Genomic DNA, 55,986 nt, shown 5'->3' with positions numbered 1-55,986 from the left:
ACGTCGCGGCCGGGGTGGGTGCGGTGGTCCTGCTGTCCGCCGCGGTGGCCGCATGGTTCCTGCTCCGCGGCCAGGAGCTGGCGAGCAGCCCGGAACCGGCCGGGCCCCCGGCGCTCTCCACGGCCGGAGCGGAGCCGGGGCGCGATTCCGGTCCGGCGGCCGGCGGCCCGGCGTCACGCCCGTAACGCCTACGGCCGATCCGCCGGACGGCGGGCACCCACCGCGCCTCAGGCGTGTCCTGTGGATCACGGCACCCCGCAACCGCCATGATCCACGGGACACGCCCCGGGGGCGACTGTCCCCCGCCCGTTCACGCCCGGTACGCATCGTGGTGACCGGCCGTCCCGAGCGGCTTGCTTGACTCTCCCGTCGTCCCCTCACGGACGGCCCGCTCAGGAGAGTGACGCAGTGCGCGACATCGGACGACGCTCCTTCTTCACCGCCGCGGGGGCCCTGGCCACCGCGAGCGCCATCGGCAGCAACGCCTACGCCACCGGCCACGCCCGCGACGCGGCCACCGCCGACGAATACGTCGACGTCCAGCTCCTCAACATCACCGACCTGCACGGCTATCTGCAGGGCGCCCCCGGTGCCCACTCGATCATCACCGGGGCCGGCGGGAAGACCTACACCGTCGGCGGCGTCGCCTATATGGCCGCCCACCTGGAGCGATTGCGCAACGGCCGCCGCAACTCCCTCTTCTTCGCCCCCGGCGACCTCTTCTCCGGATGGGAGTTCGACGCCGCCACCTTCGCCGACGAGCCCACCATCGAGGCACTCAACGCCATGGGCCTGGACTTCGCCTCGGCCGGCAACCACGAGTTCGACAAGTCGGCGCGCTTCCTCACCTCGCACATGGAGGACGGCGTCAGCTTCCCGGTCGTCGGCCGCGACGACGCCTTCGAGGACTCCACCGGCCGCCGCTTCCGTGGCGCGGAGTTCCCCTACTACAGCGCCAACCTGGTGTGGAACGCGAGCGGCGAGCCCGTGCTGCCGCCGTACAACATCGAGTACGTGGACGCCGGCGGCGGCCGCCGGCTGCCGGTCGGCTTCATCCATCTGACCGCCATCGGCACCGAGTCCTTCCCCGGCTCCTACCAGCCGGGACTGCGCACCCTCGACGAGCTGGAGACCGCCAACCGCTGCGCGGCGGAGCTCAAGTCCCGCGGCGTCCGGGCGATCGTGCTCAGCATGCACGACGGCGCGGTGGCCGGCAGCGACTTCTCCAGCGGCAGCAACCCCTCCGGGCCCGCCTACGAACTGGCGCTGCGCGTCTCCCCGGACATCGACGCCATCGTCACCGGCCACTGGCACTGCGCCTTCACGATGATGCTGCCCGACCCCGACGGCGTCCCCCGGCCGTTCGTCGAGGCCGGCTGCTACGGCCAGATCATCAATGAGATCAATCTGCGCCTCGACCCCGGCACCGGCGCGGTGATCCGGGAGCTGACCACCGCCACCAACCATCCCAACACCCGGGACGTGACACCGGACCCGGAGCTCAAGTCGATCACCGGCTACTGGGCGGACTACGGCAGCCGGCGCGCCCGCAGCCGCCTCGGCACCCAGACCGCCTCCTTCACCCGGCGGCGCAACGCGGTGGGGGAGAGCACCATGGGCAACCTCGTCGCCGACTGGGCCCTGTGGGCGGGCAGCCAGCCGCTCGGCCCGATGGACGATCCCGCCGCCCACCCCAACACCCCCGCGGACCTCGCCGTCATCGCGGTCGCGCCACGCGTCGGGCAGGCCGTGATCGCCGGCGATCTGATCCGTGACGAGGAGACGGACGGCACCGTCACCTTCGCGCAGGCCTGGAACTCCGTCGGCTTCGGCGACCCGATCATGACCGTCACCGTCACCGGCCGGCAGATCCACGACGCCCTGGAGGAGCAGTGGGCACCGACCGCCGGCGGCGGACTCGGCTTCTCACCGCTGGCCGTCTCCGCCAACGTCCGCTACACCTTCGACGCCGCGGGACCGGTCGGCCGGCGGATCGAGCCCGCCGAGGTGTTCATCGACGGCACCGCCCTCGACCTCACCCGCCGCTACCGCCTCGCCGCCCCCTCCTACACCCTCATCAACCAGGACGGCTTCAGCGCCTTCACCGGATTCACCGCACCGGTCCGGCACACCCGTGACTTCGAGAGCTTTGTCTCCTTCATCCGCGCCAAGAAGCAGCTGAAGCCCGCCCCGTTGAACCGGGTGGCGGTCAAGAACGCGGAGGTGCCCGGCGCCCGCACCGGCACCGTCACCCAGCGCCAGCAGCTGCTCCAGGCCGACGGCAGTGTGGTGCCGCGCCCCGAGGCGGCGCTGCGTACGGCACTGACCGGCGGCGCCGAGGGCCAGCGCGCCCCCGGCGGCTTCCGGGTGCCCTGCTGACCCGCCCGCACGGGAGCGCCCACGCAACGGGCCCCATCCGCGGAACGGATGGGGCCCGGCGCACAGCGGGACGGGTCAGGCGGCCCTGGCCTTGGTGGCGTAGATGTCGACGTACTCCTGGCCGGACAGCTCCATGACGTCGCTCATGACCTCGTCGGTGACGGCCCGCAGCACATAGCGGTCGCGGTCCATACCGTCGTAGCGGGAGAAGTCCAGCGGCTCACCGAAGCGCACCGTCACCGGCGCGATGTGCGGACGGCCCTTGCCGCCGGGCTGCACCTTGTCGGTGCCGATCATCGCGAACGGGACGACGGGCGCGCCGGTCATCAGCGTGAGCCGGGCGATGCCCGTACGGCCGCGGTAGAGGCGGCCGTCGGGGGAGCGGGTGCCCTCGGGGTAGATGCCGAAGACGCTGCCCTCCTCCAGGATGCGGCGGCCGGTCATCAGCGCCGCGACACCGCCGTGTCCGCCGTCCCGGTCGACCGGGATCATGCCGGCGCTGGTGAAGAACCAGGCCATCGCCCGGCCCTTGAGGCCCTTGCCGGTGACGTACTCGTCCTTGCCGATGAAGTACACCGGGCGCTTGACCACCAGGCTCAGGAACAGCGAGTCGATGAAGGTGACGTGGTTGCCGGCCAGGATCACCGGCCCGGTCGCCGGAATGCGCTCCATGCCCTCGACCTTCGGGCGGTACAGGACACGCATGACGAATCCGAGAATCGCCTTCAGCACAATGCGGGACAACGGGCCCTCCGGGTCGTGACTGGTCAACGTCAAGCGGGCGCAGAACTCTGCAGCCAAGGACCATACTCGCGGGTTACTCCCGCGCGCACATCGGGTTCACGAGGTCGATACGCACAGTTGACGTGTGTTACCACCATCTTCCCCCCGATGTTGTCGTCCGTCTCCCCGGCATGACCCGTCCGTGCCTACGATCAGCCGGGTTCCGTGGGCCGGTGTGCAACACGCCTCACCGCACGCCGGAAAACACCCGGAAGCACCCGGAAGACCAGCGAATGCCTCAGACAAGGAGTGTGCGCATGCACAAGCGGCAGCAGCCGGGACGGCGGACGGTACTGGGGGCCGCGGCCCTCGGTGCGGGAGCGGCGGTATTCGGCGGAGCCGGCCAGGCGAGCGCGGCCGGACGGGCCGGGGTGCCCCAGGAGCTGCCGGTACCGCTGATCGTCGGCCACCGCGGCGCCAGCGGCTACCGCCCCGAGCACACCTTCGGCTCCTACCAACTCGCCCTCGACATGGGCGCGGACGTCATCGAGCAGGACCTCGTCCCCACCAAGGACGGGCATCTGGTCTGCCGCCACGAGAACGACATCACCGCCACCACCGATGTCTCCGCACACCCCGAGTTCGCGGACCGCAAGACCACCAAGACCGTGGACGGGGCGAAGCTGACCGGCTGGTTCACCGAGGACTTCACGCTCGCCGAACTCAAGACGCTGCGCGCCAAGGAGCGCATACCGGGCACCCGGCAGCACAACACCGTCTACGACGGGGTCTGGGAGGTGCCGACCTTCGAGGAGGTGCTGCGCTGGGCCGAGCGCGAGGGCCGCAAGCGGGGCCGCCGCGTCTGGCTGCACATCGAGACCAAGCACCCCACCTACTTCCGCAAGCTGGGCCTCGGTCTGGAGGAGCGGGTGGCCAAGGCGCTGCGTGCCCACGGCCGGCACCGCAGGAACTCCCCGAACTTCCTGCAGTCCTTCGAGCCCAGCAGCATCCAGCGCCTGGGCAAGCTCGTCGACTGCCCCAAGGTCGTGCTGCTCTCCACGCTCGACTCCCGGCCCTGGGACTTCGTCGAGGTGGGCGACCCGCGCACGGTCGCCGACCTGGTCACGCCCGAGGGCCTGAAGTGGCTGGCCGGCTTCGCCCAGGGCATCGGCCCGGACCTGACCGTGATCATCCCGCGGGACAAGGACGGCAAGCTCGGCGAGCCCACGTCCGTCGTCAAGGACGCCCACGCCGCCGGACTGGTCCTCCATCCGTATACGGTCCGCAACGAGAACACCTTCCTGCCGGCCGATTACCGTCGCGGCACCGACCCGGACGCCTACGGCGACGCCCTCGGTGTGTTCAAGGCGTACCTCGGCACCGGGATCGACGGTCTGTTCTCCGACAATCCCGACACCGCGCTGCTGGCCGCCGCGGAGTTCCGCAAGCGCTGACGCCGGTCCCCCGGACCGCGCGCGGCGGAGCCCCGCCGCCCGGACCGGTGCCACCTCCCCTGCATTCTCATCTGAGTTGGGAATGTCACAGGAGAGCTCGGTGCCGGTCCGTTCCGCTTGCCCCAATTGCCTGCGCAGAATGCTCGCGGCGCGATTGCCGCTGCCCCATACCGGGGATTCCGGAAGGAGCAGTGTCAGCCACGTCATGGCGGCGACAAGCACCCCATGTCGCCGTCCGTCAGGGCAGATCGTTCCGGGCGCACCCCTCTCACCCTCAGCGCGCCCGGACCAGCGAACCGAATAGGGGAGGCATACGCGCATGGGCACGAGCGTGACCATCTCTGCGGCGACCGACCAGGACGCCGAGCAGATCCTCAAACTGCAGTACCTCTGCTACCAGCAGGAAGCCGCGCTGTACGACGACTACGGCATCGAGCCGCTCACCCAGACGCTGCAGGCGCTGCGCGCCGAACTCGGCGAGGGCTGCGTCGTGGTGGCCCGGCTCGGCGAGGAGGTGGTCGGATCCGTGCGCGGCACGGTCGACGAGGACGGCACCGGCCGGATAGCCAAGCTCATCGTGCACCCGCGGATGCAGCGGCACGGCCTGGGCGGACGGCTGCTCGACGCCGTCGAGGGACGGCTGGCGGCCGAGCGGTCGGCCACCCGCTACCGCCTGTTCACCGGCCACCGCAGCGAGGTCAATCTGCGGCTCTACCGCAGTCGCGGCTATGTGCCCGTGGGCACCGAGCAGCTCACGCCCCGGCTGAACGTGGTCACGCTGGAGAAGGAAGTGCACCGGCCGGCCGGTGCTGAGGAGCTCGTCGCACAGGCGTAGCGCCGGGGCGCACCCGTCCCCCGGGCGGGGCGGGTGCGCCGGGCCGTCCTTGTCAGGGCAGGTGGTCAGAGCAGATAGAGGAAGACCCCGGGTGCCGTGTCGCTGCCGCCCGTGGTGGTGAGCGCGATGGTCACCGTGCCCGGGGCCTGGGCGGGCGCGACGGCCGCGACCCTGGTGTCGGACAGGACGGCGAACGTGGCCGGCACGGCGCCGAAGGTCACACCGGTGGTCGTCGACAGCCCGGTGCCCGTGATGTCGACCAGCGTGCCGCCCGCGGGCAGACCGGTCACCGGGCTGAAGCCGGTGACGGTCGGCGCCGCCACGAAGCCGAAGGCCCCGGCCGCCGTGGCGCTGCCGCCCAGTGCGACGACGGCCAGGGCCACCTCACCGGCCGCGTGGGCCGGGCTGACGGCGGTGAGCTCACTGTCGGACAGCACCGTCGGCGTCACGGCCGTGCCCCCGAACAGCACGGAGGTGGCGGTGGCCAGCCCGCGTCCGGTGACGGTGACCGTGGCGCCACCCGCCACGGGCCCGGACGACGGCGAGACGTCGAGGACCACGGGCGGCAGGACGTAGTAGAAGGGCACCGGGTTGCTGGTGCCCGCCGGTGTGGTCACCGTGGCATCGACCACGCCGGCTCCCGAGGGGGCGACCACCGACACCGAGGTGGGCGAACTGGCCGTGATGGTGGCCGGTTTGGTGCCGAAGCGCACCACGGTGGCGCCGGTGAGACCGGTGCCGGTGAGGGTCGCCGCGAAGCCGCCGCCGGTGGAACCCTGGTTCGGACTGATCGGCATGTTCCCGCTCCGTTTCCGCTCCGGCGAACCCGTGGCCGCCTGCCGGACTCCAGTGAGACAGGGCGTCCGGCCGAGGAGCGAGGGGCGGTCGCGTTCTTCACCCGGATGGCGCAGCGCGCTCGCGGGACCGCCTCAGGCCGACTGCTGCTCCGTACGCGCCCGGCGCAGCCACAGCAGCCCGGTGACGGGCAGGATGACGGGGATGAAGAGGTAGCCCATGCCGTAGTCCGACCAGACCGTGGCGTCCGGGAACGCGGACGGGTCGAGCAGTGTCCAGGTGCCGATGCCGAACACCCCGAGCAGCTCCAGCGCGCAGCAGACGAGCGCGGCGCGGCGGGCCCCTTCGCCGCCGCGCACCAGCGAGACGGTGATGAAGCCGTAGACGACCGCGGAGACCGCCGAGAGGCTGTACGCCAGCGGGGCCCGGTCGAACTGCGCGAGGAGCTGGTAGAGCGAGCGGGACGCGGCCGCGACGGTGAAGATCCCGTAGAGCGCGACCAGCAGCCGGCCGGGGCCGGTGCCCAGGGACCGCTTCGCCGGCGCACCGGCCGTGCCGCCGTCCGCCGCGGTGGTCGCCGTGGTCTCAGGCACTGCCGCCTCCCCAGATGTCGAACAGCCGCACTTCCAGAACGGCCAGCACCACGGCACCCGCCGCGACGGTCGCCGAACCCCAGCGGGTGCGCTCCGAGAGCGACATGAAGCCGGTCGCCGGCACACAGGCGGCCGCCCCGAGCAGATACGAAACGAAGAGCGCGGTGCCCTTGTCCGGCGACACTCCGCGCGCCAACTGCACGACGGCGATGACCAGTTGGACGATGCCGAGCAGGGACACCAGGCCCATGCCGATGAAGTGCCAGTCCTTGGTGGGCTGGTCGCGGAAGGCCGCGAAGCCGCACCAGGCGGCGAGGGCGAGAGCGGTCACCGCGACCGCGATCGTCAGCGCGTCGATCACCGGGGCCTCCGGGCGGTGCGGCGGCGCGCGGTGGGATTGTGGGGCATAAGGGGATGCTAATCGGCGGCGGGAGGGCGGCCGCGTCCGGCCCCACCGTGGTCCGTACGCTCAGGACATATGAAGATCACCGCTGACGCCCTCCTCTTCGACAACGACGGCACCCTCCTGTCCTCCCTGGAGTCCGTGAACCGCTGCTGGTCCCGGTGGGCCTCGGAGTACGGCCTGACCGCGGAGGACTTCGCCCGGATCGCGCTGCACGGCCGGCCGGCGGCGGAGATCGTCGCGGATCTGCTGCCCGCGGACGTCGTGCCGGAGGCGCTGGCCCGTATCGAGCACCTGGAGGTCGAGGACGCCGGGGGAACGGTGGCGCTGCCCGGCACCCTGGCCCTGCTGGCGAGCCTGCCCGCCGAGCAGTGGGCCGTGGTGACCTCGGCCGGCCGCCGGCTGGCCGAGGCCCGGCTCGCACACGCCGGGATCACGGCGAAGAACCTGGTCAGCGCCGACGACATCAGCCGGGGCAAGCCCGACCCGGAGCCGTTCCTGCTGGCCGCCGCGCGGCTGGGGGTGGACCCGGCCCGCTGTGTGGTCTTCGAGGACGCCCCGGTCGGACTGGCGGCGGGCCGCGCCGCCGGGATGACGACCGTGGCGTTGACCACAACGCACCGGGCCGAGGAGCTGTCGGCGGACGTCGTGGTCCCCGACCTCTCGGCGATATCCGCGCAGGCCACGGACGGTTCGGTGGAGATCACCGTCGCCGGGTAGCACGCTGTCCACGGATCGGGCAGGCATGTCCGCCATGCGGACTGGCTTGATCCGCCCGCACTGCTGTCTGGTTTACTGCCGCACATGACCACGACGAGCTACCGCACCCCTGCGACCGAGGCGTATCAGACGCCCGGTGCTCGTTGCATGTGTCGAATGTGTGACCGCTGAGGGCCCCCGCCTGAGCCTCGCGCCCCGAAGCGAGACCTGCCATGCGCCGTACGTCGACCTCCCGACGCCCTCGGCCGCCCCGCGTCACCGGAACCCGGAGCCGGGCCCCGCGCCCGCCGCCGCCCTGTTCCCCTCTGCCGCACTCGCAAGCAATGCCCCGTGCCCGGCGGGTGAGCCGCCGAGCACTCGACAGTGACGGAATTTCCCTAGTGATCACCACAACGGGCCTGACCAAGGTCTACCGTTCAGGAGACCGCGAAGTCACCGCCCTGGACGGCGTCGATCTGCACGTCCGCGAGGGCGAGGTGTACGGCGTCATCGGCCAGAGCGGCGCCGGCAAGTCCACCCTCATCCGCTGCCTGAACCTCCTGGAGCGCCCCACCTCCGGCACGGTCACCGTCGCCGGCCAGGAACTGACCTCCATCGCCGGACGCGGCAAGCGCGCCAGCGCCCAGCTCCGGGCCGCGCGCAGCCACATCGGCATGGTCTTCCAGCACTTCAACCTGCTGTCCTCGCGCACCGTCCAGGACAACGTCGAGCTGCCGCTGGAGATCCTCAAGGTCGACCGCCGCGAGCGCTCCCGCAAGGCCCTGGAACTGCTGGACCTGGTCGGCCTCGCCGACAAGGCCAAGGCCTACCCCGCCCAGCTCTCCGGCGGCCAGAAGCAGCGCGTCGGCATCGCCCGCGCGCTGGCCGGCGACCCCAAGGTGCTGCTCTCCGACGAGGCCACCAGCGCCCTGGACCCGGAGACCACCCGCTCCATCCTCCAGCTGCTGCGCGACCTCAACCGCAAGCTGGGCCTGACCATCGTGCTCATCACGCACGAGATGGACGTCGTCAAGACGATCTGCGACTCGGCCGCGCTGATGAAGAACGGCCGGGTCGTCGAGCAGGGCACCGTCGCCGAACTCCTCGCCACCCCCGGCTCCGAGCTGGCCCGCGAGCTGTTCCCGGTCGGCGGCGAGCCCTCGGCCGACGACCGCACCGTCGTCGACATCACCTTCCACGGCTCGGCCGCCACCCGCCCGGTGATCTCCGAGCTGTCGCGCACCTACAACGTCGACATCTCGATCCTCGGCGCCGCCATGGACACCGTCGGCGGCAAGCAGATCGGCCGGATGCGCATCGAGCTCCCCGGCCGCTTCGAGGAGAACGTCGTGCCCATCGGCTTCCTGCGTGAGCAGGGGCTGCAGGTCGATGTCGCCGATGTCGCGGACGCCGACGTCGCGGCCGCGGCCGGAACCGCCCCCGGCCCGGCGACCCCGGAGCCCGCCGCCACGCTGCAGAAGGAAGGTGCCAAGTGAGCTGGAACGAGATGCAGCCGCTGCTCTACGACAACACGCTCGACACCCTCTTCATGGTGTGGTGGTCGACGTTCTACGCGGTGCTCATCGGCATCCCGGTCGGTGTGCTGCTGCATCTGACCGAGCGCGGCGCCATCCTGCAGAACGTCGTGGTGAACAAGGTCCTCGGCGCGATCACGAACATCGGGCGGTCCTTCCCGTTCCTGATCCTGATCGTCGTGCTGATCCCCTTCACCCGGCTCCTCGTCGGCGTCTCGATCGGCCCGACCGGCGCGGTGGTCCCGCTCGCCATCGCCGCCATCCCCTTCTTCGCCCGGCTGGTGGAGGCCGCCCTGCGCGAGGTCGACCACGGCCTGGTCGAGGCCGCCCACGCCATGGGCGGCGGCACCTGGACCATCGTCTTCAAGGTGCTGCTCCCGCAGGCGCTGCCGGCACTGATCGCGGGGGTCACCACCCTCGTCATCCAGCTGATCGGCTACTCCGCGATCGCCGGAGCGGTCGGCGGCGGCGGGCTGGGCAACCTCGCCTACACCTACGGCTACCAGCAGTACGAGACCTCGCTGATGATCGCCACCGTGGTGGAGCTGATCATCCTCGTCACCCTCGTCCAGGTGCTCGGCGACCTCCTCGTCCGCCGGCTCGCCGGCCGGGGCACCCGTACCTCCTCCCTGCGCGTCGGCCTGCGCCGCACCCGCACCGAGGAACCGGCCGTCGTCACCGAGGCCGCCTGACCGCTCCACCCCCGCAACACCCCCGAGCCCGGACCCTTTGCCGGGCGGACATCGCGCGCAACGTCGCGTGGGAACAAGAAAGAGGCACTCTTCGTGCGCAACACCCTCAAGATCTCCGTCGCCATAGCCGCCGCCTCCGCCGTCGCCCTCGGCGCGAGCGCCTGCAGCGCCCCCTCCGACACCACCGCGAGCGACAAGGGCGACAAGAACGCCCCCCTCGTCGTCGCCGCGAGCCCCACCCCGCACGGCACCATCCTCGACTTCGTCAAGAACGAGCTGGCGGAGAAGGAGGGCCTCAAGCTGGTCGTCAAGCCGTTCAACGACTACAAGATCCCCAACAAGGTCACCGACGACGGCCAGGTCGACGCCAACTTCTTCCAGCACAAGCCGTTCCTCGACACCTTCAACAAGGAGAACGGCACGCACATCGTGCCCGTCCAGAACGTGCTCATCGAGCCGCTCGGCGTCTACTCCAAGAAGATCGACAAGCTCTCGGAGCTCAAGTCCGGCAGCACCGTCTCGGTCCCGAACGACCCCTCCAACGAGGGCCGGGCGCTCAAGCTGCTCGCCGACAACGGCGTGATCACCCTCAAGCCCGGTGTCGGCTCCGACGCCAAGCTGACCGACGTCAAGGACGACAAGGGCATCAAGATCACCGAGCTGGAGGCCGCGCAGACCGCGCCGCGCATCGACGACGTCGACGCCGCGATCATCAACGGCAACTTCGCCATCGGTGCCCACCTCAAGCCCTCCAAGGACGCGCTGGCCCTGGAGAAGGCGAAGGACAACCCCTACGCCAACTTCCTCGCCGTCAAGAAGGGCAACGAGAGCGACCCGCGGATCAAGAAGCTGGCCAAGCTCCTGAACTCCCCCGAGGTCAAGAAGTTCATCGAGGACAAGTACAAGGACGGCTCGGTCATCCCGGCCTTCGGCCCGGCCAAGAGCTGACACCAGGCGGCTATGTCCTGATTTCCCCGCCGCCCACCCCCCTTCGGGGGGTGGGCGGGTACAGGACGCGCAGCCGCCCGTGCGCAGGTCACCGGAAGGTGGCCGTCCGCACGGACGTCCCGCAGGCCCCGGACCCGCGCCACGCGCGGCCGGGGCCCACGCGCGTGCACACCCGTACGCCCATGCTGCATGCTGGTGCACTCAAGACGGTCAAGACGGCCCGTGACCTCGCGGTCTCACAGCCCGCGACGGTCCGGACACCACAGTCAACGGCGCGGGAGCAGCGGCATGACATCCACCTTTCCGGACATCTCCATCAGCACGGACCGGTTGGTGCTGCGCCCCTTCGAGGAGGCCGATGTGCCGTCCCTCGCCGCGATGATGAACGACGAGCTGGTCGCCGCCTGGACCGCGATACCGCAGCCGTACACCGAGGACGCCGCGCGCGTCTGGACCACCGAGAGCGCCCACGCCGAGCGGACCGCGGGCCACGGCATCGATTTCGCGGTCACCGAGTTCCTCACCCAGCGCCTGGTCGGCGTGGTCCAACTGCGCAACACCGACTGGCGGATCCGCTCCAGCGAGCTCAGCTATGTCGTCGCCTCCTGGGCCCGCGGTGAGGGATACGCCTCCGAGGCCTCGCTCGCCCTCGCCCACTGGCTCTTCCACGACCAGAAGTTCGAACGCATCGAGCTGCGCACCGCCGCCGGCAACACCGCCTCCCAGCAGGTGGCCCAGAAGATCGGCTGCATCAGCGAGGGCGTGCTGCGCAATGCCTTCATAGCCCGCAGCCGCACCGAGGACGGCGGCTGGACGGACATCCGGACCGATCTGATCGTGTGGAGCCTGCTGCCCGAGGACCTGGAGGGCATCCCCGGCCGGCTGGCGGACGCGAACGGATTCAGCTACCCCGAGTGGAACTGACCACGCCCGCACTCAGGTCCGTACCTCACGGGGTAGTCTCGGCCTGCCACGCACCTGCGTGACCAGCGCGGACCAGCGCACCACAGCGGCATCACACCGGCCCGCGGCCGCCAGTCCGCCGCCCCGCCCGCGTAACCACAGCAGCCCCAGGAGACTGACGAGCATGGCCGACCGGGTCACGGTGATCGGATGGGACGGCTCTCCGCTGACCGCCGCAGCCCGCTCCGCGCTCGGCGCGGCCACGCTGGTGGCCGGCGCCGCCCACCACCTCGCACTTCCCGAAGTCCCGCCGAACGCCGAGCGGATCCGGCTCGGCAGCGTGAGCCTGGCCGCCCGCCGGATCGCCCAGCACCGCGGCACCGCCGTCGTGCTCGCCGACGGCGACCCCGGCTTCTTCGGTGTCGTCCGCACCCTGCGGGCACCCGAGCACGGCCTGGAAGTGGAAGTGGTCCCGGCCGTCTCCTCCGTCGCGGCCGCCTTCGCACGGGCCGGTATGCCCTGGGACGACGCGCAGATCGTGGTCGCCCACAGCCGCGACCTGCGCCGCGCGGTGAACGTCTGCCGCGCCCACACCAAGGTCGCGGTGCTCACCTCGCCCGGCGCCGGTCCCGCCGAACTCGCCCTGCTGCTCGGCGGCGTCCACCGCACCTTCGTCATCTGCGAGGAACTGGGCACCGAGCGGGAGCAGGTGACAGTCCTCACATCCGACAAGGCCGCCGACCATGTCTGGCGTGACCCCAATGTCGTCATTGTCGTCGGCGGTTCGCCCGGCGGGGCCGCGGCCCAGGGGACCGGCTGGATCGCCGGTCACGACGTCGGCCACCCGACGGGCCCGCGCGGCTGGGGACTTCCGGCGAGCGCCTACGGCGGCGCCCTGGGCGAGGGCGAGTCCGTCCAGCTGCGCACCGCACAACTCGCCCGTCTCGGACCGCAGGTGGGCGACCTGGTCTGGGACATCGGCACGGGCAGCGGAGCCGCTTCGGTGGAGGCCGCACGCTTCGGCGCCGCCGTCATCGCGGTCGACGCCGACCCGGACGCCTGCGGACGCGCCGCCGCCCTCGCCCGCCGCCACGGTGTCCAACTCCAGGTCGTGCACGGCCGGGCGCCGCAGATCCTGGAGGACCTGCCCGAGCCCGACGTGATCCGGGTCGGCGGCGGGGGAGCGGACGTACTCACCGCCTGCGCGGCCCGCCGTCCCGAACGGATCGTCACCCACGCGGCCACCCGCGACGAGGCCGAATCGCTCGGCCGTGCGCTGGCCGACGGCGGCTATGAAGTCGAGTGCGCGCTGCTGCAGTCCGTGGACCTGGACACTTCCGTCTGGGTCGAACGTGAGCGGTCCGTGGTGTTTCTGCTCAGCGGGTATCGCGTTCCTCACCCGTGACCAGCACGGCAACCCGCGCGAGGTAGGCTGGCGGATCGTTGCGCCGCCGTTCCGCATTCGGCTTCGTACGCCAATATCCGGAAAATGCCGTGGTTTTGGCCGAATATGAAGCTCTGGAGAGCGGACGTGCCGCGAGGCGTGCTCGCTCGTTCTAGCTATCGGGGCGTCGGCGCGCCCCGGTCGAGCGCGTCGCACGAGCGGTTGGAAGGAGCACTACCAATGGGCGAGGGGTACGCATGACCGACACCGGCCAGGTCCCGGGCGAGGGACAGCCGGAGAACGCAGGCGGACATCCCGGGCAGCCGCAGCCGGCGGCCGCTCCCTCCCCTGCCGACGCCGGACCGACGGAGCTGCCGGGCATGGTCCCCCCGCCGGGCGAATACCCCTACCTCGACCAGGCCGACGGCACGGTCGAGGACGACGATCTGCTGCTGATGCCGGGCGCCCAGGGCGCCTGGAGCGAGCAGCCCGCGCCCCAGCCGCTCCCGCAGGAGACCCACCACGGTGCGGACCAGCAGCCCCAGCAGGGCGCACCGTTCGATGCGGCCGCCCAGGGAGCCACCGGCTTCGAGCCGATGCCCGCCCAGGCCGGTGACCACGAGAGCGGCGGCCGGGATTCCGGTTCCGTCGATCTCAGCGCCGTCCGCATTCCCCAGCCCGCGGCTCCCCAGCCGGACCGGGCCCGCGCGGCCGCGCCGTCCACGCCCCCGCGCCGCCCGCTGCACATGGGCCCGCCCGTCCCCGACGCGACCGGCGGCGTGGTCCGTTCGCTCGCCGACCGCGGCCCGGCCGAGGCCCCCGCGCGGCACGCCGGACCGCCCACGGGCGGCCCCGAGTACTTCGACACCCCGGCCGCGGCCACGCCGGACGAACAGCTGGTGACCGGCCCGCCGGCCGACGCCCAGACGGCCGCGGACGTGCCGTACGCCGAGCAGCCCCCCGGCGGGACGGCGGCGGCCGGACAGGCCTTCGCCGCCCCCTCGTACGGTGAGCAGCCCTACGGCGGGCAGTTGCACGCCGAGCAGACCTACGGCGCCGCCGGCCAGGGCCCGTTGCCCGGCCCGCAGCTCGGCGAGATCCCGTCGCAGGTGCCGTCGTGGCACGAGGCCTCCGCGCAGGCGACCGCGGCCCCCGTTGCAGAAACGGTCGCCCCCGAGGCACCCGCCGCATCCGCCGCGGCAGTGCCGCCCGCCCCCGCCGTACAGCCCGTCCCGCAGGACGCCGCGCTGCCCGTCGAACAGCCGACGCCGCTCCCGGCAGAGGAGACCGCGCAGGCCGGGGACGGCGCTCCCGTCGCCGACGCCGGTCAGGAGGCGCAGGCCGAGGCGCCGGCGTCGCCGCAGGACACTGCTCCGGACGCCGTGCCGGATGCGGCGCCGGATGCGGCAGCGCCCGCGGAGGATGGAACGGCCGTGGCGGACGCCGCCGTGCCGGACGCCGCCGTAGCCGACGTATCCGTGGTGGAGACCGCCGTGCCGGAGACCGTCGCCGCGGATGCCCCCGCTGCGGATGCTCCCGCTGCTCCTGGACAGGACGCCCCCGCGCAGGACACCACCGGCCAGGACGTTTCCGGCCAGGACATCGCCCCGGCCGCCCCGCAGCCCGAGGCGGCCGTCACCGACGAGGCTCCGCAGCAGCCCGTCGCCGACCAGGCCACGCCCGCCGAGCCCGAGGCGCAGGCAGCGGCGCAGCCCGCCGACACCCCGGCCCCGGCTCCCGCCCCCTCCGACGCGGTCGGCCCCACCGCGGAGCCCGTGGCGGAACAGCCGACGGCCGATGCCCCTGTCGATGCCCCCCAGGCCCCGCAGGACGAGCAGCCGGCCGAGCAGCCCGAGGCCGCCGCCCCGGCCCCCGCCGACGAGGCCCAGCCGGAGCCCACGACCGACGCCCCGGCCGACGCCGCCCCGGACCAGGCGCCGCTGGCCGAGGCCACCCCCGACCAGACCGCCCCGGCCGAGGCCACCGACGACGCCCCGGTCGTCGAGCCCACCGACGAGGCCCCGGTCTCCGAGCCCACCGCCCCGACACCCGTCACCGCTCCCCAGGGCCCCGTCGCCCTGCCCGTGACCGACGACGGCGCGCCCCAGGAGCAGACCGTCATAGAGCCGCCCGAGGCGCAGCAGCCGACCGCCGGACAGCCGCAGCCCGGCACCCCCGCGGACGCCACCGAGCAGCAGTCCGCCGAGGAGCCCGCCGAGGAGCCCGCCGAGCAGGCCGCCCCGGAGGCCGCGTCGCAGGACGCGGACGCCCCCGCGGAGCAGCAGCCCGCAGCGGCCGCCCCGGACGACGCACCCGCCGGTCCGGACGCCCCCGCAGCCGAGGCGACCCCCGGCGAGCCCGCTGAGGACGTCGCGCCCGCCGTCGCAGCCGAGCCCGACGCGGCCGCGCCCGACGCCCCCGCGGAGCCGCTCGCCGAAGCCCGGCCCGTCACCGTCCACATCCCGGCCCAGGCCTCCGGCGAGCAGACCCCCGTGGACGCCCCGGCCCCGCAGGCCGCGGCCCCCGCCGACGAGCAGCCCGCCCCCGAGAGCGAGCCCGCCGCCGACGCCGACGAAACGCCCCAGCAACAGGACGCCGCCACCCTCGTCCAGCTCGGCGAGGGCCAGGACGACGACCAGCCGCGGGCCGCCGACCAGCAGCAGCCCGTCCAGACGCCGGACGGCTCCGGCCCCGACGTGGCCGGCGGCCTGTTCCCGGCCGCCGGGTACGACGACTCCGAACGCGCCGCCGTCCACCGCGTGATCCGCGAACGCCGCGACATCCGCAACGGCTTCCGCAGCGACCCGATCCCCAACGACGTGCTGCTGCGCGTCCTGGAGGCGGCCCACACCGCGCCCAGCGTCGGCCACTCCCAGCCCTGGGACTTCGTGGTCATCCGCTCGGACGAGACCCGCGAGAAGATGCACCAGCTCGCGATGGCGCAGCGCGAGGCGTACGCCAAGTCGCTGCCCAAGGGGCGCGCCAAGCAGTTCCGTGAGCTGAAGATCGAGGCGATCCTCGAAACTCCGGTGAACATCGTCGTCACCGCCGACTCCACCCGCGGCGGCCGGCACACCCTCGGCCGGCACACCCAGCCGCAGATGGCCCCGTACTCCTCCGCGCTCGCGGTCGAGAACCTCTGGCTCGCCGCCCGCGCCGAGGGCCTGGGCGTCGGCTGGGTCAGCTTCTTCGACGAGCGGGAGATGGTCCGCGAACTGGGCCTGCCCGACCACCTCGAAGTCGTCGCCTACCTGTGCATCGGCTACGTCGACGAGTTCCCGGAGGAGCCCGAGCTGCTGCAGGCCGGCTGGTCCAAGCGCCGCCCGCTGTCCTGGGTCGTCCACGAGGAGACCTACGGCCGCCGCGCACTGCCCGGCGAGAGCCCGCACGACCTCCTCCAGGAGACCCTGCAGGGCATCCGCCCGCTGGACGCCAAGGCGCTCGGCGAGGCCTGGGAGCGGCAGAAGCGGATGACCAAGCCCGCCGGGGCGCTCGGCATGCTGGAGATCATCTCCGCCCAGCTGTCCGGACTGTCCCGCAAGTGCCCGCCGCCGATCCCGGAGCCGGCCGCCGTCGCGATCTTCGCCGGTGACCACGGTGTGCACGCCCAGGGCGTGACCCCCTGGCCCCAGGAGGTCACCGGCCAGATGGTCGCCAACTTCCTGGGCGGCGGCGCGGTCTGCAACGCCTTCGCCAACCAGGTCGGCGCCGAGGTCTGTGTCGTGGACGTCGGTGTGGCGAGCGATCTCCCTGCCACCCCGGGTCTGCTGCCGCGCAAGGTCCGCGCCGGCACCGCCGACTTCACGGCGGGCCCGGCGATGACCCAGGAGGACGTGCTCCAGGCGATCGAGGTCGGCATCGACACCGCCCGTGACCTCGTCGCGGCCGGCAACAAGGCGCTGCTCACGGGCGAGATGGGCATCGCCAACACCACCACCTCGGCCGCGCTGATCGCCGTCTACACCGGCGTCGACCCGGTCGAGGTCACCGGCCGCGGCACCGGCATCAACGACGAGACCCACGCCCGCAAGGTCGATGTGGTCCGCCGCGCCCTGGAGCTCCACCAGCCCGACCCGGCCGACCCCATCGGTGTCCTCACCGCGATCGGCGGCCTGGAGCACGCCGCCCTCGTCGGCCTGATCCTCGGCGGCGCCTCGCTGCGCACCCCGGTGATCCTCGACGGGGTGAGCGCCGGCGCCGCCGCCCTGGTGGCCCGCGCCATTGCCCCCGAGGCGCTGGCCGCCTGCATCGCCGGCCACCGCAGCGCCGAGCCCGGCCATGTCGCGGCCCTGAACAAGCTGGGCCTGCGCCCGCTCGTCGACCTCGATCTGCGCCTCGGCGAGGGCACCGGTGCCCTGCTCGCGCTCCCCGTGGTGCAGAGCGCCGCCCGCGCCATGCACGAGGTCGCCACCTTCGACTCCGCCGGAGTGACGGAGAAGACCTGATCAGGCCCTGACCTCCGCATGACCCCCGGCCCGCAGCCCCATAGGCTGTGGGCCGGGGCCGTACCGCCGCCCCGCGCCGTACCCCTGACCAGCCGCTCCAGAGCCGCAGCGGCTGAGCCGGTCGCCGAACCCGCACCATCCGCACAAGGAGCCGTACCGCCATGGCTGAGCACGTCGCCGAACACGCTGCCTACCCCGTCGGACTGCGGCTGTCCGGCCGCCGGGTGGTTGTCCTGGGCGCCGGGCAGGTCGCCCAGCGCCGGCTCCCCTCCCTCGTCGCCGCCGGCGCCGATGTCCTGCTGATCTCCCCGTCCGCCACCCCGTCCGTCGAGGCGATGGCCGACGCCGGCGAGGTCCGCTGGGAGCGCCGCCGCTACCAGGACGGCGACCTCGACGGTGCCTGGTACGCGCTGATCTCCACCGACGACCCGGCGGCCAACGCCGCCGCGTCCCAGGAGGCCGAGGACCGCCGGGTGTGGTGCGTACGCTCCGACGACGCCGAGGCGGCCACCGCCTGGACCCCGGCCACCGGCCGCAGCGAGGGCGTCACCGTCGCCGTGCTCACCGGACGCGACCCGCGCCGCTCCGCCGCCGTACGCGACGCGATCGTCGAGGGCCTGCGGGACGGCAGCATCTCCGCCCCGCACCACCGCCGCCCGCACACCCCGGGCGTGGCCCTGGTCGGCGGCGGCCCCGGCGACCCCGACCTGATCACCGTCCGCGGCCGCCGGCTGCTCGCCGAGGCCGACGTGGTCATCGCCGACCGCCTCGGCCCCCGCGACCTCCTCGCCGAACTCCCGCCGCATGTCGAGGTCATCGACGCCGCGAAGATCCCCTACGGCCGCTTCATGGCCCAGGAGGCCATCAACAACGCGCTGATCGAGCACGCCAAGGCCGGCAAGGCCGTGGTCCGGCTCAAGGGCGGCGACCCGTTCGTCTTCGGCCGCGGCATGGAGGAGGCCCAGGCGCTCGCCGAGGCCGGGATCCCCTGCACGGTCGTCCCCGGCATCTCCAGCACCATCTCGGTGCCCGGCGCCGCCGGCATCCCCGTCACCCACCGCGGTGTCGCCCACGAGTTCACCGTCGTCAGCGGCCATGTCGCCCCCGACGACGAGCGCTCGCTGGTGGACTGGCCCGCGCTCGCCAAGCTGCGCGGCACCCTCGTCATCCTGATGGGCGTGGAGAACAGCGGCGCCATCGCCGCCAAGCTCGTCGAGCACGGCCGCGCCGCCGACACCCCCGCCGCCGTCATCCAGGAAGGCACCACCGCGGCCCAGCGCCGCGTCGACGCCACCCTCGCGACGCTCGGCGAGACGGTCCGGGCCGAGGGGGTGCGGCCCCCGGCGGTCATCGTCATCGGCGAGGTCGTCGCCGTGGCCCCTACCCCCAGGTAACCGATCCCCCGACGCGGCATTGGCACCCCGACACCGACAAGGCACTATCTCCCCGTGGCAGAAATCATCACCGTCGATGACCCGGACGACCCTCGGCTGGCCGACTACACCGGCCTGACCGACGTCGAGCTGCGGCGCCGGCGCGAGCCCGCGGAAGGGCTCTTCATCGCCGAGGGCGAGAAGGTCATCCGGCGCGCCCGGCACGCCGGTTACGCGATGCGCTCCATGCTGCTCTCGGCCAAGTGGGTCGACGTCATGCGCGATGTCATCGACGAGGTCCCGGCACCGGTCTACGCCGTCACCCCGGCCCTCGCCGAGCGGGTGACGGGCTACCACGTGCACCGCGGCGCGCTGGCCTCCATGCAGCGCAAGCCGCTGCCGGACGCCACCGAACTCCTCGCCGGCACCCGGCGCATCGTCGTCATGGAAGCGGTCAACGACCACACCAACATCGGCGCGATCTTCCGCAGCGCGGCGGCCCTGGGCATGGACGCGGTGCTGCTCTCCCCGGACTGCGCCGATCCGCTCTACCGCCGCTCGGTGAAGGTCTCCATGGGCGCGGTGTTCTCCGTGCCGTACGCCCGCCTGGAGAGCTGGCCCCGGGATCTGGCCGCCGTACGGGAAGCGGGCTTCAAGCTGCTCGCCCTCACCCCGGCCGAGAAGGCCACCGCCATCGACGAGGCCGCCCCGCACACCCTGGAGCGCGCCGCGCTGATGCTGGGCGCCGAGGGCGACGGCCTGAGCACCGGCGCCCTGCGGGCGGCCGACGAATGGGTCCGCATCCCGATGGCCCACGGCGTGGACTCCCTCAACGTCGGCGCGGCCGCCGCGGTCGCCTTCTACGCGGTGGCAACAGGCCGACCGGCATAGCCTGGTTGGCGCCTCTGGCCTGGTTGGGCGCCTCCCGCCTGGCTGGTGCTGGTGCCTTCGGCCTGGCCGGGTGCCTGTCGCCTTGCCGGTGCTCCCGCTCGTCCGGCGCCTCCCGTCGGCCAATACCTGCCCGGCGGGAAACCACCCTGACCGGCCGGCCCTCCCGGCGAGAATGCCCCTCCGCTCAGCCAGTCCTCCCCAGCGGGAATACCGCCCCGCCCCCGCCACGTTGAGGCCCCGAAGGGGGCCTCCGCATCCCCTAGGGGTTCTGTTCCCCCGCACCGTAGGGCCCGCCCACCCCCGCGGACAGGACCGCCGTCCCCGGCCGTTCCGCCCCGAGTCCGCGGGCCGGCCCCTGGCATCCCTGGGCGGCCGCGATACCGAGTGCCACCAGCAGCGTCACCACCACGAACACGATGACGCGCTGGCGCAGCAGCCGACGGTCGGGACCCGGCCGTCGGCCGCCCGATGTCGTACGCACCGGGGTACGCGAACCGTTTCGCCCCGTGGGCCGCCCGGCCGGGACACGCCGACCGTTCCGTCCGCCGGTCCGCGGGTTCTTGCCCGCGGCCGACGCCGGACCGCCCGGCCGGGCGGCCGCGTCCCGCGGAACCGGGGGACGGGAGGGGTGCGGACGCGGCGAGGAGCTGCCCGCCGTGCGGCGCTCGGTGCGCTGCCGCGCGTACTCCTCGGCCCGCTGTCCGGTCGGCCGCTCCGCGGACCGGCGCTCCACGCGCTCCCAACCGGGCCCGGCCCCGGACCCGTTCTCCAGCGGCCCGCCCGACAGACCGTGCGCCTCACGGGCCGCGATCTCCTTGAGCCGCAGCGACAGCGACAGGGTGCTGGGGCGGTCCGCCGGGTCCTTGGCCAGACACGAGGCGAGCAGCGGCGCCAGGGCGTCCGGCACCCCGGCGAGCTGCGCCTCCTCATGGACCACGCGGTAGAGCATGACCTCCGAACTCCCCTGACCGAAGGGGGAGTCCGCGGTGCAGGCGTACGCGAGGGTGGCGCCCAGCGCGAAGATGTCCGTCGCCGGTGTCACCGCGGCCCCGCGCACCTGCTCCGGCGCCAGAAAGCCCGGCGAGCCGACGGCCGTACCGACATGGGTCAGCGTGCTGGCGCCGGTCGCCCAGGCGATACCGAAGTCGATGATCCGCGGGCCCTTGGGCGACAGCAGAATGTTGGACGGTTTCAGATCGCGGTGCACCACGCCCGCGTCATGGACGGCCAGCAGTCCCTCGGACAGCGCGGCGCCGATGGAGGCGACCTGCGCCGGGGACAGCGGCCCCTCCTCGTTGACCTTGTCGTGCAGCGAGGGCCCGGGGACGTACTGCGTGGCGAACCAGGGGCGGTCGGCGTCGAGATCGGCCGCGACCAGCCGGGCCGTACAGCCGCCGCGGATCCGCCGGGCGGCGGAGACCTCACGGGCGAACCGCGAGCGGAATTCCTGATCCTCCGCCAGGTCCGGCCGGATCACCTTGAGCGCCACCCGCTGCCCGCGCTTGTCCGAGCCGAGGTAGACCACGCCCATCCCGCCCGCGCCGAGCCGGCGGTGCAGCCGGAACGTCCCGACGACACGCGGGTCCTCGCGTCGGAGCCGCATCATCGCCATGTCCGTCCCCTACCTGCGGTGGGGAGCCCCCTCCGCTGCCAACCGTCTGACGTGGCACAGCTTACGGATTGACGGCTCGCTGTGCTGAGAGGCCGCGCATGCGTCGGCCGGTGGATTGACCGTGGCACGTGCGATTCCCGGAGCACGGGAGCGCCTGCTCCGGCCGTGCGGTCCGCCCTCCCGCGTGAGATCCCAATGATCCGCTGCGGAAAGGGGATTGACATGATGTAGCGGGATCGGGCCGGGTTGGTCGCGGAAGCGGGGGATACGGCCGAGGCACGGGAAGGGGCGGAGGGCCCGGCGCGCTGCGGGGGCGGGGCCGCCGTGCGCGGGGGAGCGGACGGAGTGAGCGAGGTCACCCTCAGGAGTGCCCGGCGCGGTGCGTTCGACGGTCCCCCTCCGGGAGGCCCCCAGGTCCTGGACGTGTCTCTCCACCCAGAGGAGTACACGGGGCGCGGTTCCCTCATCCTCTTGGAGGCCGACCAATCGATACGACGGCATGACGCCTGCCGCCGCCCGCGTGCCTAGGGTTGTCTTCAAGCGGCGGGCGGTGCACTCGTCCCCCGAGGTCAGACGCCCGCCGCCCCAGAAGATGACGGGAGCGGGACGATGGCGCGGTTCTCCGGGCGGACGGCCCTTCGGGCACAGGGGCGCCGAGTCGCCGCCGTGCTCGCGGGCCAGCAGTCCTCCGGTACCCGCCACCCCCTCGTCGCGGTGGCCATGGTGCTGCCGCTGGCGATCGTTCTCGCCGTGGTCTTCGGCGGCTGGGAAGCCGTGATGACACAGGCGTCGTCCGTGGTCGGAATGCTGGGGCGCTGAGCAGCGCCCCAGGCCCGGGAGAGCGGCCCGGGACGGGGGACCTCCGGCTGAAACCCCGTGGGGACGGGGGGTGCGGCGGACGGCACGACGGCCGGGCATCTGGGGAGATGCCCGGCCTTCGAGCGTTCCGGACCACCGCCCCGGCCCGGTCAGCCCGCAGCGCGCGTACGATCCCGGACCGGGTCGCCCATGGCCCGCACCACCACCCACGGCGCATCCGGCCCGCGCGGGATTCGGGGGAACGATGACGACCGCACTGCTCGTCCGCCTGGCCGCCCTGGCCGCGACGGCGGCTCGGGGAGACGCACCGGCCCCCTCCTCCGAGGTGCTCGCCGACCGCCCCGACGGCACGGTCGTCCGCAGCGGCCGTACGGTCGCCAAGGCGCACGCCCCCGACGCCGACCCCCGCGAGCTCACCGCCCGGCTGCGCATCGCCGCTCACCCCCTCCTGCACGGCATCCTGCTGCCCCCGCTCCCCCTCACCGCCCCCGACGGCTTTCTCACCCTTGCCGAGGAGGGCCGGGCGCTCACCCGCTGGCCCTACGGCAGCCCGGTCCCGCCCGACGATCCCGACGCCGCCCCCTGGGAGGATGCCGCCCGGCTGCTGGCCCGTCTGCACTGCGTCGACCTGCGTCAACTGCCCGGCTCCGTGCCGCCGATGCGCGGCCCCGCCAAGGCTGCCCGCGCCCTGGCCCGTCTGCGGACCGCGCAGGCCTCAGCCGCCGGCCCGCCGCCCGGTTCCCGCGCACCCCGGACCGCTGCCGGCGCGCTGTCCGCGGCCGCCGCTGCCGTCGAGCGGGCCTGGGCCCTGCTGCCCCCGTGGGCCCGGGACGAGGCCCCGCCGCCGGGCGCCGGCACTCTCTGCCACGGCGATCTGCACCTGGGCCAGCTGGTCCGCCACCCCGCCGGCGACGGCCCCTGGCTCCTCATCGACATCGACGACCTGGGCCGGGGCGACGGCGCCTGGGACCTGGCCCGCCCCGCCGCCTGGTTCGCCACCGGCCTGCTGGCGCCGGACATCTGGACGCGCTTCCTGGCCGCCTACCGCACGGCCGGCGGCCCTGCCGTGGGGCCGGACGGTGATCCCTGGCCGGACCTGGAGATTCCGGCCCGCGCGCTCACCGTGCAGACCGCCGCGCTCGCCGTCGCCAAGGCCACCGCCGCCGCGCGTCCCCTGGACGAGGCCGAGACCGCGGTCGTCGATGCCTGTGCCCGGATGACGTCCCCGCCGCAGCAGTTGGCGTCCGCCGGTCCGGACGTAGGCTGAACGCCCCGCTGCCGGGAGGCCGTTCCGGCGGCGCCACCGTGAGCAGCAGTGGATGACGGGAGTTGAGCGACGATGCAATGCCCCAAGTGCCATGCACCGATGCATACGTACCACCGCAATGGTGTCCAGATCGAGCAGTGCGCCGGCTGCCGGGGGATATTCCTGGACTACGGGGAGCTGGAGGCGCTGGCCCGTCTCGAGTCCCAGTGGTCCCAGCAGGCCCCGCCGCCGCCCGCCCCGCAGGCTTACCCGGCAGCCCCCGCCTGGGGCGCCCCGCATCAGGGCCACCACGGCCACCATGGGCATCACGGCCATCACCGCAGCTTCGGCCATATGCTCTTCTCCTCCTGAAATACGACCGAGGGCCGGAGCGAAATGCTCCGGCCCTCGGGATCAGGTGTGGACGATACTGGGATTGAACCAGTGACCTCTTCCGTGTCAGGGAAGCGCTCTCCCGCTGAGCTAATCGTCCGCGGGACCACGGATCTCGAAGATCCGCAGCTGCGTGCGCGATACTGGGATTGAACCAGTGACCTCTTCCGTGTCAGGGAAGCGCTCTCCCGCTGAGCTAATCGCGCGGGACGGACACCCCGTTTCCGGGGATCCAGTGGACGATACTGGGATTGAACCAGTGACCTCTTCCGTGTCAGGGAAGCGCTCTCCCGCTGAGCTAATCGTCCTTGGAGGTGGAGACGGGATTTGAACCCGTGTAGACGGCTTTGCAGGCCGTTGCCTCGCCTCTCGGCCACTCCACCAGGAGTGAGGGGGTTCGGGAAGATCCCCCACATCGAGCGGACGACGAGACTCGAACTCGCGACATCCACCTTGGCAAGGTGGTGCTCTACCAACTGAGCTACGTCCGCAATGTCTCTCCCAGACTACGTCCGGGAGCTACCTGTCCTCCGGGGCGCTTGGCGCGTCCCGGCGACGTGTTGAACTCTAGCGGATTCCGGGGCCAGTACAAAAACGCGTTTGTGCAGCGTGCTGCGGTGCGAGCTCGGCGCAGGCGGCGTGCGGGCCGCCGCCATAGACTCGCTGACGTGCACGACTTCGCTCCGATGGCACGCTTCGGCGGCCTGATAGCCACTGACCTGCGGGATGTGACCAGCGATCCCGCGGCCCTGGACTCCACGGGCTGGTGGGCGGTCGCCGCCGACTTCGAGGGCACCGTGGTCTGTGCCCGCTTCGGCGACGTCCGTCCGGCCACCGCGGCGGACCGGCCGGCCCCCGACGGCTGGCGCGGCCCCGCGCCCGACGACTGGACCAGCTCGCTGGACCGTGACGCCTATACCGGCGGCGTACGGCGCGTCCGTGAACACATAGCGGCCGGCGACGTCTATCAAGTGAATCTCTGCCGGGTGCTGACCGCGCCGCTGCCCGACCCCGGCCGCGCCGATGTCGACGCGCTGTCGGCGGTGCTGGCCCGCGGCAACCCGGCGCCCCACGCGGGCACGATCCGGCTGCCCGGCCACGGCGTCGAGATCGCCAGCGCCTCCCCGGAGCTGTATCTGCGGCGCGACGACCGCACCGTCGCCTCCGGCCCCATCAAGGGCACCGGCCGCACCGCGGCGGACCTCTCGGCCAAGGACCGGGCGGAGAACGTGATGATCGTGGACCTGGTCCGCAACGATCTCGGCCGGGTCTGCGCCACCGGAACCGTCACCGTCCCGGCACTGTGCGCCGTCGAAGAGCACCCCGGCCTGGTCCACCTCGTCTCCACGGTGCGCGGTGAGCTGGCTGAGGCGAACGAGAAGACCGCCTGGGCGGATCTTCTGGACGCGACGTTCCCGCCCGGGTCGGTCACCGGCGCCCCCAAGTCGAGTGCGCTGCGGATCATCGAGGAGCTGGAGACCGCACCCCGCGGCCCGTACTGCGGGGGCATCGGCTGGGTCGACGCGGACCGCCGCACCGGTGAGCTCGCGGTCGGCATCCGGACGTTCTGGATCGACCGCACCCCGCCCGGTGGTCCGGTGCTGCGCTTCGGCGCCGGCGCGGGGATCATCTGGGACTCCGATCCCGAGCGGGAGTGGGCCGAGACCGAGTTGAAGGCGCGCAGGCTGCTGGCGGTAGCGTCGGGCCTGCACGAGGCGAGTGGAGGAAAGCGATGAAGATCTGGCTCAACGGGGGACTGCAGGACGCCGAGAGCGCCCGGGTCTCGGTCTTCGACCACGGGCTGACGGTCGGCGACGGGGTCTTCGAGACCATCAAGGCCGAGCACGGCCGCGCCTTCGCCCTCACCCGGCATCTGGAGCGCCTGACCACCTCCGCCCGCGGGCTCGGCCTGCCCGATCCCGATCTCGACGAGGTACGGCGCGGCTGTGAGGCCGTCATGGCGGCCAACCCGATGGCCCTCGGGCGGCTGCGCCTCACCTACACCGGCGGTGTCTCGCCGCTCGGCTCGGACCGCGGCGACGCCGGCCCCACCCTGGTCATCGCCCTCTCCGAGACCCGGCGCCGCCCCGACACCACCGCCGCCGTCACCGTTCCGTGGACCCGCAACGAACGCGGCGCGCTCGCCGGCCTGAAGACCACCTCGTACGGCGAGAACGTCGTCGCCCTGGCCCGCGCGCGTGAACGGGGCGCTTCCGAGGCGCTGTTCGCCAACACCGTCGGCGCGCTCTGCGAGGGCACCGGCTCCAATGTCTTCGTCGTCCTGGACGGCGAACTGCACACGCCGCCCCTGCACTCCGGCTGCCTGGCCGGCATCACCCGCGCCCTGACCGTCGCCTGGGCCGGCGCCAAGGAGACCGATCTGCCGCTGGACGCCCTGGAGCGGGCCGAGGAGATCTTCCTGACCTCCACGCTGCGCGACGTCCAGGCCGTGAACGTGATCGACGGCCGCCAACTCGCCGACGGTCCGGGCCCGGTGACCGCCGAAGCCATGCGGATCTTCGACGAGCACTCCGCCGCCGACTTCGATCCGCGGTGATGACGGGCCCGCGCACGGGCGAGTAGAAAGTCCTCGTGACCACAACGCTGCGCCCCGCGGGACCGGAAGAACGACACGACGACGGGCACCGCGCCCGTCCGTACGACGTCTGTGTCAACAGCCGCCGGGTCGGCGGGATAAGGCTGACGACGGACGCCCGGTTCGGCCCGACGGCCGGCCGGATCGCGGAGCTGACCATCGACGAGCCGGACCGGCACCGGGGCCGCGCCACGGTCGCCGCGCTCGCCGCCGAGGAAGTGCTGCGCGGCTGGGGCTGCCGGCAGATCGAGCTGACCGTCCCGGCCGGCGCCGAGGCCGCCGGGCGGCTCGCGGCGGCGCTGGGGTACACCGAGCGCAGCCGCATGATGAGCAAGCCCCTCACCGCTCCGCCCCCGCTGCCCGAGGGCAGCAGCGACCGCGCGCTGAGCGAGGCGGAGTACCCGGCCTGGCGGGACGCCGCGCTCGCCGAGCATGTCCGTACGCAGACCGGCCAGGGCATGTCCCGGGCACGCGCCGAGGAGGCCGCGGCCGCCGGCCACCGCGCCCTGCTCCCGGAGGGCGCGGAGACGCCCGACCAGGCGCTGCGCGTGCTGGCCCACGGCGGCGCGGACGTCGGCAGCATCTGGGTCGCCCTGCGGATGCCGGACCAGCCCGGCGGCTATGTCGTCGATGTGCGGGTGGCGCCCGGACACCGCGGGCACGGCCACGGCCGGACCCTGATGCTGGTCGCCGAGCGCGAGAGCCTCACCGCGGGCCGTACCAGCCTCGGCCTGAACGTCTACGCGGGCAACGCTCCGGCGCTCGGCCTCTACGCCTCGCTGGGCTACCGGCCCACCGGGTACCTGCTGTGGAAGCCGATCCTCTGAGCGGGCCCGCGCAACGCCGGTGAGGCCGCGGGCTCCTCAGCCCTGTCCGGCCAGCAGCCGGTCGGCGATCTCCTCGATACGGGCACGCAGCCCTTCCTGGCTCTTGCCGCCGTCCAGCCGCTCTCCGCCGATCACATACGTCGGGGTCCCGGTCACCCCGATGGCCTTGCCCTCGGCCTGGTCCGCGTCGACGATCAGCAGATGCCGCCCGTCGATCAGCGCGGTGTCCAGTTCCTCGGAATCCATCCCCAGCTCGCCGGCGACCTCCAGCAGCAGCTTGTCCCCGCGCTTGCCGAGCTCCTCGGTCCGCGCCAGCACCGCCTCGATGTACGGCCAGCCCTGTCCCTGCTCGATGGCCTCCTCGGCGGCCTGCGCGGCGACATAGGCGTGCGGGTGCTTCGGCAGGGGGAAGTGGCGCAGCCGGATGTCCAGCCGGTCGCCGTAACGCTCCCGCAGCGCCCGCAGGTCCCCCAGGGCGGTATGGCAGTCCGGGCACTGCAGTTCGCACCACACGTCCAGAACGGGGCGGACGGGACGGGCGGGGGAGGAGGTGGCGTCGTTCATGGGAACCAGTCTTCCAGCCCCCGGCCCGGTGCCCGAACCGGGACCTGCGGAGGAGGGCAACCCCGAGATGTCCCTGAGGCCGTGCCGGAACATGGCCCACGCGGGCCGGGACAAGGCAGGATGGAAGGGAGCAGACTGCCTGCTCACCCATCCATCGGCAGGAGGACCGGATGCTGACCTCGACCGTCTGTGCCGCGGTGTCGGCAGCGGGCCTGGGCATCGCCGCGATCACGGCATACCGCAAGCGGTTCCTGGCCGCGACCCGCATCGCCGCTTTTTCCCTGATCCCCATAGGCCTGGTGATGACGGGCGTCATCGACTGGGTCACCGGCATCGTTTTCAAGCCCACGGTCTGGGCCGGCTTCGGCGTGCTCGCCCTCTCGGTCGTGCTGTTCATGACCACCAGGGCGGTGGAGCGCCGCCGTGGCGGGATCGGCAGCCGTAAGGAGCGCAAGGCCGCGGCGGCCGACCGGACCGACGCGGTGGCCCCGGCCGCCTCCGTCCCCTCCCTCGGCGCGGGCCGGACCGCGGCGCAGCCGGCCGCCAAGGGGAAGGCCGCACAGGGCAAGGGCGGTGCACCCAAGGATGACTTCTCGGACATCGAAGCGATCCTGAAAAAGCACGGGATCTGATGAACTACCGCTGCTGAGGCGCCTATCGGGCGTACTCAGACGATCATCTGCGTCATGATGCGCGCGAGATGAACGATGAGTGCGCCCTCGCCCAAGACGACGCCCCGTCCCCCGAACCACGCGGTTGTCTGTTCGCGCTGTCCCAGCCGCCGCTGATGCTCTTCCTCGCCGTCATCGGCTTTCTGCTCCTTCTCGGTGCGGTGCACGACCTCTTCCTCCTGTGAGGCCGGCAACCGCGCCGCCGCTCAGCCCGCGGCCTCCCGCCGCCGTGCCCGGTAGGCGGCGACATGCAGCCGGTTTCCGCAGGTGCGGCTGTCGCAGTAGCGGCGGGAGCGGTTGCGGGAGAGGTCGACGAAGGCATGCCGGCAGTCCGGTGCCTCGCAGTGCCGCAGCCGCTCGCGCTCCCCGGCGACGACGAGGAAGGCCAGCGCCATCCCGCCGTCCGCGGCCAGATGATGGGCGACCGACGCGCCCGGCGCGAAGTAGTGGACATGCCAGTCGTACCCGTCGTGGTCGGTCAGCTGCGGAGTGGTGCCGGCCGAGGCGACCAGCGCGTTCAGCTGTTCGGCCGCGGTGCGGTCGTCGTCGGCCGCGAAGACCCGCGCGAACCGCGCGCGGACGGACCGTACGGCGGCCAGGTCGCCCGCACCGAGCGCGCCCACGTCACTGACGTCGTTGCGCTGGACGAACTCTTCGAGGGCCGCGAGATCGGTCAGGCTGTCCGGCGCTCCGGGCCCTTCGCCCTCCGGGGCGGTGTTCAGCAGATCGACGACCGCGTCCAGCGCGCACCGGGTGTCATGGGTGATGATCACGGTTCCGCTCCCTGGCAGGGTGGGGCCGGACGGGTACCGCCCCCGGTGGTTGCCGAATGGTGGCCGACTTTAGCGCCTCGAACAAGCTTCAGCGCCGACTCCGCGGTGGGTCCGCGGCGACGACGCCGAAGTGTGCCGTGTGAACTTGTCGGTCCTGCGCCGTCTCCCCGAGTCGGACGGGCGCAAGTGTGAGCGGGTGGGTGCTTTCGGTAACCGGTCTGCGTCTCAGCTCTCCGCGAGGATGTGGGAGAGCTCGGTGTCGAGATCGAAATGCCGGTGCTCCGTACCGGGCGGTACGGCGGCATCGGTCCTTTTGAGGAACGACTCGAGAGCCCGCGCGGGCGCCTCGAGCAGGGCTTCGCCTTCCGGTGAGCTCAGGGCGATGCAGACAACGCCCTGTCCGTGGCTCCGGGACGGCCATACGCGGACGTCTCCGGTGCCCGTGGGCCGGTGCAGGCCCTCGGCGAGGAGGTCGCGGGCGAAAACCCACTCGACGGTCTCCTCGGCTCCGGTATGGAAGGTGGCATGCACGGCATAGGGATCGGCCGTGTCATACCGCAGGCCCGCGGGTACAGGCAGTGAGGACTCGCTCGACACAACGAGGCGCAGGTGCAGCTCGCAGCTGACCGTGGTGTTCATAAGCGCCAGGGCCTTTCGCTCAGTGTGCGCTCGGGGATTCGCACGTCGGCGAAATCGACATGCCACCTACGGTGCCGTTGTAAACCCCTCTGACGGTTTTGTGTGGCTTCAGGTACCTCTTCCGGCGGATTGCGAGATCGTCCTCGGCGGTAATTCCGGTGAACGGTCCCGTCCGGTAAGTTGGTGAGTATGAATACGCAGAGTAACGGGGGGCTGGGAACGGTGGAGGGGGACGCCGCTCCGGCCGAGAAGCCGCTCGGTTCGAGGGCGCCGCACTTCATCAAGCGCTCCCGGCCGCTCCATGTGAGCTGGCAGGTCGGAGTCTTCGTCGTCGGCCTCGCGGTCGTGGTGGCCGGCGTGATCATGCTGCCGCTGCCGGGGCCGGGCTGGCTGGTGATCTTCGGCGGTATGGCGATCTGGGCGACGGAGTTCGTCTGGGCACAGCTGGTGCTGCGCTGGACCAAGCACAAGGTCACCGAAGCGGCCCAGAAGGCGCTCGACCCCAAGGTGCGGCGACGCAACATCATCCTGACCACCATCGGCGTGGTGATCATTGCGGCGGCGCTCGCGGTCTACGTCTGGAAGTTCGGCCTCGCGATGCCGTGGAACGTCTCCGAGTGACCGGGACGTGGTCAGAAGTGCCCGCCGACGTGCGGTAATGTTGGCGGTGCGCCCGGGCGATTAGCTCAGTGGGAGAGCGCTTCGTTCACACCGAAGAGGTCACTGGTTCGAACCCAGTATCGCCCACCCCGGACGAGGGCCCGGAGACATCAAGTCTCCGGGCCCTCGCAGTTGTTGGGCGGGCCCCTCGGCAGGGGGCGCACACTGGGATCATGCCCGACTGGTCACGCCGACTGCACCGCTACCGCTTCCGCAGCGTGTGGCTGCTCCACGCCTCGCCGACCGTCGTCTACGCCGTCCTCGAACGCGCCGAGGCCTATCCGCAGTGGTGGCCGCAGGTCCGCGAGGTGACCCCGCTCGACGACCGCAGCGGCACCGCCCGGTTCCGCTCCCTGCTGCCGTACGACCTCGTGGTGGTGGCGACCGAGCGCGTACGGGACCCGGGTGCGGGGGTGCTGGAGATGGCGATGCGCGGGGACCTGGCGGGCTGGGCGCGCTGGACGGTGGTGCCCGGCGCCGGCGGCACCCGTGCCGTCTTCGAGCAGGACGTCGAGGTCTGCAAGCCGCTGCTGCGGCGGTTCGCGCTGCTGGGGCGCCCGCTGTTCCTCGCGAACCATGCGCTGATGATGCGGGCCGGGCGGCGCGGTCTTGCCGCCTGGCTGGCCCGCGGATGAGGGGCGCCGGCCACCCGGACGCGGCGGCACGGGGCCGCCGCGGAACAGGAATTTGATGGAAGCCCCGGGCGGCCTGTATTGTTCTGCTCGTTCGCGAGGGAAACCTCGCCGACACCCGGGCGATTAGCTCAGTGGGAGAGCGCTTCGTTCACACCGAAGAGGTCACTGGTTCGAACCCAGTATCGCCCACCGGGATCAAGGACCGGGCTGCCAAAAGGCGGCCCGGTCCTTTTTGTTGGAAGAGCGCCGCGCGGGAATTCCGCCCGGCGCCTTTGTCTCCGTACGGAATTGCTGAGGGGGGATCAGGCGGCCGCCGGGAGTTCGGGACGCAGCGGCCAGTGCGGATCGACGACCTCGGGGTTGCCGCTGCGGGCGAACCACGCCTGCAGTCCACGGGCCTGGGCCGCGTACCAGACGGCCTGGCGGGTGTGCAGCTCCGCCGGGTGCAGCCCCTCCAGGCGGTCGGCGAAACGGTGCCCCAGGGCCCGGACGACATGCAGTGCGGCGAGCGCGTCGGCGGCCGCCTCATGGGCGTCGGACAGCTCGACCTCGTAGTGCGCACACAGATCGGTGAGCGTGCGGCGGCCCTTGCGGTAGCGGTCCAGGTGCTTGTCGAGGACGTGGGGGTCCAGGACGCGCAGCGGGTGGCCCCCCAGGTAGGTGGTCAGCGAGCTGGCGCGATGCCGCTTCAACTCGCGCTCCAGAAGGGTGAGATCGAACGGGGCGTTCATCACGACCAGCGGGCGGCCGGCCACCGACTGGGCGGCCAGGGCGCGCGCGACCTCCTCCAGCACCGGCGCCGGCCAGCGGCCGTGCAGCGCGAGATGGTCGGCCGTCAGGCCGTGCACCGCCGTCGCGGCATCGGGTATCTCGACGCCCGGGTTGATCAGCCAGCGGGTGATCCGGGGCGCGGAGCGCGGTGTCTCCTGGACCACCAGGGCCGCGGAGACGATGCGATCGCGCTCGACGTCGATCCCGGTGGTCTCGGTGTCGAAGGCGGCAAGCGGACCGTCATACCAGCACGGCATCATCCCAACTCCTCGCGCTCGTACGGGGGATGACATGCACGTCACCCGAGCTGGTGATACCCGAGCCGCCGGGTGCTCGAACCGTCTTTGTTTGCGGACCACTTGACGCGGAGACAACCAGAGGGACGGGCCGACGCGATCCGCCTTCTCCCCGTCATCCACTCTCATCGATCGGCACAGCCCGGAAGGCCACTCCGCGATGACGCTCGCGCAGCCCGAACCGGGCGGGCTGCTGCCTCAGCGGACCACCCCGCAGCGCGGCGGACTCGCCACCACTGCCTGTATGGAGACCCTCCAGGTCGGCTACCTCCATGCGGTCGCCGCCGCCTCCGGATGCTCGCTGGCGCAGCCCTTCCCGGACAACGGAATCGACTGGCACGTCAGCCATGGCGCGCCCGGCCACACCGTCGACGACGAGGTCACCATCAAGGTGCAGCTCAAGTGCACCTACCAGACCGCCCCGCGCCCTCCGGGGCCGACGTTCGCCTTCACGCTCGACAACGACCACCTGGTGAAGCTGGCCCGTACACCCGTGACGGTCCACAAGATCCTGGTCGTGATGCTGGCCCCACGGACCCAGGAGGACTGGCTACGGGCCTCCCACGACCGTCTCGAACTGCGGCACTGCTGCTACTGGATCAACCTGGCCGGCCATCCGGTGACCGGCCGGCGCAGGACCACTGTGCGGATCCCCACCGCGCGGATCTTCGACGACCGAGCGCTCTGCGAGATCATGACGCGGGTCGGGGCGGGAGGGAGACCCTGATGTACCGGCCGACCGACGATTATGACGCGCGGCTGCTGGATCCCGCGCAGTTCGACCCGGCGGTGCTCAGCGCGCTGCTGGCCCGGCACGGCTGGCGGCGCAGGGGCGGGGCCGCGGGCCATTACGCCCGGTGGACACCGCCCGGCGGAGCGGGCGGCACCAGTCTGCTGATACCGCACGACCGCCGCTTCCCCGACAGCGGGGAGCTGCTCGCGGAGGCGCTGGCGGCGCTGGCGCGGAGCGCGGTGCCCTCCGCGCGTGAGGTGCTGATGGGGCTGGCGGTGCCGAGCGACGAGGTGCGCTGGGAACGGGAGGTCCCCGACGGCGGCTCGGGGGCCACGCACTGGGTGGCGCAGGAACAGCTGCGCGGGGCGGCCCGCTCGATGCTGCTCGCCGGGGCACTGGGGACGTACGGCCGGGCCGGCTACTACGGCGCCCGGCACAAACGGCAGGCCGAGGGCTTCATGAGCCAGGTGCTGGTCGGCCCGGCGGCGGCCGGGCGCCGGCTGACCGCGTTCGTGCCGGTGCGCGGCGGCCGCCGGGCGGTCGCCGGGCTGCAGCAGGCGCTGCACGCGGCCCGCGACGCCACCGACTACCAGCGGGCCACTGGCGGGATGGAGGCCTTCGACGCGGCCGTCGAGCTGGGGGTCTGCCATGAGCTGGCCCAGGCGCTGATCGCGCTGGTGCGGGATGCGGAGGGAGCGCGGATCGCGGTCGAGTGGTCGCCGGCGGCCGGTGCCCCGGCCGGCTGCCCGGCCCGTCCCGAGCCGGTGGAGTTCTCGCCCGGCGATCTGCCCGCGCTGCAGCAGGCGGCCCAGCGCTATGTCCGCGACGAGCCCTCGCTGCCGGTCCGGGTGACCGGAGCGGTGGTACGGCTGCGCAGGGAGCGGCCGGGCGGCCCCGGCACGGTACGGCTGCGGGTGATCACCGGAGCCGATGTGCTGCAGGTACGGGTCGCGCTGGGGGAGGAGGACTACCGGATCGCCGGGCATGCGCACCTGGTGGGACTGCCGATCCGGGTGAGCGGGCGGCTGGAGAGCCGCGGCGGGTTCCGCCGGATCACCGGCGGCCGCGATGTCGCGCCCGTACAGGTCGACGAGGCGGAGCGGGACCGGCTGCTGAAGTCGCTCCAGGAGAATCTCGACTTCTTCGAGGAGGCGTGCGGCGCGGAGGAATGACGGCCCGCGAGCCGGGGGTGGTGAAACCGTTTCGCGGTCGGGTCCGCCGGCTCGGTACGATTCGGCTGCGCAGCAATCGCTGACGCGAAAGAGACATGAGTCAGGAGAGACCGGTGTCAGACGTCCGTGTGACCGTCCAACGCGATTCCGAGCGGGAAGAACGCGTGGTGACCACGGGCACTACGGCTGCCGACCTCTTCCAGGGCGAGCGCAGTGTCGTCGCCGCGCGGGTGGCCGGGGAGCTGAAGGACCTGGCGTACGAGGTCGCCGACGGTGACGCGGTCGAGCCCGTCGAGATCAGCTCCGAGGACGGTCTGAACATCCTGCGGCACTCCGCCGCGCATGTGATGGCGCAGGCCGTGCAGGAGCTGTTCCCGGAGGCGAAGCTCGGCATCGGCCCGCCCATCAAGGACGGCTTCTACTACGACTTCGACGTCGAGACCCCGTTCCACCCGGACGATCTCAAGCGCATCGAGAAGAAGATGCAGGAGATCCAGAAGCGCGGGCAGAAGTTCGCGCGCCGTGCGGTCAGCGATGACGCCGCCCGCGAGGAGCTGGCCGACGAGCCGTACAAGCTGGAGCTGATCGGGCTCAAGGGCTCCGCCGCGGACGCCGCCGAGGGTGCCTCCGCCGAGGTCGGCGCCGGCGAGCTGACCATCTACGACAACCTCGACGCCAAGACCGGCGAGCTGTGCTGGAAGGACCTGTGCCGCGGTCCGCACCTGCCCAGCACCCGCGCGATCCCGGCGTTCAAGCTGATGCGCTCGGCCGCCGCGTACTGGCGCGGCAGTGAGAAGAACAAGCAGCTGCAGCGGATCTACGGCACCGCCTGGCCGACCAAGGACGAGCTCAAGGCGCATCTGGAGTTCCTCGTCGAGGCGGAGAAGCGCGACCACCGCAAGCTGGGCGCGGAGCTGGACCTGTTCTCCTTCCCGGAGGAGCTGGGCCCGGGTCTCGCCGTCTTCCATCCCAAGGGTGGCGTCGTCCGCAAGGTGATGGAGGACTACTCCCGCCAGCGGCACGAGGTCTCCGGCTACGAGTTCGTGAACACCCCGCACCTCTCGAAGGAGCGCCTCTTCGAGATCTCCGGGCATCTGCCGCACTACGGCGAGTCGATGTTCCCGGCCATCGAGTTCGACGAGCAGAACTACCGCCTCAAGGCGATGAACTGCCCGATGCACAACCTGATCTTCAAGTCGCGCGGCCGCTCCTACCGTGAACTGCCGCTGCGTCTCTTCGAGTTCGGCACGGTCTACCGCTACGAGAAGTCCGGTGTCGTCCACGGCCTGACCCGTTCGCGCGGCTTCACCCAGGACGACTCGCACATCTACTGCACCAAGGAGCAGATGCCGCAGGAGCTCGACACGCTCCTGACCTTCGTGCTCGACCTGCTGCGCGACTACGGCCTGAACGAATTCGAGCTGGAGCTGTCCACCCGCGACGAGTCCGACAAGTTCATCGGCTCGGACGAGGACTGGGAGGAGGCCACCGAGGCGCTGCGCCAGGCGGCCGAGAAGCAGGGCCTGCCCTTGGTCCCCGACCCGGGCGGCGCCGCCTACTACGGTCCGAAGATCTCCGTGCAGGCCAGGGACGCGATTGGCCGGTCCTGGCAGATGTCGACCCTCCAGGTCGACTTCAACCAGCCGAAGCGGTTCGGTCTGGAGTACACGGCGGCCGACGGCTCCAAGCAGCAGCCGGTCATGCTGCACCGCGCGCTGTTCGGCTCGATCGAGCGGTTCTTCGGCGTGCTGCTGGAGCACTACGCGGGCGCGTTCCCGGCCTGGCTGGCGCCGGTCCAGGCGACCTGCATCCCGATCGGCGACGCGCATGTCCCCTACCTCCAGGAGTTCGCCGCCGAGGCGAAGACCAAGGGGCTGCGGATCGAGGTGGACTCCTCGTCGGACCGGATGCAGAAGAAGATCAGGAACGCCCAGAAGAGCAAGGTGCCGTTCATGATCATCGCCGGTGACGAGGATGTCGCCCATGGCGCGGTGTCCTTCCGCTACCGCGACGGGTCGCAGAAGAACGGCATTCCGCGCGATGAGGCGATCGCCGAGATCCTCGATGTCGTGGAGCGTCGCGCCGAGGTGTGAGGGCGATGACGTGAGCACGAGGCCCCGGAGAGCGACCGGCTCTCCGGGGCCTCGTCATCGCTCGCCCTCCGTCCGGAAGCGGCGCGTCAGGTAGGAGGAGAAGGAGCCCACCACCGCTCCCACCAGGGCCACCCCGACGAACATCAGCCCCGCTGCGATCACCCGGCCGCGCGCGGTGACGGGGGTGGCGTCGCCGTACCCCGTCGTCGTCAGCGTTGAGCAGGCCCACCAGACCGCGTCGCCGAAGGTGTGGATGTTCGCGTGCGGGGCGGACCGCTCGTCGTGGTAGACCGCCAGACTGGCGGCGTAACCCAGCAGCAGCGCGGCGAGGCCGGAGTACGTCATCACCCGCGCCTCCAGGCCGAGCCCGGGCACGGCCCTGCGCAGCTGCATCCGCTCGTGCAGATCGATCATGCGTAGCGGTCGCAGCAGCGGCAGCACGGTCACGACCAGATCCAGCCAGCGGGTGCGCACGAAGTGCCACCGGTCATGGCTGAAGGCCAGCCGTGCCAGGTATTCCGCCACGAAGACCGTCCAGCTCACGATCGTGACGGTCTCCCAGAAGACGTACCAGCTGGGGGAGAGGCCGGGGTCCAGGACCCGGATCGTGTAGGAGGTGAGAAAGAGGATCGAGGCGATGAAGAGATAGGGCTGGGCGCGCCTCTCCCACTCCTGCAGCCGTACGTCCCTGTCCACCGGCACAGCATCGCGGAGCGGGCCAGGGTATCCGCCCCAACGACACGGTGCCAACGGGCGAAGCCATATGCTGGCCCGTATGACAAGCGAGCCGGAGCAGCAGATCGGAGTCGGGACGCAGGACGCCTTCCAGCGCCTGTGGACGCCCCACCGGATGGCCTACATCCAGGGGGAGAACAAGCCGACCGGCCCGGGGGCCGACGACGGCTGTCCGTTCTGCACCATCCCCGAGAAGTCGGACGAGGACGGCCTCGTCATCGCGCGCGGTGAGCATGTCTACGCGGTGCTGAACCTGTACCCGTACAACGGCGGGCACCTGATGATCGTCCCGTTCCGGCATGTCGCCGACTACCCGGAGCTGGACGGCCCGGAGACCGCGGAGCTGGCGGAGTTCACCAAGCGGGCGATGACCGCACTGCGCACCGCCTCCGGGGCGCACGGCTTCAACATCGGGATGAACCAGGGCACCGTCGCCGGGGCCGGGATCGCGGCCCATCTCCACCAGCACGTCGTCCCGCGCTGGGGCGGCGACACCAACTTCATGCCAGTGGTCGGCCACACCAAGGTGCTGCCCCAACTCCTCGCCGACACCCGGGCGATGCTCGCGCACGCCTGGCCCGCGTAGGGCTCCTCCGGGCTTCTCCGGGTGGGTGTCCGAGGCGACACGCACCCGGACGAATCGGATAGATCGCCCTAATTCGGATTAGTTGCCCCTCTAATGGGGTGGTGACTTCCCTAGATCGCCGCTCCGTGCTGCGTGCGGCCGCCTCGGCCGCGGCCGCCGGTGCGCTGGTGACGGGCTGCGACCCGCACCGGGCCGACGACCCGGGGGCCGTCCGGCCCGCCGGCCGGCCGAGCGCCTCCGGGGCGGGCCACGCCCCGCCCGCCCCGGTGCGCGCCGCCCGGCCGCCGACCCGGGTGCCCGGCCTGCCCGTACAGATCGAGAACGGGCCGCGGAACGGCCGGGCGGTCGCGCTGACCTTCCACGGCAGGGGCGACCCCAAGATGGCGACCGCCCTGCTGGGCGAGGCCGAGCGGGCCGGCGCCAAGGTCACCGTGCTCGCCGTCGGCGACTGGCTCGACGAGCAGCCCGCGATGGCCCGCCGGATCCTCGACGGCGGCCATGAGCTGGGCAATCACACGCTGCACCACCGCAACATCTGCGCCCTGCCGGCCGCCGAGGCCTACGCCGAGATCAGCGGCTGCGCCGACCGGCTGCGCAAGCTCACCGGAACCATCGGCAGCTGGTTCCGCCCCTCGCAGACCCGGCGGGCCACGCCCCTGGTGACCGAGCTGGCCCGCAAGGCCGGCTATCCGCACGTCCTGTCCTACGACGTGGACTCCCTCGACGCGAACGACCCCGGTGCCGCCGCCGTCCAGCGCACGGTCCTGGACTCGGTCGGGCCGGGCTCGGTCGTGAGCCTCCACCTCGGGCACGCGGGCACGGTGGCCGCGCTGCCCCCGATCCTCGACGGCCTCCGCCGGCGCGGTCTGCGCGCGGTGACGACAACGGAGCTAGTGACCTGATGGCTGACCGGAACCGTACCCACGACCGTCGGAGCCTGCGCGCGCGCCACCGGGCCGCCCTGCTCGCCGTGGCCTGCGCGCTGGTGGCCGCGGGCTGTGGCAGCGGCGACGAGAACGAACGGGCCGGTCAGAGCCCCCGGCCGGTCGAGCGCGCGCCGGTCAAGGCCGCCAAGCCGGGCCTGCCGGGGATGCCGCCGCTGCTGGACGAGCACGACATCTATGCGGCGGACCGGCCGGGCATGCTGGCGCCGCAGGTCAAGGACTTCCCCTCGCGGATCTATGTCCCCAACACCGGCTCCGACACGGTCAGCGTCATCGACCCGAAGACGTACAAGGTCATCGAGACCATTCCGGTGGGCGTCCAGCCGCAGCATGTCGTGCCGTCCTGGGACCTGAAGACGCTGTGGGTCAACAACAACCGGGGGCACGACCTCACCCCGATCGACCCCGCCACCGGCAAGGCCGGCGACCCCGTCAAGGTCCATGACCCGTACAACCTCTACTTCACGCCCAACGGGAAGTACGCGGTCGTGATGGCCTCCATGGACCGGCAGCTGGTCTTCCGCGATCCGCACACCATGGAGGTCCGCAAGACGCTCCCGGTCAACTGCGCCGGCGTCAACCACGCCGACTTCTCACCGGACGGGCGGTACTTCATCGTCTCCTGTGAGTTCTCCGCCGAGCTGCTCAAGGTCGACACCGAGAAGATGAAGGTCATCGGCCAGCAGAAGCTGCCGTTCGAGGGGGCGATGCCGCAGGACGTGAAGATCTCCCCGGACGGCAAGACCTGGTACATCGCCGACATGATGGCCGACGGCATCTGGGTCCTCAACGGCGACACCTTCGACCGGCCCCGGCTCATGCCGACCGGCAAGGGCGCCCATGGCCTCTACGTCAGCCGCGACTCGAAGCACATGTACGTCTCCAACCGCGGTGAGGGCTCCATCTCCCTGCTCGACTTCAGGACCGGCAAGCTCGTCGACAAATGGCACATCCGCGGCGGCGGCAGCCCCGACATGGGCGGTCTGTCCACCGATGGCAAGGTGCTGTGGCTGTCCGGCCGCTACAACTCCGAGGTCTATGCGCTGGACACCCGCACCGGCAAAACCCTCGCCAAGATCCCGGTCGGCCAGGGCCCGCACGGTCTGGCGGTCTACCCGCAGCCGGGACGGTACTCCCTGGGGCACACCGGCATCTTCCGCTAGCCGGGGTGCCCCAGGGGGCTAGGGGAGTCACCCCCTAGGCGTTGTACTCGTCCGCCTTCTGCGGCTCCACGCCCTGGATCATGCCGCTGAGCACCAGGGAGCGGTTGGTGAAGCGCTCGGTGTCCACGCCGTTCTCCTTGAGGACGCTCATCGCGGCGGAGTGGACCGTGCGCAGCACCGGGGTCGCGGCGCGCAGCGCGTCATCGGCCATGAAGCGGTGGCGCCAGGGCTTGTCGGCCCAGACGTGCCGCAGGCCGAACGGCTCGGGCAGGGTCAGCTTGCCGCCGAGGAAGTCCAGGACCGGCGGGAACCAGGTCAGCGGGGCGCGGGCGGCGAGCCGGACCACCTCCTGCGGCTCGATGAGCGGGAGCTGCTGCGTCTTGGTCTCCCAGAACTTGACGACCTTGGCGACGTCCTTGGTCTTGGGCTCCGGCTTAGTCGTGAAGAGGCCGTTGACCGGACCGAGGGCATGGCCGGTCACCTCGATGCGCAGGGTCTCGTGGAGCACGGTGACGGTGATCATGAGGGTGATCACCAACTGGCCGTCCCACAGGACGAACTGGACGCCGAGGTAGTGGCGGTTGCCGCTGCCGAACTGCTGCTCGTTGCAGATCCGCTCTATCTCGTGCCCGCGGATCTGGTACGCCTCCACATGGGTGCCCTCGGGGCGGGATACCGCGGCGGCCTTCTCAGGGACCGGCGAGACGATCCAGTGGCGTACGGACGGCGTGGGGAATCCGCCGGTGTGCAGCGGGCTGCGCTCCAGCAGCCGCAGCTTGTCGTGGATCGCCCGGATCACGTCCCAGCTGCGGAACGGGTGGATCTCGCTGCCCTCCTGCGCCGGGATGAGCTCCTCGGCGAGCTGCCAGCTGCCCCAGCGCGTCCCCATGCCGAGTATCCCCTTGGGGCCGGCGTAGAAGATGACGTTGCTGCTCTGCTCGGCGGAGATTTTGGCGAGATTCTGGCGGAGGGTTTCGGCGGCGATCTGGTTCGGGTCCTGGGGGACCGCCTCGGGGATCTTCGCGGCCACGCCACCGCCCTCCAGCAGCCCCTTCCAGGACTCCCGCATGGCCACCGCGGTCTTCTCGCAGATCTGCTTGGCCAGCCACCAGCCGATCACCGGGGCGACGATCATGCCGCGGGCGTACAGCGGCCAGAAGCCGTTGAACGGCAGCTTGATCATGAAGAACAGGCCGAGGACCGCCAGTACCGTCAGCAGCACCCCGCCGATCAGGGAGAGGCCCTTGCCGGCGCCGTCCTTGGAGAGCATCTTCCGCAGCTGGAAGACGCCCAGCCACACCAGCACACCGGGCAGGAACAGCACCCCGAACAGCACCATCAGCAGCGTCAGCTTGGCGTCCCGCTGCTTGCGGATGCGGGTCGCGGACAGACAGTGCTCGACGATGGTCTGCGGCTCGGTCCCGAAGGACTGGATGAGCGCGGCGCGCCCGCCGCCGAGCATCCGCACCTGCACGGCGCGCGAGAACGCCTCGCCGAGGTTGGGCGCGAACAGCGACAGCTTGGGCTTCTTGATGGCGGACTTGCCGGAGTCCGAGTCGGCCTTGGAGATATCGGCGAGCGGGCTGTCCCGATAGGCGGCCGAGGCCAGTGCCTGGGTCGCCGCCGTCTGCCCGGCGCTCCCCGACAGCGGGACCTGCGCCCCGGGACTGAAGTCAAAGCCGTCTGCCACTACCGCCCCCCACACCGCACGCATCCAATGATGCGGCTCTTCCCGACTTCCGCTGACGGCACACCTGCTGAGAGCCTGTCTTCGAGTCCGTGACCTCGCACCCTGGCGTCGAACGCTCGGTTCAACGGCAGGCACTCAGCGTACAGCCGCCGTCCAGCCCAGAGGAGTTGAGCAGGACAGCGGCCGCTCCAACGGTTGATCAGCCGTCAACTATGCGCCGTTCTCCGCCTCTTCCCGCCACTTGTCGGCGAGCTGCGGCGGCATCGGCTCATGCCGCAGGTGGACGCGGGAGAACCGCCCGGTGCCGTGCGAGAGGGAGCGCAGATCGACGGCGTACCGGTCGATCTCGATCTCGGGCACCTCGGCGCGCACCACGGTGCGTCCCGCCCCTGACTGTTCGGTGCCCACGACCCGGCCGCGGCGCCCCGACAGATCGCTCATCACCTGGCCGACGAAATCGTCCGGAACCATCACGCTCACCTCGGACACCGGTTCGAGCAGGTCGATCCGGACCTCGCCGGCGGCCTCGCGCAGCGCCAGCGCGCCCGCGGTCTGGAACGCGGCGTCCGAGGAGTCGACGGAGTGCGCCTTGCCGTCCAGCAGCGTGACCCGGATGTCGACGAGCGGATGCCCGGCGGCGACCCCGCGCGCGGCCTGGGCGCGTACGCCCTTCTCCACGGACGGGATGAACTGCCGGGGCACCGCGCCGCCCACGACCTTGTCCACGAACTCGATACCGGAGCCGCCGGGCAGCGGTTCGACCTCGATCTCGCAGATCGCGAACTGGCCGTGGCCGCCGGACTGTTTCACATGGCGACCGCGGCCCGCGGCGGGGGCGCCGAAGGTCTCCCGCAGCGGCACCTTGTGCGCGACCGTGTCCACCTGGACGCCGTAGCGGGTCCGCAGCCGCTCCAGGGCCACATCGACATGCGCCTCGCCCAGGCACCACAGGACCACCTGATGGGTGTCCTGGTTGTGCTCCAGACGCATCGTCGGGTCCTCGGCGACCAGACGGGCCAGGCCCTGCGAGAGCTTGTCCTCGTCGGCCTTGCTGTGGGCCTGGATGGCGACCGGCAGCAGCGGGTCCGGCATCGTCCAGGGCTCCATCAGCAGCGGATCGTCCTTGGCGGAGAGGGTGTCCCCGGTCTCGGCGCGGGTCAGCTTCGCCACACAGGCCAGATCGCCGGCGATGGCTTTGGACAGCGGGCGCTGCTGTTTGCCGAACGGGGTGGACAGCGCGCCGACCCGCTCGTCGACGTCATGGTCCTCGTGGCCGCGGTCCTGCAGCCCGTGGCCCGAGACATGCACCGTCTCGTCCGGGCGCAGGGTGCCCGAGAAGAGGCGGACGAGCGAGATCCGGCCGACGTACGGGTCCGAGGAGGTCTTGACCACCTCGGCCGCGAGCGGACCCTCGGGATCGCAGCTCAGCGCCGGGCGCGGGGCGCCGTCCGGGGTGGTGACGGCCGGCGCCTCGCGCTCCACGGGCGTCGGGAAGCCGCCGGTGATCAGTTCCAGCAGCTCCACGGTGCCCAGCCCCTGCTTGGAGCCGTCGGCGGCCGGGGCCGCGGCCAGCACCGGGTGGAAGGCGCCCCGGGCGACCGCCGTCTCCAGGTCCCCGATGAGGGTCTTGATGTCGATCTCCTCGCCGCCGAGGTAGCGGTCCATCAAGGACTCGTCCTCGCTCTCGGCGATGATGCCCTCGATGAGGCGGTTGCGGGCCGCTTCGATCAGCGGCAGCTCGTCCGCCGTCGGCGCGCGTTCGGTGCGCTCGCCGGAGGAGTAGTCGAACACCCGCTGCGAGAGCAGACCGATCAGGCCGTGCACGGGGGAGTGGCCGTCGGCGCCCGGCGTTCCGTACAGCGGGAGGTAGAGCGGGAGGACGGAGTCCGGGTCCTCGCCGCCCAGAGAGGTGCGGCAGCGCTCGGTCATCTCGTCGAAGTCGGCGCGGGACGCCTCCAGGTGGGTGATGACCAGCGCGCGCGGCATACCGACGGCCGCGCACTCGTCCCAGACCATACGGGTCGCGCCGGCCACGCCGTCGGCCGCCGAGACAACGAAAAGGGCCGCGTCCGCCGCGCGCAGACCGGCCCTGAGTTCCCCGACGAAATCGGCGTATCCGGGGGTGTCCAAGATATTGATCTTGACTCCGCCCCAGTCCACCGGGACCAGGGAGAGCTGTACGGAGCGTTGCTGGCGGTGTTCGATCTCGTCGTGGTCGGAGAGGCAGCCGCCGTCCTCGACCCGCCCCGCCCGGTTGACCGCGCCGGACGCCAGCGCGAGGGCCTCGACCAGAGTGGTTTTTCCCGAGCCGCTGTGGCCGACCAGCACCACATTGCGCAGGGCCGTGGGCCGGTCGGCCGTTGATGCCCTGCCGGCGGCTCCCGGGTGTGTACTCGACTTCTCGCTCATGTGTCTCGCCTCCAGGTCGACACTTTGCGGTGATTCGAGCTTTCCACCGAGGCCATGATGCGTCCATACATGGCGCACGGGGCCGGTGCTCCCAAGGGGTCCGGGTCGCCCCCGCGGGGCCTGCGGGCGCGTCCGCGGGCGCGCGGGGGCGGCCCCGAGCCGCGGGACGCACCCCGCGCCGCGATGCGTTCGTGGTGGCCCCTGACCTCCTGGCTACGATGGGCCCGCCGGTGGCCGTCAGACCGCACGGCCCGTATCGACTCCCGGGAAGGCCATGCTGAACAAGTACGCGCGTGCGTTCTTCACGCGTGTTCTCACGCCGTTCGCCGCCCTGCTCATCCGGATCGGCGTCAGCCCGGACGCGGTCACTCTGGTCGGCACCGGAGGCGTGGTGGCCGGCGCCCTGATCTTCTACCCGCTGGGCGAGTTCTTCTGGGGCACGGTCGTCATCACCCTGTTCGTCTTCTCCGACCTCGTCGACGGCAACATGGCGCGGCAGCTGGGCCGCTCCAGCCGCTGGGGGGCCTTCCTCGACTCCACCCTCGACCGGGTCGCCGACTCGGCGATCTTCGGCGGACTCGCCCTGTGGTACGCGGGCCGGGGCGACAGCCTGATGCTCTGCGGGATGGCGATCTTCTGCCTCGCCAGCGGCCAGGTGGTCTCGTACACCAAGGCGCGGGGGGAGGCCATCGGGCTGCCGGTGGACGTCAACGGCCTGGTGGAGCGTGCCGAGCGGCTGGTCGTCACGCTGGTGGCCTGCGGTCTGTCGGGGTTGCACGCCTTCGGGGTGCCCGGTATCGAAATCCTGCTGCCGATCGCTCTGTGGATCGTCGGCATCGGCAGTGCCGTCACCCTCGGCCAGCGCGTGGTGACGGTCCGACGGGAGTCGGCCGAGGCCGACGCCATCGCACAAGGGGGGAACAGCGCATGAGCCCGCGCAGGACCGGCCGGCCGTGGATCGACGCGGAGAAGCTGGCGGACGCGCTCTACGCCCTGGGCTGGAGCACCGTCAAGAAGCTGCCCGAAGGCGCTGCCGTACGGCTCGGCCGGCGGATCGCCGACATCGCCTGGAAGCGCCGGGGCAAGGGTGTCCTCCGTCTGGAGTCGAACCTCGCCCGGGTCGTCCCGGACGCCACACCGCAGCGGCTCACCGAGCTCTCCCGGGCCGGGATGCGCTCGTACATGCGCTACTGGATGGAGTCCTTCCGGCTGCCGGCCTGGAGCAAGGACCGGATAAGGGCCGGCTTCGCCGTCGAGGACGTGCACCACCTGGTGGACGGGCTCAAGAGCGGCCGTGGCGTCATCCTGGCGCTGCCCCACATGGGCAACTACGACCTCGCGGGTGCCTGGGTCACCACCGAACTCGGTGTCCCCTTCACCACCGTCGCCCAGCGCCTCAAGCCGGAGTCCCTCTACGACCGCTTCGTCGCCTACCGCGAGGGCCTGGGCATGGAGGTGCTGCCGCACACCGGCGGCGCCGCCTTCGGCACGCTCGCCCGGCGGCTGCGGGCCGGCGGGCTGGTCTGCCTGGTCGCGGACCGTGATCTGTCCGCCTCCGGGATAGAGGTCAAGTTCTTCGGCGAGGCCACGAAGATGCCGGCCGGCCCCGCCGTGCTCGCCGTACAGACCGGCGCCCTGCTGCTGCCCGTCACCCTCTGGTACGACGACACCCCCGTCATGCGCGGCCGGGTCCACCCGGAGATCGAGGTCCCCGAGACCGGCACCCGCGCCGAGAAGGCCGCCACCATGACCCAGGCGCTCGCCGACGCCTTCGCCTCCGGCATCGCCGACCACCCCGAGGACTGGCACATGCTGCAGCGGCTCTGGCTCGCCGACCTGGAACCGCGTGAAGAGCAGCCCCGCGCCCCGGGCGGCTCCGCGGCCTCCGGCACCTCCGGAACGGAGCCCGTGTGAAGATCGGCATCGTCTGCCCGTACGCCTGGGACGTCCCCGGCGGCGTGCAGTTCCACATCCGGGACCTGGCCGACCACCTGATCCGCCTCGGCCACGAGGTCTCCGTCCTCGCCCCCGCGGACGACGAGACCCCCCTTCCGCCGTACGTCGTCTCCGCCGGCCGCGCGGTCCCCGTCCCGTACAACGGCTCGGTCGCCCGTCTCAACTTCGGCTTCCTCTCCGCCGCCCGGGTACGCCGCTGGCTGCAGCACGGCGCCTTCGACGTCATCCACATCCACGAGCCGGCCTCGCCCTCGCTCGGCCTGCTCGCCTGCTGGGCGGCCCAGGGCCCGATCGTGGCGACCTTCCACACCTCCAACCCGCGCTCGCGGGCGATGATCGCCGCGTATCCGATCCTGCAGCCCGCGCTGGAGAAGATCAGCGCACGGATCGCGGTGAGCGAATACGCCCGCCGCACCCTCGTCGAACACCTCGGCGGCGATGCGGTGGTCATCCCCAACGGCGTGGACGTCGACTTCTTCGCCTCCGCCGAGCCCAAGGCCGAGTGGCAGGGACGGACGATCGGCTTCATCGGCCGGATCGACGAGCCGCGCAAGGGCCTGCCGGTCCTGATGAAGGCGCTGCCCGCGATCCTCGCCGAGGTACCGGACGCCCGGCTGCTGGTCGCCGGCCGCGGCGACGAGGAGGAGGCCGTCGCGGCGCTGCCCGCCGAACTGCGCTCCCGGGTCGAATTCCTCGGCATGGTCAGCGACGAGGACAAGGCCCGGCTCCTGCGCAGCGTCGACCTCTATGTCGCGCCCAACACGGGCGGCGAATCCTTCGGCATCATCCTCGTGGAGGCGATGTCGGCCGCGGCGCCCGTACTTGCCAGCGACCTCGATGCCTTCGCCCAGGTCCTGGACCAGGGCGAGGCCGGCGAACTCTTCACCAACGAGGACGCGGAGGCGCTTGCCGCTGCGGCGGTTCGTCTCCTGGGTGACCCGGCGCGCCTCGCCGAGCTGCGGGATCGCGGCACCCGCCACGTACGCCGCTTCGACTGGTCCACGGTCGGTGCCGACATCCTCGCCGTCTACGAGACGGTCACCACGGGGGCCACCTCCGTGGCCACGGATGAGCGGGTCGGCCCACGTAATCGCCTCTGGCCGGCGAAGGATTGACCGTCCGCTGCGCGGGGCTTGGGCGCGGGTGATGCTTGGGGGTGCCCCTCCGTTGCGGGTCCGCTGCGCGGGGCGTGGGCGCGGGTGACGCTTGCGGGTTCCTCGCCGTTGCGCCTGCGGCGGGCTGGGTGGTTGTCGGGTGCGGTGACGGGCCTCCGGGGCCTGGTGTGTGGACTGCTTCGCTTTACGTCCACACACCAGGCCCCTCCGGCCCGTCCCCTCCCGTGGGGGAGTGAGTGCAGGTGGGTGGGGGCGGGCGTCCGTAGGACGTGTCACGCCTGCTTCGCGAGGAGCAGTGGACCAGCGGCGGGCACCCCCACCAGCCGTTTTTCCCACCCACCAACGGGAGGGGACGGGCCGGAGGGGTAGGGGTGTGGGACGTAAAGCGAAGCAGTCCCACACCCCTACCCCGGAGGTCCGTCACCGCACCCCGACAGCCCCGCGCAGCGGACCGGCCCGCCGCCAGGCGCAACGGCGGAGGCACCCGCAAGCATCACCCGCGCCCAAGCCCCGCGCAGCGGACCCGCAACGGCGAGAAGCCACTACGGCGGATCAGCCGAAAACGTGGGAAGAAAAGAACGCGCCGAAGGCGCGTAAGGTGACGCGCCGTGACCACGTTCATCTGGATCGCCGCCGCGATCGTCCTCATCGGTATCTACCTCAGCTGGACGGCCGGCCGTCTCGACCGTCTGCACGCACGCATCGACGCGGCCAGGGCGGCCCTCGACGCCCAGCTGCTGAGACGGGCTTCCGTCGCGCAGGAGGTGGGTACCTCGGGGGTCCTGGACCCGGCCGCCTCGATCGTGCTCTACCAGGCCGCGCACGAGGCCCGGCAGGCGGAGGAGGACCACCGGGAGGTCGCGGAGAGTGAGCTGAGCCAGGCGCTGCGGGCGATCTTCGCGGAGGACGCGCAGCTGGAGGCCGTACGGGAGGCACCGGGCGGCGAGCAGACGGTCACCGAGCTCACCGCCGCGGTGCGCCGCGTCCCGATGGCCCGCCGGTTCCACAACGACGCCGTACGGGCCGCCCGCGCCGTCCGCCGCCACCGGGTGGTGCGCTATTTCCGGCTCGCCGGCCACGCTCCCTTCCCGCTGGCCTTCGAGATGGACGACGAGCCGCCGGCCGTCCTGGACGACCGCTCGGCCGGGAACTGAGCCGGACAGCGGGAACCGGGGGCGGGGGCCGCAGAAGGCGACTCCCGGCGGTGACGAGCCACTGACCTCTAATTGGCCCTTTTCCCGGGCCGCTCACAAACGGTTGTGTGGGCCCAGCAGTACAGCCACCCGCACTGAGTGAGGTCAAACGTGTCCAGCACGCCCACCACGCCCCAGAACCCCGAGACCGGAACCGCGCGCGTCAAGCGCGGTATGGCCGAGCAGCTCAAGGGCGGCGTGATCATGGACGTCGTCACGCCGGAAGAGGCGAAGATCGCCGAGGACGCGGGCGCCGTCGCCGTCATGGCCCTGGAGCGGGTCCCCGCCGACATCCGCAAGGACGGCGGCGTGGCCCGGATGTCGGACCCCGACATGATCGACGGCATCATCAACGCCGTCTCCATCCCGGTCATGGCCAAGTCCCGGATCGGCCACTTCGTCGAGGCGCAGGTCCTGCAGTCGCTCGGCGTCGACTACATCGACGAGTCCGAGGTCCTCACCCCGGCCGACGAGGTCAACCACTCCGACAAGTGGGCCTTCACCACCCCCTTCGTGTGCGGTGCCACCAACCTGGGCGAGGCGCTGCGCCGGATCACCGAGGGCGCGGCCATGATCCGCTCGAAGGGCGAGGCCGGTACCGGCAACGTCGTCGAGGCGGTGCGCCACATGCGCCAGATCAAGGGCGAGATCGCTCGGCTGCGCGGCTACGACCACAACGAGCTGTTCGCCGCCGCCAAGGAGCTGCGCGCCCCGTACGAGCTGGTCAAGGAGGTCGCCGAGCTCGGCAAGCTGCCGGTCGTGCTGTTCTCCGCCGGTGGTGTCGCCACCCCGGCCGACGCCGCGCTGATGCGCCAGCTCGGTGCCGAGGGCGTGTTCGTCGGCTCCGGCATCTTCAAGTCCGGCGACCCCGCCAAGCGCGCCGCCGCGATCGTGAAGGCCACCACCTTCTACGACGACCCGAAGGTGATCGCGGACGTCTCGCGGAACCTGGGCGAGGCCATGGTCGGCATCAACTGCGACACCCTCCCCGAGGCCGAGCGCTACGCCAACCGCGGCTGGTAGGACACCTAGATGAGCACCCCCACCATCGGTGTGCTGGCTCTCCAGGGCGACGTCCGCGAGCACCTCGTTGCGCTCGCCGAGGCGGACGCCCTGGCCCGGCCGGTACGCCGTGCCGAGGAACTGGACGAGATCGACGGCCTGGTCATCCCGGGCGGCGAGTCCACCACCATGTCCAAGCTGGCCGTCGTCTTCGGCATGCTGGAGCCGCTGCGCGCCTTCGTCCGCGCGGGCAAGCCGGTCTACGGCACCTGCGCCGGCATGATCATGGTCGCCGACAAGCTGCTGGACGCCCGTGAGGACCAGGAGACGTTCGGTGGCGTCGACATGATCGTGCGCCGTAACGCCTTCGGGCGGCAGAACGAGTCGTTCGAGGCGGCCATCGACGTCGCCGGGATCCCCGGCGGACCGGTCGAGGGCGTCTTCATCCGGGCGCCCTGGGTCGAGTCGGTCGGTGGCGCGGTCGAGGTCCTGGCGACGTACGACGGGCACACCGTGGCCGTGCGGCAGGGTAACGTCCTCGCCACGTCTTTCCACCCGGAACTCACCGGCGACCACCGGGTCCACGCCCTGTTCGTGGACATGGTGCGGCGGGCCCGGGGCTGATCCGAAGGGCGGGCCCCGGCGCTCCATCCGGGTGGTGGCCGGGTGACGGGCGGGAGTAACACCGTGTGACCTGGCCCCGGTAGGATCTAAGGCGTTCGTTTCAGATGTTGGTGACGCGAAGGAGACAGGCGGATGTCCGGCCACTCTAAATGGGCTACGACGAAGCACAAGAAGGCCGTGATCGATGCCAAGCGCGGCAAGCTCTTCGCGAAGCTGATCAAGAACATCGAGGTCGCGGCCCGTACCGGCGGCGCGGACCCGGACGGTAACCCCACGCTCTTCGACGCCATCCAGAAGGCCAAGAAGAGCTCGGTGCCCAACAAGAACATCGACTCCGCGGTCAAGCGCGGTGCGGGCCTCGAAGCCGGCGGCGCCGACTACGAGACCATCATGTACGAGGGATACGGCCCCAACGGTGTCGCGGTGCTCATCGAGTGCCTCACCGACAACCGCAACCGCGCCGCCTCGGACGTCCGCGTCGCCATGACCCGCAACGGCGGTTCGATGGCCGACCCGGGCTCGGTGTCGTACCTGTTCAACCGCAAGGGCGTGGTGATCGTCCCCAAGGGTGAACTGTCCGAGGACGACGTCCTGGGCGCCGTCCTGGACGCCGGTGCCGAAGAGGTCAACGACCTCGGCGAGTCCTTCGAGGTGCTCAGCGAGGCCACCGACCTGGTCGCGGTCCGCTCGGCCCTCCAGGAGTCCGGCATCGACTACGACTCGGCCGACGCCAACTTCGTCCCGACCATGCAGGTCGAGCTGGAGGAAGAGGGCGCGCGCAAGATCTTCAAGCTGATCGACGCGCTGGAGGACAGCGACGACGTGCAGAACGTCTTCGCCAACTTCGACGTCTCGGACGAGACGATGGCCAAGGTCGACGCCTGACCGGCGCGGCACACTCGGTCGTCTGACGGGCCGACGGGGACACACCCCGTCGGCCCGTCGGTTTGTCAGTGGCAGCCACTACTGTGCTGATCAGGGGGCATGCGCTTCCGAGGCAGGCACAGCTGACCGATAGGGCGAGGGGCGGGGACCGATGAAGGTGCTGGGGGTGGACCCGGGGCTGACACGCTGCGGCGTCGGGGTGGTCGACGGTGTCGCGGGGCGTCCGCTGACGATGGTCGGCGTCGGCGTCGTCCGCACCCCGGCGGACGCCGACATCGCCCAGCGCCTGGTCGAGATCGAGCGCGGGATAGACGCCTGGCTCGACGAGCACCGCCCCGAGTACGTCGCCGTGGAGCGGGTCTTCAGCCAGCACAACGTCCGTACGGTCATGGGCACCGCCCAGGCCAGCGCGGTCGCCATGCTGTGCGCGGCCCGTCGTGGGCTGCCGGTCGCGCTGCACACCCCCAGCGAGGTCAAGGCCGCCGTCACGGGATCGGGCCGGGCCGACAAGGCCCAGGTCGGCGCGATGGTCACCCGTCTGCTGCGGCTCGACGCGCCACCGAAACCGGCCGACGCCGCCGACGCCCTCGCCCTCGCCATCTGTCACATCTGGCGCGCCCCCGCGGTCAACCGCCTCCAGCAGGCGCATGCCGCGGCCCGTCGCGCCGCCCCCGTCCGCGCTCCCGGCGTCCGCCGGGCGACACCCCAGAAGGGCACCCGATGATCGCCTTCGTCTCCGGCCCGGTCGCGGCCCTCGCACCGGACTCCGCCGTCGTCGAGGTCGGCGGTATCGGCATGGCTGTCCAGTGCACGCCGGACACCCTCTCCGCGCTGCGCATCGGACAGCAGGCCAAGCTCGCCACCTCCCTCGTCGTCCGCGAGGACTCGCTCACCCTCTACGGCTTCGCCGACGACGACGAGCGGCAGACCTTCGAGCTGCTGCAGACCGCCAGCGGCGTCGGCCCCCGGCTCGCCCAGGCGATGCTCGCGGTGCACTCCCCGGACGCGCTGCGGCTGGCCGTCGCCACCGGTGACGAGAAGGCCCTCACCGCCGTGCCCGGCATCGGCAAGAAGGGCGCCCAGAAGCTGCTCCTGGAGTTCAAGGACCGGCTCGGGGAGCCGGTGGGCACCGGGCGCGCGGGCGTCGGCAGCGCCGTCACGGCCGGCTGGCGCGACCAGCTGCACGCCGCCCTGATCGGCCTCGGCTATGCCACCCGGGAAGCGGACGAAGCGGTCGCCGCGGTCGCCCCGCAGGCCGACGCGGCCGTCGCCGACGGCGGAGCGCCGCAGGTGCCGCAGCTGCTCAAGGCCGCCCTGCAGACCCTGAACCGCGCCCGATGACCGCCACCACCCGGGCCCCGCGCCCCCGACCGTTCGACCACGCAGGCGGCCCGGCCGCCCCGACCCCGCGAGGCAATCCGCAGTGAACTGGGACGACACCGCACCGCCCGCCACCGAGGACCCCGCCACGGGCGCACCCGACCGGCTGGTCGGGGCCGACGCGGACGGTGAGGACACCGCCGTCGAGGCCGCGCTGCGGCCCAAGGACCTCGAGGAATTCGTCGGCCAGGAGCGGGTGCGCGAGCAGCTCGACCTGGTGCTGCGCGCCGCCCGCGCCCGCGGCGCCACCGCCGACCACGTCCTGCTGTCCGGGGCGCCGGGCCTCGGCAAGACCACCCTCTCGATGATCATCGCCGCCGAGATGGGCGCCCCGATCCGCATCACCTCCGGCCCCGCCATCCAGCACGCGGGCGATCTCGCCGCGATCCTCTCCTCCCTCCAGGAGGGCGAGGTCCTCTTCCTCGACGAGATCCACCGGATGTCCCGGCCCGCCGAGGAGATGCTCTACATGGCGATGGAGGACTTCCGCGTCGACGTGATCGTCGGCAAGGGCCCGGGCGCCACCGCCATCCCGCTCGAACTTCCCCCGTTCACCCTGGTCGGCGCCACGACCCGGGCCGGTCTGCTGCCGCCCCCGCTGCGCGACCGCTTCGGCTTCACCGCCCATATGGAGTTCTACGCCCCCGCCGAGCTGCAGCGGGTGATCCACCGCTCCGCCGGGCTGCTGGACGTCGACATAGAACCGGAGGGCGCCGCCGAGATCGCCGGCCGCTCCCGCGGCACGCCCCGTATCGCCAACCGTCTGCTGCGCCGGGTCCGCGACTACGCCCAGGTCAAGGCCGACGGCTTGATCACTCGCGAGATCGCCTCCCAGGCCCTGGGGGTCTACGAGGTCGACGCCCGCGGTCTGGACCGCCTCGACCGCGCCGTGCTCACGGCCCTGCTCAAGCTGTTCGGCGGCGGCCCGGTGGGCCTGTCCACCCTCGCGGTCGCCGTGGGGGAGGAGCGGGAGACGGTCGAGGAGGTCGCCGAGCCGTTCCTCGTACGGGAAGGTCTGCTGGCCAGGACCCCCAGGGGCCGGATCGGGACCCCGGCGGCCTGGGCCCACCTGGGGCTCGTCCCGCCACAGCAGCAAGCGGGCGCCGGCGGGCAGCAGGGCTTGTTCGGAGCGTGACGGCGCGGGGACTCGCCCGGTCAGGAACTGCGGTGGGATGCTGGGCGTTGTTCCACTGGTGGGGACTCGCCTAGACTCCGCCGATGCCGTTCGTATGGACGGCATTCCCACCCCCGTATATGAGATCGCGCATCCGCGGTCGTGCGAAGGAATTTCCGTCCCGTGAATATCGTGACTCTCCTCCCCTTCATCGTCCTCATCGGGGCCATGTTCCTGATGACTCGGTCTGCCAAGAAGAAGCAGCAGGCGGCCGCGCAGATGCGCAACGAAATGCAGGCCGGCACCGGCGTCCGCACGATCGGCGGCATGTACGCCACCGTCAAGGAAGTCCACGAGGACACCGTCCTCCTGGAGGTCGCCCCCGGCGTGCACGCCATTTACGCCAAGAACGCCATCGGCGCCGTGCTTGCTGACGAGGAGTACAACCGCATCCTGGACGGTGCCGACCCGATCCACAGCGACGAGCCGGTCGTCCCGGATGACGCCTCCTCGCTGACCGGCGACGCCGCCGAGGCCGAGAAGGCCGACAAGATCGACCTGGGCAAGACCGCCGGGGCTCCGGCCGACGCCGAGCCCGCCGCCGGCGAGGCCAAGGACGCCAAGCCCGCCGACGAGGCCAAGGACACCGTCAAGGCGGACGCCGACACCGCCAAGGACGACAAGAAGTCCGGCGACGACGCGAAGTAGTCCGCCCCTACGGAACCGCGGAGCACGCGTGGTGTGTCGTGCACCGCGGTTCCGGGACGGTCTAGGCTCCGGCGGGGGCACGTCCCCACAAGACTTCGTGGCCCCTCGGCCGGAAACCCGGGCCGAGGGGTTGGACAGGGAGATACGAGAAGGTGGCAGCACCGAAGAAGGGCCGCAGGGCGCCCGCGAGCCAGGGGCATCCGGGCCGCACCCTGATCCTGGTCCTCATCGCCATGGCGGGGCTGATCGGAGGGATGTTCTACTCCGGCACGATGACGCCGCGACTGGGCATCGACCTGGCCGGCGGCACCAGCTTCACGCTGGCGGCCCAGAACCAGCCGGGTAAGCCCAACGCGATCAACGAGACCAATATGAAGACCGCCGCCGGCATCATGGAGCAGCGGGTCAACGGTCTCGGTGTGTCCGAGGCCGAGGTCCAGACACAGGGCAGCGACCACATCATCGTGAACATCCCCAAGGGGACGGACGCGAAGCAGGCCCGCGAGCAGGTCGGCACCACCGCCAAGCTCGGGTTCCGGCCGGTGATCACCACGACGATGGGCACCAAGACCCCCGAGCCCAAGCCCAACCCCTCCAAGAGCGGCGCGAACGGCAAGGGCGACAAGGCCGCGGGTGACCAGGCCAAGGACCAGCCCGGTTCCCAGCAGAAGGCGTCGTCCTCGCAGTCGCCGAGCGCCAAGCCGACGACGCAGGGCCGTGCGGTGACGGACGCGCTGAAGAAGGCACCGTCCGACAAGCCCACCCCCTCCGGCTCGGCCAAGCCCTCCACGCCTCCGGCTCCGCCGGTGCCCCCGACCGGCGCGGACGTTCCGCCGGCCCTCCAGAAGCAGTTCAACGCGCTGGACTGCTCGACGAAGCAGAGCCGCGCCACCGCCGCCGGGAAGGCCGCGAACGCCAAGCCGTCCGACCCGGTCGTGGCCTGCAAGGACGACGGGGCGCAGAAGTACGTGCTCGGCCCGGTCGGCGTCGAGGGCACGGACGTCAAGGACGCCAAGGCCGTCTTCGACAGCCAGAGCGGCCAGGGCTGGATCGTCCAGATGGACCTCACCGGCGAGGGCGGCAAGAAGTTCGCGGACGTCACCGGCAAGCTCGCCGCCAAGCAGCGGCCGCAGAACCAGTTCGCGATCGCCCTGGACGGCCAGGTCGTTTCCGACCCCTCGGTGGACCGGGCCATCACGGGAGGCTCCGCCACCATCTCGGGCGGGTTCACCCAGCAGTCCGCCGAGGACCTCGGCAACATGCTGTCCTACGGTTCCCTGCCGCTGTCCTTCAAGATCGATGACGAGACCACGGTCACCGCGGCGCTCGGCGGCGAGCAGCTGCAGGCCGGCCTGATCGCCGGCGCCATCGGTCTCGCACTGGTCATCGTCTACCTCGTCGCCTACTACCGGGGTCTGGCCCTGGTCGCGCTGGCGAGTCTGTTCGTCTCGGCGATCCTGACGTACACGATCATGACGTTGCTCGGCCCGACCATCGGGTTCGCACTGAACCTCCCGGCGGTCTGCGGCGCCATCGTGGCCATCGGTATCACCGCCGACTCGTTCATCGTCTACTTCGAACGCATCCGGGACGAGATCCGCGAGGGCCGCACCCTGCGCCCGGCCGTCGAGCGCGGCTGGCCGCGGGCCCGCCGGACGATCCTGGTCTCCGACTTCGTGTCGTTCCTGGCCGCCGCGGTGCTGTTCATCGTCACCGTCGGCAAGGTGAAGGGCTTCGCGTTCACGCTCGGCCTGACCACCGTCCTCGACGTCGTCGTGGTCTTCTACTTCACCAAGCCCCTGATGACGATGCTGGCCCGGCGGAAGTTCTTCTCCGACGGCCATCCCTGGTCCGGTCTCGATCCCAAGCGCCTGGGCGCCAAGCCGCCGCTGCGCCGTCGTCGCGGCGCCGCCCCCACCCAGACGAAGGA

53 protein-coding genes and 7 tRNA genes (2 of these 60 running past the window's edge) are annotated in these 55,986 nt (G+C 71.8%); 43 read left to right on the top strand and 17 right to left on the bottom strand.

Translation table 11 applies throughout. The annotated features are described in order from the left end of the window. Both NUT86_RS08410 and NUT86_RS08405 read left to right on the top strand, forming a co-directional pair. Positions 1–185, top strand: partial view of an MFS transporter gene (locus tag NUT86_RS08410; RefSeq protein ID WP_093647706.1) — the end only. The gene continues 1,453 nt to the left of window position 1, outside the view; only the last 185 of its 1,638 coding nucleotides appear in the window; its start codon lies beyond the left edge, outside the window; it ends in the stop codon at positions 183–185. A 223-nt stretch (positions 186–408) separates the two neighbouring features. Beyond that, on the top strand, positions 409–2,379 hold the full coding sequence (locus NUT86_RS08405; RefSeq protein WP_159489796.1) for a bifunctional metallophosphatase/5'-nucleotidase: 1,971 nt from the start codon (positions 409–411) through the stop codon (positions 2,377–2,379). Positions 2,380–2,454: 75 nt separating this feature from the next. Here the strand turns inward: NUT86_RS08405 and NUT86_RS08400 are convergent, their stop codons facing one another. After that, positions 2,455–3,123: a lysophospholipid acyltransferase family protein gene (locus NUT86_RS08400; protein WP_018087682.1), complete on the bottom strand. Its 669-nt coding sequence runs from the start codon at positions 3,121–3,123 to the stop codon at positions 2,455–2,457. Positions 3,124–3,419: 296 nt separating this feature from the next. Between NUT86_RS08400 and NUT86_RS08395 the strand changes: the two genes are divergently transcribed. Further along, entirely contained in the window at positions 3,420–4,556 is a 1,137-nt protein-coding gene (locus NUT86_RS08395; RefSeq protein ID WP_274734498.1) for a glycerophosphodiester phosphodiesterase, read from the top strand. 319 nt (positions 4,557–4,875) lie between these two features. Next, complete coding sequence (locus NUT86_RS08390; RefSeq protein WP_266448124.1) at positions 4,876–5,391, top strand: GNAT family N-acetyltransferase; 516 nt, start codon at positions 4,876–4,878, stop codon at positions 5,389–5,391. A 65-nt stretch (positions 5,392–5,456) separates the two neighbouring features. Here the strand turns inward: NUT86_RS08390 and NUT86_RS08385 are convergent, their stop codons facing one another. The 3 genes from NUT86_RS08385 to NUT86_RS08375 form a co-directional block, all read right to left on the bottom strand. Further along, positions 5,457–6,188, bottom strand: a complete 732-nt coding sequence (locus tag NUT86_RS08385) for an IPT/TIG domain-containing protein (protein ID WP_159489789.1) — start codon at positions 6,186–6,188, stop codon at positions 5,457–5,459. Between the two features lie 132 nt (positions 6,189–6,320). Beyond that, on the bottom strand, positions 6,321–6,779 hold the full coding sequence (locus NUT86_RS08380) for a hypothetical protein (protein WP_018087678.1): 459 nt from the start codon (positions 6,777–6,779) through the stop codon (positions 6,321–6,323). Continuing rightward, positions 6,772–7,140 (bottom strand): hypothetical protein, encoded by a 369-nt coding sequence (locus tag NUT86_RS08375; protein WP_018087677.1) that lies wholly within the window; start codon positions 7,138–7,140, stop codon positions 6,772–6,774. The genes NUT86_RS08380 and NUT86_RS08375 overlap by 8 nt, the downstream gene beginning before the upstream one ends. A 117-nt stretch (positions 7,141–7,257) precedes the next feature. Here NUT86_RS08375 and NUT86_RS08370 point away from each other — a divergent pair, with 117 nt between their 5' ends. From NUT86_RS08370 to NUT86_RS08330, 9 genes are all read left to right on the top strand, one after another. Next, complete coding sequence (locus NUT86_RS08370) at positions 7,258–7,902, top strand: HAD family hydrolase (protein ID WP_148588261.1); 645 nt, start codon at positions 7,258–7,260, stop codon at positions 7,900–7,902. Positions 7,903–8,282: 380 nt separating this feature from the next. After that, positions 8,283–9,377, top strand: a complete 1,095-nt coding sequence (locus NUT86_RS08365; protein WP_274734493.1) for a methionine ABC transporter ATP-binding protein — start codon at positions 8,283–8,285, stop codon at positions 9,375–9,377. Next, positions 9,374–10,108 (top strand): methionine ABC transporter permease, encoded by a 735-nt coding sequence (locus NUT86_RS08360; protein ID WP_018087674.1) that lies wholly within the window; start codon positions 9,374–9,376, stop codon positions 10,106–10,108. Before NUT86_RS08365 ends, NUT86_RS08360 begins: the two co-directional genes overlap by 4 nt. A gap of 93 nt (positions 10,109–10,201) precedes the next feature. Continuing rightward, entirely contained in the window at positions 10,202–11,056 is an 855-nt protein-coding gene (locus NUT86_RS08355; RefSeq protein ID WP_018087673.1) for a MetQ/NlpA family ABC transporter substrate-binding protein, read from the top strand. A 288-nt stretch (positions 11,057–11,344) separates the two neighbouring features. Then, positions 11,345–11,980, top strand: a complete 636-nt coding sequence (locus tag NUT86_RS08350) for a GNAT family N-acetyltransferase (protein WP_274734490.1) — start codon at positions 11,345–11,347, stop codon at positions 11,978–11,980. A 163-nt stretch (positions 11,981–12,143) separates the two neighbouring features. Next, positions 12,144–13,364, top strand: coding sequence for a precorrin-6y C5,15-methyltransferase (decarboxylating) subunit CbiE (gene cbiE, locus NUT86_RS08345; protein ID WP_109888550.1), 1,221 nt, complete (start codon positions 12,144–12,146; stop codon positions 13,362–13,364). Positions 13,365–13,600: 236 nt separating this feature from the next. Next, positions 13,601–17,788: a nicotinate-nucleotide--dimethylbenzimidazole phosphoribosyltransferase gene (gene cobT / locus NUT86_RS08340; RefSeq protein WP_274734488.1), complete on the top strand. Its 4,188-nt coding sequence runs from the start codon at positions 13,601–13,603 to the stop codon at positions 17,786–17,788. 161 nt (positions 17,789–17,949) lie between these two features. Beyond that, positions 17,950–19,182: a uroporphyrinogen-III C-methyltransferase gene (gene cobA, locus NUT86_RS08335; protein ID WP_148592812.1), complete on the top strand. Its 1,233-nt coding sequence runs from the start codon at positions 17,950–17,952 to the stop codon at positions 19,180–19,182. A 54-nt stretch (positions 19,183–19,236) separates the two neighbouring features. After that, positions 19,237–20,052 (top strand): TrmH family RNA methyltransferase, encoded by an 816-nt coding sequence (locus NUT86_RS08330; RefSeq protein ID WP_109888543.1) that lies wholly within the window; start codon positions 19,237–19,239, stop codon positions 20,050–20,052. Positions 20,053–20,311: 259 nt separating this feature from the next. On the opposite strand, the gene NUT86_RS08325 is transcribed toward NUT86_RS08330, so the two are convergent. Next, a complete protein-coding gene (locus tag NUT86_RS08325) occupies positions 20,312–21,664 on the bottom strand; it encodes a serine/threonine-protein kinase (RefSeq protein WP_274734486.1) in 1,353 nt (450 codons plus the stop codon). Positions 21,665–22,273: 609 nt separating this feature from the next. On the opposite strand from NUT86_RS08325, the gene NUT86_RS08320 reads away from it, so the two are divergent. The 3 genes from NUT86_RS08320 (at position 22,274) to NUT86_RS08310 (ending at position 24,101) form a co-directional block, all read left to right on the top strand. Next, positions 22,274–22,483 carry a hypothetical protein gene (locus NUT86_RS08320; RefSeq protein WP_018087666.1) on the top strand — a complete coding sequence of 70 codons (210 nt, stop codon included), beginning with the start codon at positions 22,274–22,276 and terminating at the stop codon, positions 22,481–22,483. Between the two features lie 244 nt (positions 22,484–22,727). Beyond that, a complete protein-coding gene (locus tag NUT86_RS08315) occupies positions 22,728–23,750 on the top strand; it encodes a phosphotransferase family protein (protein ID WP_159489779.1) in 1,023 nt (340 codons plus the stop codon). Between the two features lie 72 nt (positions 23,751–23,822). Further along, positions 23,823–24,101 (top strand): TFIIB-type zinc ribbon-containing protein, encoded by a 279-nt coding sequence (locus NUT86_RS08310; RefSeq protein WP_078518485.1) that lies wholly within the window; start codon positions 23,823–23,825, stop codon positions 24,099–24,101. Between the two features lie 49 nt (positions 24,102–24,150). On the opposite strand, the gene NUT86_RS08305 is transcribed toward NUT86_RS08310, so the two are convergent. From NUT86_RS08305 to NUT86_RS08285, 5 genes are all read right to left on the bottom strand, one after another. After that, positions 24,151–24,222, bottom strand: a tRNA-Val gene (locus tag NUT86_RS08305). Positions 24,223–24,256: 34 nt separating this feature from the next. Then, a tRNA-Val gene (locus NUT86_RS08300) sits at positions 24,257–24,328 on the bottom strand. A 30-nt stretch (positions 24,329–24,358) separates the two neighbouring features. Beyond that, a tRNA-Val gene (locus NUT86_RS08295) sits at positions 24,359–24,430 on the bottom strand. A 1-nt stretch (position 24,431) separates the two neighbouring features. Beyond that, positions 24,432–24,505 (bottom strand) — tRNA-Cys (locus NUT86_RS08290). A 35-nt stretch (positions 24,506–24,540) separates the two neighbouring features. Beyond that, positions 24,541–24,613, bottom strand: a tRNA-Gly gene (locus NUT86_RS08285). Between the two features lie 177 nt (positions 24,614–24,790). Here NUT86_RS08285 and NUT86_RS08280 point away from each other — a divergent pair. The 3 genes from NUT86_RS08280 to NUT86_RS08270 are packed head-to-tail and all read left to right on the top strand — an operon-like array spanning position 24,791 to position 27,545. Beyond that, positions 24,791–25,858, top strand: coding sequence for a chorismate-binding protein (locus NUT86_RS08280; RefSeq protein ID WP_141725695.1), 1,068 nt, complete (start codon positions 24,791–24,793; stop codon positions 25,856–25,858). Continuing rightward, positions 25,855–26,679, top strand: coding sequence for an aminotransferase class IV (locus NUT86_RS08275; RefSeq protein ID WP_018087663.1), 825 nt, complete (start codon positions 25,855–25,857; stop codon positions 26,677–26,679). Before NUT86_RS08280 ends, NUT86_RS08275 begins: the two co-directional genes overlap by 4 nt. Before the next feature lie 35 nt (positions 26,680–26,714). Beyond that, entirely contained in the window at positions 26,715–27,545 is an 831-nt protein-coding gene (locus NUT86_RS08270) for a GNAT family N-acetyltransferase (protein ID WP_266448067.1), read from the top strand. A 36-nt stretch (positions 27,546–27,581) separates the two neighbouring features. Here the strand turns inward: NUT86_RS08270 and NUT86_RS08265 are convergent, their stop codons facing one another. After that, positions 27,582–28,109 carry a DsbA family protein gene (locus tag NUT86_RS08265; RefSeq protein ID WP_274734478.1) on the bottom strand — a complete coding sequence of 176 codons (528 nt, stop codon included), beginning with the start codon at positions 28,107–28,109 and terminating at the stop codon, positions 27,582–27,584. A 170-nt stretch (positions 28,110–28,279) separates the two neighbouring features. Between NUT86_RS08265 and NUT86_RS08260 the strand changes: the two genes are divergently transcribed. Together NUT86_RS08260 and NUT86_RS08255 are read left to right on the top strand one after the other, a co-directional pair. Continuing rightward, on the top strand, positions 28,280–28,741 hold the full coding sequence (locus NUT86_RS08260; RefSeq protein WP_093647683.1) for a hypothetical protein: 462 nt from the start codon (positions 28,280–28,282) through the stop codon (positions 28,739–28,741). A gap of 68 nt (positions 28,742–28,809) precedes the next feature. Continuing rightward, positions 28,810–28,965, top strand: a complete 156-nt coding sequence (locus tag NUT86_RS08255) for a hypothetical protein (RefSeq protein WP_018087659.1) — start codon at positions 28,810–28,812, stop codon at positions 28,963–28,965. A gap of 21 nt (positions 28,966–28,986) precedes the next feature. On the opposite strand, the gene NUT86_RS08250 is transcribed toward NUT86_RS08255, so the two are convergent. After that, on the bottom strand, positions 28,987–29,553 hold the full coding sequence (locus NUT86_RS08250) for a CGNR zinc finger domain-containing protein (protein WP_018087658.1): 567 nt from the start codon (positions 29,551–29,553) through the stop codon (positions 28,987–28,989). A gap of 225 nt (positions 29,554–29,778) precedes the next feature. After that, entirely contained in the window at positions 29,779–30,192 is a 414-nt protein-coding gene (locus NUT86_RS08245; RefSeq protein ID WP_003959770.1) for an SsgA family sporulation/cell division regulator, read from the bottom strand. 189 nt (positions 30,193–30,381) lie between these two features. Between NUT86_RS08245 and NUT86_RS08240 the strand changes: the two genes are divergently transcribed. The 4 genes from NUT86_RS08240 to NUT86_RS08225 all read left to right on the top strand — a co-directional run bounded on the left by NUT86_RS08240 (position 30,382) and on the right by NUT86_RS08225 (position 31,676). Continuing rightward, complete coding sequence (locus tag NUT86_RS08240) at positions 30,382–30,813, top strand: TIGR02611 family protein (RefSeq protein WP_026169286.1); 432 nt, start codon at positions 30,382–30,384, stop codon at positions 30,811–30,813. A gap of 54 nt (positions 30,814–30,867) precedes the next feature. Next, positions 30,868–30,939 (top strand) — tRNA-Val (locus NUT86_RS08235). An 86-nt stretch (positions 30,940–31,025) separates the two neighbouring features. Further along, entirely contained in the window at positions 31,026–31,487 is a 462-nt protein-coding gene (locus NUT86_RS08230) for an SRPBCC family protein (RefSeq protein WP_274734424.1), read from the top strand. Positions 31,488–31,604: 117 nt separating this feature from the next. Continuing rightward, positions 31,605–31,676 (top strand) — tRNA-Val (locus tag NUT86_RS08225). A 113-nt stretch (positions 31,677–31,789) separates the two neighbouring features. Here the strand turns inward: NUT86_RS08225 and NUT86_RS08220 are convergent. Beyond that, entirely contained in the window at positions 31,790–32,515 is a 726-nt protein-coding gene (locus tag NUT86_RS08220) for an exonuclease domain-containing protein (protein ID WP_093647991.1), read from the bottom strand. A gap of 199 nt (positions 32,516–32,714) precedes the next feature. On the opposite strand from NUT86_RS08220, the gene NUT86_RS08215 reads away from it, so the two are divergent. From NUT86_RS08215 to thrS, 3 genes are all read left to right on the top strand, one after another. Beyond that, positions 32,715–33,281: a DUF4365 domain-containing protein gene (locus NUT86_RS08215; RefSeq protein ID WP_018087654.1), complete on the top strand. Its 567-nt coding sequence runs from the start codon at positions 32,715–32,717 to the stop codon at positions 33,279–33,281. Beyond that, positions 33,281–34,459 carry a hypothetical protein gene (locus NUT86_RS08210; RefSeq protein ID WP_274734421.1) on the top strand — a complete coding sequence of 393 codons (1,179 nt, stop codon included), beginning with the start codon at positions 33,281–33,283 and terminating at the stop codon, positions 34,457–34,459. The genes NUT86_RS08215 and NUT86_RS08210 overlap by 1 nt, the downstream gene beginning before the upstream one ends. Before the next feature lie 113 nt (positions 34,460–34,572). Next, a complete protein-coding gene (gene thrS, locus NUT86_RS08205) occupies positions 34,573–36,552 on the top strand; it encodes a threonine--tRNA ligase (protein ID WP_159489771.1) in 1,980 nt (659 codons plus the stop codon). Positions 36,553–36,606: 54 nt separating this feature from the next. Here thrS and NUT86_RS08200 read toward each other — a convergent pair whose 3' ends face one another. Beyond that, positions 36,607–37,254 carry a potassium channel family protein gene (locus NUT86_RS08200; protein ID WP_159489769.1) on the bottom strand — a complete coding sequence of 216 codons (648 nt, stop codon included), beginning with the start codon at positions 37,252–37,254 and terminating at the stop codon, positions 36,607–36,609. 61 nt (positions 37,255–37,315) lie between these two features. On the opposite strand from NUT86_RS08200, the gene NUT86_RS08195 reads away from it, so the two are divergent. The 3 genes from NUT86_RS08195 to NUT86_RS08185 all read left to right on the top strand — a co-directional run bounded on the left by NUT86_RS08195 (position 37,316) and on the right by NUT86_RS08185 (position 39,980). Beyond that, positions 37,316–37,873, top strand: a complete 558-nt coding sequence (locus NUT86_RS08195; RefSeq protein ID WP_274734418.1) for an HIT family protein — start codon at positions 37,316–37,318, stop codon at positions 37,871–37,873. A gap of 125 nt (positions 37,874–37,998) precedes the next feature. Then, complete coding sequence (locus tag NUT86_RS08190) at positions 37,999–38,775, top strand: polysaccharide deacetylase family protein (protein ID WP_274740412.1); 777 nt, start codon at positions 37,999–38,001, stop codon at positions 38,773–38,775. Next, the gene (locus NUT86_RS08185; RefSeq protein WP_274734417.1) at positions 38,775–39,980 is read left to right on the top strand and encodes a YncE family protein; all 1,206 of its coding nucleotides are present in this window, start codon (positions 38,775–38,777) and stop codon (positions 39,978–39,980) included. The genes NUT86_RS08190 and NUT86_RS08185 overlap by 1 nt, the downstream gene beginning before the upstream one ends. A 34-nt stretch (positions 39,981–40,014) precedes the next feature. Here NUT86_RS08185 and NUT86_RS08180 read toward each other — a convergent pair whose 3' ends face one another. Both NUT86_RS08180 and NUT86_RS08175 read right to left on the bottom strand, forming a co-directional pair. Continuing rightward, positions 40,015–41,694 (bottom strand): hypothetical protein, encoded by a 1,680-nt coding sequence (locus NUT86_RS08180; protein ID WP_274734415.1) that lies wholly within the window; start codon positions 41,692–41,694, stop codon positions 40,015–40,017. Between the two features lie 186 nt (positions 41,695–41,880). Continuing rightward, positions 41,881–44,079, bottom strand: coding sequence for an elongation factor G-like protein EF-G2 (locus NUT86_RS08175; protein ID WP_274734413.1), 2,199 nt, complete (start codon positions 44,077–44,079; stop codon positions 41,881–41,883). Between the two features lie 274 nt (positions 44,080–44,353). Between NUT86_RS08175 and pgsA the strand changes: the two genes are divergently transcribed. The 12 genes from pgsA to secD form a co-directional block, all read left to right on the top strand. Further along, on the top strand, positions 44,354–45,010 hold the full coding sequence (gene pgsA, locus NUT86_RS08170; protein ID WP_018087645.1) for a phosphatidylinositol phosphate synthase: 657 nt from the start codon (positions 44,354–44,356) through the stop codon (positions 45,008–45,010). Continuing rightward, on the top strand, positions 45,007–45,993 hold the full coding sequence (locus NUT86_RS08165; protein WP_093647667.1) for a phosphatidylinositol mannoside acyltransferase: 987 nt from the start codon (positions 45,007–45,009) through the stop codon (positions 45,991–45,993). Before pgsA ends, NUT86_RS08165 begins: the two co-directional genes overlap by 4 nt. Continuing rightward, positions 45,990–47,150 carry a glycosyltransferase family 4 protein gene (locus NUT86_RS08160; protein WP_159489763.1) on the top strand — a complete coding sequence of 387 codons (1,161 nt, stop codon included), beginning with the start codon at positions 45,990–45,992 and terminating at the stop codon, positions 47,148–47,150. The genes NUT86_RS08165 and NUT86_RS08160 overlap by 4 nt, the downstream gene beginning before the upstream one ends. A 608-nt stretch (positions 47,151–47,758) precedes the next feature. Beyond that, a complete protein-coding gene (locus tag NUT86_RS08155) occupies positions 47,759–48,304 on the top strand; it encodes a hypothetical protein (protein WP_018087642.1) in 546 nt (181 codons plus the stop codon). A gap of 150 nt (positions 48,305–48,454) precedes the next feature. Further along, entirely contained in the window at positions 48,455–49,366 is a 912-nt protein-coding gene (gene pdxS / locus NUT86_RS08150) for a pyridoxal 5'-phosphate synthase lyase subunit PdxS (protein WP_018087641.1), read from the top strand. Positions 49,367–49,375: 9 nt separating this feature from the next. Then, positions 49,376–49,969, top strand: a complete 594-nt coding sequence (pdxT, locus tag NUT86_RS08145) for a pyridoxal 5'-phosphate synthase glutaminase subunit PdxT (protein ID WP_018087640.1) — start codon at positions 49,376–49,378, stop codon at positions 49,967–49,969. 132 nt (positions 49,970–50,101) lie between these two features. Next, entirely contained in the window at positions 50,102–50,854 is a 753-nt protein-coding gene (locus NUT86_RS08140) for a YebC/PmpR family DNA-binding transcriptional regulator (RefSeq protein WP_026169283.1), read from the top strand. Between the two features lie 151 nt (positions 50,855–51,005). Continuing rightward, positions 51,006–51,578 carry a crossover junction endodeoxyribonuclease RuvC gene (ruvC, locus tag NUT86_RS08135; RefSeq protein ID WP_018087638.1) on the top strand — a complete coding sequence of 191 codons (573 nt, stop codon included), beginning with the start codon at positions 51,006–51,008 and terminating at the stop codon, positions 51,576–51,578. Continuing rightward, positions 51,575–52,195: a Holliday junction branch migration protein RuvA gene (gene ruvA, locus NUT86_RS08130; protein ID WP_127149935.1), complete on the top strand. Its 621-nt coding sequence runs from the start codon at positions 51,575–51,577 to the stop codon at positions 52,193–52,195. The genes ruvC and ruvA overlap by 4 nt, the downstream gene beginning before the upstream one ends. Positions 52,196–52,277: 82 nt before the next feature. Further along, the gene (gene ruvB, locus NUT86_RS08125) at positions 52,278–53,369 is read left to right on the top strand and encodes a Holliday junction branch migration DNA helicase RuvB (protein WP_018087636.1); all 1,092 of its coding nucleotides are present in this window, start codon (positions 52,278–52,280) and stop codon (positions 53,367–53,369) included. A gap of 162 nt (positions 53,370–53,531) precedes the next feature. Then, positions 53,532–54,056 carry a preprotein translocase subunit YajC gene (gene yajC / locus NUT86_RS08120; protein ID WP_018087635.1) on the top strand — a complete coding sequence of 175 codons (525 nt, stop codon included), beginning with the start codon at positions 53,532–53,534 and terminating at the stop codon, positions 54,054–54,056. Between the two features lie 152 nt (positions 54,057–54,208). After that, positions 54,209–55,986: the 5' portion of a protein translocase subunit SecD gene (gene secD, locus NUT86_RS08115; protein ID WP_274734405.1), read on the top strand. The gene runs 7 nt beyond the window's last position; the window shows 1,778 of its 1,785 coding nt (coding positions 1–1,778); its start codon is at positions 54,209–54,211; the stop codon falls past the right edge of the window.

The sequence above is a fragment of the Streptomyces sp. G7(2002) genome, assembly GCF_028870195.1.
In the GTDB taxonomy this organism is placed as follows: Bacteria; Actinomycetota; Actinomycetes; order Streptomycetales; family Streptomycetaceae; genus Streptomyces; species Streptomyces nigrescens.
Note: the sequence above shows the minus strand (reverse complement) of the source record. Positions and strands in the feature narration are given on the sequence as shown.

What these genes read in the sequence shown, in the direction of transcription:
- pdxT (WP_018087640.1), top strand. Translation starts at nt 49,376, where the DNA reads ATGAGCACCCCCACCATCGGTGTGCTGGCTCTCCAGGGCGACGTCCGC.
- NUT86_RS08310 (WP_078518485.1), top strand. Translation starts at nt 23,823, where the DNA reads ATGCAATGCCCCAAGTGCCATGCACCGATGCATACGTACCACCGCAAT.
- NUT86_RS08180 (WP_274734415.1), bottom strand. Translation starts at nt 41,694, where the DNA reads ATGCGTGCGGTGTGGGGGGCGGTAGTGGCAGACGGCTTTGACTTCAGT.
- NUT86_RS08370 (WP_148588261.1), top strand. Translation starts at nt 7,258, where the DNA reads ATGAAGATCACCGCTGACGCCCTCCTCTTCGACAACGACGGCACCCTC.
- NUT86_RS08265 (WP_274734478.1), bottom strand. Translation starts at nt 28,109, where the DNA reads ATGAACGACGCCACCTCCTCCCCCGCCCGTCCCGTCCGCCCCGTTCTG.
- NUT86_RS08255 (WP_018087659.1), top strand. Translation starts at nt 28,810, where the DNA reads ATGAACGATGAGTGCGCCCTCGCCCAAGACGACGCCCCGTCCCCCGAA.
- cbiE (WP_109888550.1), top strand. Translation starts at nt 12,144, where the DNA reads ATGGCCGACCGGGTCACGGTGATCGGATGGGACGGCTCTCCGCTGACC.
- NUT86_RS08315 (WP_159489779.1), top strand. Translation starts at nt 22,728, where the DNA reads ATGACGACCGCACTGCTCGTCCGCCTGGCCGCCCTGGCCGCGACGGCG.
- ruvC (WP_018087638.1), top strand. Translation starts at nt 51,006, where the DNA reads ATGAAGGTGCTGGGGGTGGACCCGGGGCTGACACGCTGCGGCGTCGGG.
- NUT86_RS08245 (WP_003959770.1), bottom strand. Translation starts at nt 30,192, where the DNA reads ATGAACACCACGGTCAGCTGCGAGCTGCACCTGCGCCTCGTTGTGTCG.
- NUT86_RS08185 (WP_274734417.1), top strand. Translation starts at nt 38,775, where the DNA reads ATGGCTGACCGGAACCGTACCCACGACCGTCGGAGCCTGCGCGCGCGC.
- NUT86_RS08210 (WP_274734421.1), top strand. Translation starts at nt 33,281, where the DNA reads ATGTACCGGCCGACCGACGATTATGACGCGCGGCTGCTGGATCCCGCG.
- ruvA (WP_127149935.1), top strand. Translation starts at nt 51,575, where the DNA reads ATGATCGCCTTCGTCTCCGGCCCGGTCGCGGCCCTCGCACCGGACTCC.
- NUT86_RS08260 (WP_093647683.1), top strand. Translation starts at nt 28,280, where the DNA reads ATGCTGACCTCGACCGTCTGTGCCGCGGTGTCGGCAGCGGGCCTGGGC.
- NUT86_RS08175 (WP_274734413.1), bottom strand. Translation starts at nt 44,079, where the DNA reads ATGAGCGAGAAGTCGAGTACACACCCGGGAGCCGCCGGCAGGGCATCA.
- NUT86_RS08385 (WP_159489789.1), bottom strand. Translation starts at nt 6,188, where the DNA reads ATGCCGATCAGTCCGAACCAGGGTTCCACCGGCGGCGGCTTCGCGGCG.
- NUT86_RS08390 (WP_266448124.1), top strand. Translation starts at nt 4,876, where the DNA reads ATGGGCACGAGCGTGACCATCTCTGCGGCGACCGACCAGGACGCCGAG.
- NUT86_RS08320 (WP_018087666.1), top strand. Translation starts at nt 22,274, where the DNA reads ATGGCGCGGTTCTCCGGGCGGACGGCCCTTCGGGCACAGGGGCGCCGA.
- NUT86_RS08140 (WP_026169283.1), top strand. Translation starts at nt 50,102, where the DNA reads ATGTCCGGCCACTCTAAATGGGCTACGACGAAGCACAAGAAGGCCGTG.
- cobA (WP_148592812.1), top strand. Translation starts at nt 17,950, where the DNA reads ATGGCTGAGCACGTCGCCGAACACGCTGCCTACCCCGTCGGACTGCGG.
- NUT86_RS08240 (WP_026169286.1), top strand. Translation starts at nt 30,382, where the DNA reads ATGAATACGCAGAGTAACGGGGGGCTGGGAACGGTGGAGGGGGACGCC.
- NUT86_RS08325 (WP_274734486.1), bottom strand. Translation starts at nt 21,664, where the DNA reads ATGGCGATGATGCGGCTCCGACGCGAGGACCCGCGTGTCGTCGGGACG.
- NUT86_RS08195 (WP_274734418.1), top strand. Translation starts at nt 37,316, where the DNA reads ATGCTGGCCCGTATGACAAGCGAGCCGGAGCAGCAGATCGGAGTCGGG.
- NUT86_RS08165 (WP_093647667.1), top strand. Translation starts at nt 45,007, where the DNA reads ATGAGCCCGCGCAGGACCGGCCGGCCGTGGATCGACGCGGAGAAGCTG.
- NUT86_RS08275 (WP_018087663.1), top strand. Translation starts at nt 25,855, where the DNA reads ATGAAGATCTGGCTCAACGGGGGACTGCAGGACGCCGAGAGCGCCCGG.
- cobT (WP_274734488.1), top strand. Translation starts at nt 13,601, where the DNA reads ATGACCGACACCGGCCAGGTCCCGGGCGAGGGACAGCCGGAGAACGCA.
- NUT86_RS08215 (WP_018087654.1), top strand. Translation starts at nt 32,715, where the DNA reads ATGACGCTCGCGCAGCCCGAACCGGGCGGGCTGCTGCCTCAGCGGACC.
- NUT86_RS08220 (WP_093647991.1), bottom strand. Translation starts at nt 32,515, where the DNA reads ATGCCGTGCTGGTATGACGGTCCGCTTGCCGCCTTCGACACCGAGACC.
- pgsA (WP_018087645.1), top strand. Translation starts at nt 44,354, where the DNA reads ATGCTGAACAAGTACGCGCGTGCGTTCTTCACGCGTGTTCTCACGCCG.
- NUT86_RS08350 (WP_274734490.1), top strand. Translation starts at nt 11,345, where the DNA reads ATGACATCCACCTTTCCGGACATCTCCATCAGCACGGACCGGTTGGTG.
- NUT86_RS08230 (WP_274734424.1), top strand. Translation starts at nt 31,026, where the DNA reads ATGCCCGACTGGTCACGCCGACTGCACCGCTACCGCTTCCGCAGCGTG.
- NUT86_RS08395 (WP_274734498.1), top strand. Translation starts at nt 3,420, where the DNA reads ATGCACAAGCGGCAGCAGCCGGGACGGCGGACGGTACTGGGGGCCGCG.